58 protein-coding genes and 1 pseudogene (1 of these 59 cut by a window edge) are annotated in these 57,277 nt (G+C 50.3%); 46 read left to right on the plus strand and 13 right to left on the minus strand.

The window, feature by feature from the left end; all coding sequences use genetic code 11:
• Positions 1–136: 136 nt before the first annotated feature.
• A complete protein-coding gene (locus tag FH749_03975) occupies positions 137–1,570 on the minus strand; it encodes an NCS2 family permease (GenBank protein ID MTI94635.1) in 1,434 nt (477 codons plus the stop codon).
• Positions 1,571–2,031: 461 nt separating this feature from the next.
• Here FH749_03975 and FH749_03980 point away from each other — a divergent pair, with 461 nt between their 5' ends.
• On the plus strand, positions 2,032–2,679 hold the full coding sequence (locus FH749_03980; protein MTI94636.1) for a ferritin Dps family protein: 648 nt from the start codon (positions 2,032–2,034) through the stop codon (positions 2,677–2,679).
• Positions 2,680–2,705: 26 nt separating this feature from the next.
• Here FH749_03980 and FH749_03985 read toward each other — a convergent pair whose 3' ends face one another.
• The gene (locus tag FH749_03985) at positions 2,706–3,755 is read right to left on the minus strand and encodes a hypothetical protein (GenBank protein ID MTI94637.1); all 1,050 of its coding nucleotides are present in this window, start codon (positions 3,753–3,755) and stop codon (positions 2,706–2,708) included.
• A 110-nt stretch (positions 3,756–3,865) separates the two neighbouring features.
• On the opposite strand from FH749_03985, the gene FH749_03990 reads away from it, so the two are divergent.
• The 22 genes and pseudogenes from FH749_03990 (at position 3,866) to FH749_04095 (ending at position 27,517) form a co-directional block, all read left to right on the plus strand.
• Positions 3,866–4,081, plus strand: a complete 216-nt coding sequence (locus FH749_03990; GenBank protein ID MTI94638.1) for a hypothetical protein — start codon at positions 3,866–3,868, stop codon at positions 4,079–4,081.
• Positions 3,997–4,443, plus strand: a complete 447-nt coding sequence (locus tag FH749_03995) for a spore coat protein (GenBank protein MTI94639.1) — start codon at positions 3,997–3,999, stop codon at positions 4,441–4,443. The genes FH749_03990 and FH749_03995 overlap by 85 nt, the downstream gene beginning before the upstream one ends.
• Positions 4,444–4,569: 126 nt before the next feature.
• Complete coding sequence (locus FH749_04000; GenBank protein ID MTI94640.1) at positions 4,570–4,851, plus strand: hypothetical protein; 282 nt, start codon at positions 4,570–4,572, stop codon at positions 4,849–4,851.
• A gap of 46 nt (positions 4,852–4,897) precedes the next feature.
• A pseudogene (locus FH749_04005) lies at positions 4,898–5,820 on the plus strand (ADP-ribosylglycohydrolase family protein).
• A 97-nt stretch (positions 5,821–5,917) separates the two neighbouring features.
• On the plus strand, positions 5,918–7,810 hold the full coding sequence (locus FH749_04010) for a glycosyl hydrolase family 35 (GenBank protein MTI94641.1): 1,893 nt from the start codon (positions 5,918–5,920) through the stop codon (positions 7,808–7,810).
• Positions 7,811–7,955: 145 nt separating this feature from the next.
• Positions 7,956–8,372, plus strand: a complete 417-nt coding sequence (locus FH749_04015; GenBank protein ID MTI94642.1) for a VOC family protein — start codon at positions 7,956–7,958, stop codon at positions 8,370–8,372.
• 375 nt (positions 8,373–8,747) lie between these two features.
• Positions 8,748–9,239: a GNAT family N-acetyltransferase gene (locus tag FH749_04020; GenBank protein MTI94643.1), complete on the plus strand. Its 492-nt coding sequence runs from the start codon at positions 8,748–8,750 to the stop codon at positions 9,237–9,239.
• A gap of 202 nt (positions 9,240–9,441) precedes the next feature.
• Positions 9,442–10,374 (plus strand): ABC transporter ATP-binding protein, encoded by a 933-nt coding sequence (locus FH749_04025; GenBank protein ID MTI94644.1) that lies wholly within the window; start codon positions 9,442–9,444, stop codon positions 10,372–10,374.
• A 12-nt stretch (positions 10,375–10,386) separates the two neighbouring features.
• The gene (locus FH749_04030) at positions 10,387–11,532 is read left to right on the plus strand and encodes an ABC transporter permease (protein ID MTI94645.1); all 1,146 of its coding nucleotides are present in this window, start codon (positions 10,387–10,389) and stop codon (positions 11,530–11,532) included.
• Positions 11,529–12,635: an ABC transporter permease gene (locus FH749_04035; GenBank protein MTI94646.1), complete on the plus strand. Its 1,107-nt coding sequence runs from the start codon at positions 11,529–11,531 to the stop codon at positions 12,633–12,635. Before FH749_04030 ends, FH749_04035 begins: the two co-directional genes overlap by 4 nt.
• Before the next feature lie 123 nt (positions 12,636–12,758).
• The gene (locus tag FH749_04040; protein ID MTI94647.1) at positions 12,759–13,856 is read left to right on the plus strand and encodes a sensor histidine kinase; all 1,098 of its coding nucleotides are present in this window, start codon (positions 12,759–12,761) and stop codon (positions 13,854–13,856) included.
• Positions 13,837–14,463 carry a response regulator transcription factor gene (locus tag FH749_04045; GenBank protein MTI94648.1) on the plus strand — a complete coding sequence of 209 codons (627 nt, stop codon included), beginning with the start codon at positions 13,837–13,839 and terminating at the stop codon, positions 14,461–14,463. Before FH749_04040 ends, FH749_04045 begins: the two co-directional genes overlap by 20 nt.
• 60 nt (positions 14,464–14,523) lie before the next feature.
• The gene (locus FH749_04050) at positions 14,524–16,086 is read left to right on the plus strand and encodes a hypothetical protein (protein ID MTI94649.1); all 1,563 of its coding nucleotides are present in this window, start codon (positions 14,524–14,526) and stop codon (positions 16,084–16,086) included.
• A 127-nt stretch (positions 16,087–16,213) separates the two neighbouring features.
• Positions 16,214–17,017: a DUF2877 domain-containing protein gene (locus tag FH749_04055; protein MTI94650.1), complete on the plus strand. Its 804-nt coding sequence runs from the start codon at positions 16,214–16,216 to the stop codon at positions 17,015–17,017.
• Positions 17,014–18,546, plus strand: coding sequence for an acyl-CoA synthetase FdrA (gene fdrA, locus FH749_04060; protein MTI94651.1), 1,533 nt, complete (start codon positions 17,014–17,016; stop codon positions 18,544–18,546). The genes FH749_04055 and fdrA overlap by 4 nt, the downstream gene beginning before the upstream one ends.
• The gene (locus FH749_04065) at positions 18,546–19,964 is read left to right on the plus strand and encodes a DUF1116 domain-containing protein (GenBank protein ID MTI94652.1); all 1,419 of its coding nucleotides are present in this window, start codon (positions 18,546–18,548) and stop codon (positions 19,962–19,964) included. Before fdrA ends, FH749_04065 begins: the two co-directional genes overlap by 1 nt.
• Positions 19,964–21,157 carry an amidohydrolase family protein gene (locus tag FH749_04070; GenBank protein ID MTI94653.1) on the plus strand — a complete coding sequence of 398 codons (1,194 nt, stop codon included), beginning with the start codon at positions 19,964–19,966 and terminating at the stop codon, positions 21,155–21,157. Before FH749_04065 ends, FH749_04070 begins: the two co-directional genes overlap by 1 nt.
• Before the next feature lie 45 nt (positions 21,158–21,202).
• The gene (locus FH749_04075) at positions 21,203–22,450 is read left to right on the plus strand and encodes a hypothetical protein (protein ID MTI94654.1); all 1,248 of its coding nucleotides are present in this window, start codon (positions 21,203–21,205) and stop codon (positions 22,448–22,450) included.
• Positions 22,451–22,499: 49 nt separating this feature from the next.
• Positions 22,500–23,603 (plus strand): ring-opening amidohydrolase, encoded by a 1,104-nt coding sequence (locus FH749_04080; protein ID MTI94655.1) that lies wholly within the window; start codon positions 22,500–22,502, stop codon positions 23,601–23,603.
• A 35-nt stretch (positions 23,604–23,638) separates the two neighbouring features.
• On the plus strand, positions 23,639–24,946 hold the full coding sequence (locus FH749_04085) for a purine permease (GenBank protein ID MTI94656.1): 1,308 nt from the start codon (positions 23,639–23,641) through the stop codon (positions 24,944–24,946).
• A gap of 89 nt (positions 24,947–25,035) precedes the next feature.
• Positions 25,036–25,968, plus strand: coding sequence for a carbamate kinase (gene arcC / locus FH749_04090; protein MTI94657.1), 933 nt, complete (start codon positions 25,036–25,038; stop codon positions 25,966–25,968).
• A gap of 370 nt (positions 25,969–26,338) precedes the next feature.
• A complete protein-coding gene (locus FH749_04095; GenBank protein MTI94658.1) occupies positions 26,339–27,517 on the plus strand; it encodes an iron-containing alcohol dehydrogenase in 1,179 nt (392 codons plus the stop codon).
• A 105-nt stretch (positions 27,518–27,622) separates the two neighbouring features.
• Here the strand turns inward: FH749_04095 and FH749_04100 are convergent, their stop codons facing one another.
• On the minus strand, positions 27,623–28,060 hold the full coding sequence (locus FH749_04100) for a hypothetical protein (GenBank protein MTI94659.1): 438 nt from the start codon (positions 28,058–28,060) through the stop codon (positions 27,623–27,625).
• Complete coding sequence (locus FH749_04105) at positions 28,057–28,242, minus strand: helix-turn-helix transcriptional regulator (GenBank protein MTI94660.1); 186 nt, start codon at positions 28,240–28,242, stop codon at positions 28,057–28,059. The genes FH749_04100 and FH749_04105 overlap by 4 nt, the downstream gene beginning before the upstream one ends.
• Before the next feature lie 175 nt (positions 28,243–28,417).
• Between FH749_04105 and FH749_04110 the strand changes: the two genes are divergently transcribed.
• Together FH749_04110 and FH749_04115 are read left to right on the plus strand one after the other, a co-directional pair.
• Entirely contained in the window at positions 28,418–29,530 is a 1,113-nt protein-coding gene (locus FH749_04110; protein MTI94661.1) for a hypothetical protein, read from the plus strand.
• Positions 29,531–29,750: 220 nt separating this feature from the next.
• Entirely contained in the window at positions 29,751–30,680 is a 930-nt protein-coding gene (locus FH749_04115; protein ID MTI94662.1) for a hypothetical protein, read from the plus strand.
• Between the two features lie 52 nt (positions 30,681–30,732).
• Here FH749_04115 and FH749_04120 read toward each other — a convergent pair whose 3' ends face one another.
• From FH749_04120 to FH749_04135, 4 genes are read right to left on the minus strand one after another with little or no spacing between them, the layout of a single operon-like run.
• Positions 30,733–31,476 (minus strand): hypothetical protein, encoded by a 744-nt coding sequence (locus tag FH749_04120; GenBank protein MTI94663.1) that lies wholly within the window; start codon positions 31,474–31,476, stop codon positions 30,733–30,735.
• Between the two features lie 42 nt (positions 31,477–31,518).
• Positions 31,519–32,511, minus strand: coding sequence for a hypothetical protein (locus tag FH749_04125; GenBank protein ID MTI94664.1), 993 nt, complete (start codon positions 32,509–32,511; stop codon positions 31,519–31,521).
• Positions 32,501–33,409, minus strand: a complete 909-nt coding sequence (locus FH749_04130; protein MTI94665.1) for an ABC transporter ATP-binding protein — start codon at positions 33,407–33,409, stop codon at positions 32,501–32,503. Before FH749_04130 ends, FH749_04125 begins: the two co-directional genes overlap by 11 nt.
• Positions 33,366–33,770, minus strand: a complete 405-nt coding sequence (locus FH749_04135; protein MTI94666.1) for a GntR family transcriptional regulator — start codon at positions 33,768–33,770, stop codon at positions 33,366–33,368. Before FH749_04135 ends, FH749_04130 begins: the two co-directional genes overlap by 44 nt.
• 166 nt (positions 33,771–33,936) lie before the next feature.
• Between FH749_04135 and FH749_04140 the strand changes: the two genes are divergently transcribed.
• From FH749_04140 to FH749_04190, 11 genes are all read left to right on the plus strand, one after another.
• Positions 33,937–34,665 carry a GntR family transcriptional regulator gene (locus FH749_04140; GenBank protein ID MTI94667.1) on the plus strand — a complete coding sequence of 243 codons (729 nt, stop codon included), beginning with the start codon at positions 33,937–33,939 and terminating at the stop codon, positions 34,663–34,665.
• A 68-nt stretch (positions 34,666–34,733) separates the two neighbouring features.
• Positions 34,734–35,876, plus strand: a complete 1,143-nt coding sequence (locus FH749_04145; GenBank protein MTI94668.1) for an SIS domain-containing protein — start codon at positions 34,734–34,736, stop codon at positions 35,874–35,876.
• A complete protein-coding gene (locus tag FH749_04150) occupies positions 35,873–36,340 on the plus strand; it encodes a PTS sugar transporter subunit IIA (GenBank protein MTI94669.1) in 468 nt (155 codons plus the stop codon). Before FH749_04145 ends, FH749_04150 begins: the two co-directional genes overlap by 4 nt.
• Positions 36,341–36,342: 2 nt before the next feature.
• On the plus strand, positions 36,343–37,077 hold the full coding sequence (locus tag FH749_04155) for an SIS domain-containing protein (protein MTI94670.1): 735 nt from the start codon (positions 36,343–36,345) through the stop codon (positions 37,075–37,077).
• A gap of 28 nt (positions 37,078–37,105) precedes the next feature.
• On the plus strand, positions 37,106–37,372 hold the full coding sequence (locus FH749_04160; protein ID MTI94671.1) for a PTS sugar transporter subunit IIB: 267 nt from the start codon (positions 37,106–37,108) through the stop codon (positions 37,370–37,372).
• A 21-nt stretch (positions 37,373–37,393) separates the two neighbouring features.
• A complete protein-coding gene (locus FH749_04165; GenBank protein ID MTI94672.1) occupies positions 37,394–38,758 on the plus strand; it encodes a PTS ascorbate transporter subunit IIC in 1,365 nt (454 codons plus the stop codon).
• Between the two features lie 66 nt (positions 38,759–38,824).
• Entirely contained in the window at positions 38,825–39,481 is a 657-nt protein-coding gene (locus tag FH749_04170; protein MTI94673.1) for an HAD-IB family phosphatase, read from the plus strand.
• On the plus strand, positions 39,478–40,632 hold the full coding sequence (gene nagA, locus FH749_04175) for an N-acetylglucosamine-6-phosphate deacetylase (GenBank protein MTI94674.1): 1,155 nt from the start codon (positions 39,478–39,480) through the stop codon (positions 40,630–40,632). Before FH749_04170 ends, nagA begins: the two co-directional genes overlap by 4 nt.
• Before the next feature lie 4 nt (positions 40,633–40,636).
• Positions 40,637–41,503: a tagatose bisphosphate family class II aldolase gene (locus tag FH749_04180; protein MTI94675.1), complete on the plus strand. Its 867-nt coding sequence runs from the start codon at positions 40,637–40,639 to the stop codon at positions 41,501–41,503.
• The gene (gene pfkB, locus FH749_04185; GenBank protein ID MTI94676.1) at positions 41,500–42,417 is read left to right on the plus strand and encodes a 1-phosphofructokinase; all 918 of its coding nucleotides are present in this window, start codon (positions 41,500–41,502) and stop codon (positions 42,415–42,417) included. The genes FH749_04180 and pfkB overlap by 4 nt, the downstream gene beginning before the upstream one ends.
• 198 nt (positions 42,418–42,615) lie before the next feature.
• On the plus strand, positions 42,616–43,269 hold the full coding sequence (locus tag FH749_04190; protein ID MTI94677.1) for an HAD-IB family phosphatase: 654 nt from the start codon (positions 42,616–42,618) through the stop codon (positions 43,267–43,269).
• Positions 43,270–43,348: 79 nt separating this feature from the next.
• Here the strand turns inward: FH749_04190 and FH749_04195 are convergent, their stop codons facing one another.
• A complete protein-coding gene (locus FH749_04195; GenBank protein ID MTI94678.1) occupies positions 43,349–43,690 on the minus strand; it encodes a HigA family addiction module antidote protein in 342 nt (113 codons plus the stop codon).
• Between the two features lie 358 nt (positions 43,691–44,048).
• Between FH749_04195 and FH749_04200 the strand changes: the two genes are divergently transcribed.
• From FH749_04200 to FH749_04240, 9 genes are all read left to right on the plus strand, one after another.
• The gene (locus FH749_04200; GenBank protein MTI94679.1) at positions 44,049–44,810 is read left to right on the plus strand and encodes a DeoR/GlpR transcriptional regulator; all 762 of its coding nucleotides are present in this window, start codon (positions 44,049–44,051) and stop codon (positions 44,808–44,810) included.
• A gap of 80 nt (positions 44,811–44,890) precedes the next feature.
• Positions 44,891–46,141, plus strand: coding sequence for a PTS sugar transporter subunit IIC (locus FH749_04205; GenBank protein MTI94680.1), 1,251 nt, complete (start codon positions 44,891–44,893; stop codon positions 46,139–46,141).
• Positions 46,142–46,206: 65 nt separating this feature from the next.
• A complete protein-coding gene (locus FH749_04210; GenBank protein ID MTI94681.1) occupies positions 46,207–46,515 on the plus strand; it encodes a hypothetical protein in 309 nt (102 codons plus the stop codon).
• 21 nt (positions 46,516–46,536) lie between these two features.
• On the plus strand, positions 46,537–47,544 hold the full coding sequence (locus FH749_04215; protein ID MTI94682.1) for an SIS domain-containing protein: 1,008 nt from the start codon (positions 46,537–46,539) through the stop codon (positions 47,542–47,544).
• Positions 47,544–48,275, plus strand: a complete 732-nt coding sequence (locus tag FH749_04220; GenBank protein MTI94683.1) for an amidohydrolase — start codon at positions 47,544–47,546, stop codon at positions 48,273–48,275. Before FH749_04215 ends, FH749_04220 begins: the two co-directional genes overlap by 1 nt.
• Positions 48,265–48,993: an amidohydrolase gene (locus FH749_04225; GenBank protein ID MTI94684.1), complete on the plus strand. Its 729-nt coding sequence runs from the start codon at positions 48,265–48,267 to the stop codon at positions 48,991–48,993. The genes FH749_04220 and FH749_04225 overlap by 11 nt, the downstream gene beginning before the upstream one ends.
• A gap of 3 nt (positions 48,994–48,996) precedes the next feature.
• Positions 48,997–49,323, plus strand: a complete 327-nt coding sequence (locus FH749_04230) for a PTS lactose/cellobiose transporter subunit IIA (GenBank protein ID MTI94685.1) — start codon at positions 48,997–48,999, stop codon at positions 49,321–49,323.
• Positions 49,323–49,679, plus strand: coding sequence for a cupin (locus FH749_04235; GenBank protein ID MTI94686.1), 357 nt, complete (start codon positions 49,323–49,325; stop codon positions 49,677–49,679). The genes FH749_04230 and FH749_04235 overlap by 1 nt, the downstream gene beginning before the upstream one ends.
• 59 nt (positions 49,680–49,738) lie before the next feature.
• Positions 49,739–50,860 carry a Gfo/Idh/MocA family oxidoreductase gene (locus FH749_04240; protein ID MTI94687.1) on the plus strand — a complete coding sequence of 374 codons (1,122 nt, stop codon included), beginning with the start codon at positions 49,739–49,741 and terminating at the stop codon, positions 50,858–50,860.
• A 116-nt stretch (positions 50,861–50,976) separates the two neighbouring features.
• Here the strand turns inward: FH749_04240 and FH749_04245 are convergent, their stop codons facing one another.
• The gene (locus FH749_04245; GenBank protein MTI94688.1) at positions 50,977–52,353 is read right to left on the minus strand and encodes a cysteine--tRNA ligase; all 1,377 of its coding nucleotides are present in this window, start codon (positions 52,351–52,353) and stop codon (positions 50,977–50,979) included.
• 154 nt (positions 52,354–52,507) lie between these two features.
• On the opposite strand from FH749_04245, the gene FH749_04250 reads away from it, so the two are divergent.
• The gene (locus tag FH749_04250) at positions 52,508–54,439 is read left to right on the plus strand and encodes an LTA synthase family protein (protein MTI94689.1); all 1,932 of its coding nucleotides are present in this window, start codon (positions 52,508–52,510) and stop codon (positions 54,437–54,439) included.
• A gap of 63 nt (positions 54,440–54,502) precedes the next feature.
• On the opposite strand, the gene FH749_04255 is transcribed toward FH749_04250, so the two are convergent.
• From FH749_04255 to FH749_04265, 3 genes are all read right to left on the minus strand, one after another.
• Positions 54,503–55,234: a type II toxin-antitoxin system Phd/YefM family antitoxin gene (locus FH749_04255; protein MTI94690.1), complete on the minus strand. Its 732-nt coding sequence runs from the start codon at positions 55,232–55,234 to the stop codon at positions 54,503–54,505.
• Positions 55,235–55,334: 100 nt separating this feature from the next.
• A complete protein-coding gene (locus FH749_04260; GenBank protein ID MTI94691.1) occupies positions 55,335–56,201 on the minus strand; it encodes a DUF2877 domain-containing protein in 867 nt (288 codons plus the stop codon).
• A gap of 75 nt (positions 56,202–56,276) precedes the next feature.
• On the minus strand, positions 56,277–57,277 hold the 3' portion of the coding sequence (locus tag FH749_04265) for a hypothetical protein (protein ID MTI94692.1). Its footprint extends 547 nt past the window's final position; 1,001 of the gene's 1,548 nt are visible here — the last part of the coding sequence; its start codon lies off the right edge, out of view; the stop codon is at positions 56,277–56,279.

Below are 57,277 nucleotides of genomic sequence, written 5' to 3' on the forward strand. Positions count from 1 at the left end.
TTGATGTATACTTTGGTTGTAAGATATTGTTTGCCATAACTATATTTTACACCAAAAGACGGCTTCTGGATACTACCAGTCGCCGTCTTTTGTGTTTTTTTCAGAGGCCGCTAGTGCGACAGCCCCTATTACTGGGCTAAGCGTCGATAGATTTATCGTGTGGAATGTTGGCGTCGGTGTCTAGGAATTTAAATGCAAGGCAAATGCCCGCCACCAGCAGGTAGCCGATGAAGAACTGGGCCTGCATGCTGGAGAAATCTTCGATATAGTAAGTGAGTCGAGCAGAGTGGATGAGCCCGATAAAGCTGAAGCCGGCCAGGAACAGAGATGCTACTGTAGCTTTAATGTAATCTTTTTCTATCAGGAATACTGCGATTGCTCCCCAAAGCAGGGCTGTGAACATTGCGCCTTGGGCCAAGGGGACAATTGCTTCTGATACGTTCGCTACCACCTCCGGGGCGCCGGCATTAAACCTTGTGGACAAGTAGTTGGCAAAGTATGGAATCATTGCCAGGGCGACGGCGGGAGCGTGGCGATGTGGGGACTTCATGAAGGCGTTGGAAACCATAACGATACCGACGTAGACCAGGATGGGCGCTATAACCGGCAAGGGAATGATTTCTGCAACAGCGCCAACTATGCCGAACACTGCAGCAACCAGGAACACGATTCCGTTCAGGATTGAATATCCGCGCCCAGCGTTCATTTCTTTGCTACCGGCAGAGGCGATATAGACGGTGGTTGGCAGAATGCCGCCAAAGAGTGCGCCAATCATTGTGCCGGCGCCATCGACGATCTGCGCCTCCCGTACGTCATAATCATCACCCATAGCTGCTACGGCTTCAACGTTGTTCATGGTCTCCACAAAATTATAAACAGAGATTGGTAAAATAACCGCCAGAAGATGCGAGTAATCGGTAAACAGAAGTTTCAGGCCTTCAAAAACTGCAAAGTGGGGAGTTGGCATGTAAAATCCGATACCTTCGGTTGCGTTGCTAATTGTCGATACATCGGCCACTTTCGTGAGATAGGCGACAACGGTGCCGACGATGATGGCAAGTAGCGCTGCCGGGAACCTGAAAGGCATTTTGGTTTTTGCGATCAGGCCGACAACGATGATCGTTAGCGCGATCGCGCCAACCGTCGGGGCTACCAGGCCGCCGTCGGCGAAGGTTTTGAAGAACATTTCGCCGGCGATAAAGGTGAATGCAACGCCGGCCAGGGCGCCCAGCATGGCGGCTCTGGGCAGGACTGCCCGCACCCAGCGGCCAATAACGCTGCCCAGGCACTCGATAATACCGCCCAGGAAGCAGGCGGCAATGCCAATCTGCCACGCCAGTTCATGGTTGTCTGTAGCTCCCAGGACGGCGCCGGTGATAACAATTTGGTATATGAACTGAACCGGCGTACTGATACCGTAGGCCAGAGCGGTTACGTCGGTGCGCCCCTCTTTTTGTGCCAGGCGGCGCGCCATGTGGGCGTAGTAAAAATTGCCTAGGGCCACCGCGATTGCGGCGCCGATGACCATCCGGCCAAAGACGATCTCCGGGGAAAACCCCATTCCTAACATGACGACTACAAGGAGGGCAAAGTTGGCTAGGTTGTTTTGTAGAAGCGAGAAAAAGGCATTAGTGTCTTCCTTCTTGAACCAGGGGTATTCAATCTTGGTCAAAACTATCACTCCTTAAAGCTATTTTGACCGCATTTGCTGGTGCAAATTGGAAGCATCAACTGATATGGTGTGTGTCCGTTGGGCGGGCGACAGGTTTTTGTGCGCTATCACCACCTCCACTTAAAATCAGTGTGGCAATTCTCCCAAGGTATACTTCTCTGAATAAATTCAACATTCCTTTTTTCTGAGCAAAAAAAGTTAAATTTTAATTAAATTTATGTCCAAGGATGCAGTTGTATTACAGGGTTGTAAAGTAGACAGAGGCTGCATTTGCAATTGGTTACAGTTCAATAAATCAAGTAAGCTATCGAACTTTTTTGGGAATAATGCAACTGAATAAATAAAAAGGAGATGTCGAAATGAGTCAATTGGACGTCAACAAACAGAAGATGAATATGCCCGGTATGCAACCGGACCACCCGATGGTCAAGCGCCAAAACCCGCAGACAGTGAAGGGATCGGGGATTAGCTTGCCTCATGATGTGCGTATGGAAATGGCTCAAAAACTCGATGAGCACAATTGTGCCCTGCACGTGGCTCTGCATCAATACAACAAGCATCACTGGTTAACAGAGGGGCCCGAGTCATTCGTTTCTCTCCATCACTTGTTGGATGAGCATGTGGAAAAAACCATGAAACACATTGACAGCATTGGCGAGCGGGTAGCCCGCTTAGGGATGGTTCCTACCGGCCACCCCGTGACCCAGCACGAAGTTTCTTATATCAAGCACGAAGCGGAGGGGCGTTACTCCATGCGGGATATGCTCCGAAATGACTTGGAGCATGAGATGCGCATCCAGCAGGAAATCCGGGCCCAAATCAAGCGCGCCCATCAACTGGACGACTTTGGCACCGTAGAAGTCCTGGAAGAGGTGCTAACGGAACGGGAAGATTTGGCTTACCACCTTTACAGCGTTTTGGAGGATGATACTTTGGTGCGTGGCCTGAGCCATATTGACCAGCAACCTGGAGATCGCAAGGCCCACGAAAACAAACCGCTTCAATAGACAGCAAACCCGCTCATGCGAGCGGGTTAAATTATCGGTAGTGGCCGTAGCGCATAATCAACTATCTTCATTAAGTCTAGGCGGCTATTGAAAAATGGTGTGCCGCCGGCAGCAATTAATACCAGCAACAAATCAAAACTAGTATCGGACCATGTTTCCATCTTTCTTTGAATCAGATAGAGCCGGTTAATTTTTTTTGCTAGGGGTTTTATTCGCTGGATGTAGTTCTGGTGATAGGCGATGCTTACTGCAGCCTGGTAGGCTGACTCAAAGGCCAACAGGAAGTCTAAGCCCAACATTGGATGAATTGACCCCAGTGAGTTGCCGATCGCCAGTATGTTGACAGCTGCAGCTTTGGTTGCTGGACCCTCAGTTTTCTTAAAGGTTTCTGTGCGGAGCACGTCCGGCGTAAACCGTAAGTCATCGCTAACTGCGATGAGTAACTCCCTTAACAAATTATCGGGATACCGAGTAAAGGGTTTGGCTGTTAACAAGAACAGGTTTGCCACCCGCCTAGAAAATGGTATCAGGTATCCGTAACCCTGCGATGTTAGCCGGGATTGGTGCCAAATATGCATGGTTTCGGGTTCAAAGTCACCCATCAATAAGACGTTTTCCATTCTGATATCTCTGGTTTTGGCTGTCGAAAGCGGCTCGCCGTTGGCTTTGACGACATATTCAGCATGTGGCGCTAATTGTTCCGGTGTCATGCGGCGCGAAAACTTCACTCTACTTGCCAGTTCGCCATACAATTGATTGTCCAACGAACGCTTGTCGCGACCCCGAATTATGATTTGCCCCAGCTTGCCCCGCACTTCGGCCCGGGCAGTGGCTGTGTGGAAAACAATCCTTGTTAGGTCAGCAGTTGGAGACAGCTCCAGTCCAAATTTACGATTGATTGATTTGAGGACATTTGTTTGTGGCTTAGTCAACACACCTAGAGAGACCTCCGCTCTAGCCGGAAAGTCACCCGCAAAGCTTTCCTGCTCATAAATTCGGTTTTTAATCCCAAGCCGTTCCAGAAACAGGGCTATCGCTAGGCCCGATATACCACCGCCGATAATTGGAATCTGCAAGGTGTACTCACCTCCGAATTTAGTTTGCCACTCCAGAGTCTGGATAATGTGTAGCTGTCGGCGTCCGGGGGTATACTAAATCTGCCAGACCAAAACAAGGGAGGTTCATAATGAGCAACATTTCCAGCAAAGAACTTAATTATGTTAAGGACTTTCTGTCCTGGGAGTTATTGGCGGCAAAAAAGTGTAATGAGCATGCCAACCAGGAACAGGACCCCAATGTCAAGCAGGCATTGAGTGAATGTGCCCGCGGACATCAGGAGAATTACAACCGGTTGCTTGGGTATGTCGAACAATTGAATCAGCAGGGAGGGCAAATGAATTGAATTTTACCGAACAAACAGTTACCTCCAAAGCTGGCGTTCAGAAAATCGGCAAGCAGGTATCTAACAAGCTTCCCAAGGTCAAGGATGCCAGCATTAATATGCGGGACCGACTCAATGATGCGCTTACCTGCGAAAAACACATGCTAATCGGCTACCAAACCGGTCTCAATGAAGTAATTTGTCCCCGTTTGCGCCAGGTTGTTACTGAGAACCGTGCCAATCTTCAGGGTCTGCAGGTGCGCTTGTTCTCGGAGTTATTTGAGCTAGGGGAATACCAGGCCAATATAGCCACGCCCCAGGAGATTGCCGACACTTTGGATGTGTTTGCCGGGTACAAATCCCAGCTGCCACAATTGCAATAGCTCTAACCGTCGCTTTGCGGCGGTTTTTAATATTCTTCTGAAAATAAATAATCGCTGGTCAGGATTTAGGTTTCCAATGAAGAGCTGTTGTGATGAAGTTCTTAACAATCGATCGGAGGTGTGAAGGTGTTTGATCGCGGGTTCCGTTTGGCAATCATCCTGGTGATGTGGGGGTTTGCAGGCGCGTTTTTTTCGTTGGTTCCCGAGGCGTTTACCAGTTCGATATTGCTGCAAGGTCTGTGGTTGGCAGTTGTAGGTCCGTATGTACTTATTCATAATCTTGCTGAGTTGGCAATCCCACTGCACGAACTCTCGCCGGTGCTAATTGGCCTTGCAATGACAGTTATGGCTGGAACCGGTTTTCTTATCGGTAAGTTATGGGATATAAAACTGAAGGAACAAGACTAACTTGTCCCGCCAGGGGCATTTTTGTTATGCTCAGAATAGGGGAGGGATTGGTGTGAACGTTGAACAGTTTCGCGGCAGCCTGCTGGGCCTTGCTGTTGGTGATGCTCTTGGGACGACCCTGGAGTTTAAGCTGCCGGGAAGTTTTGATTTTCATTCCGAGATACTGGAGGTGGACCCTTTGGTCTTGCCCCCGGCCAGTGGACTGACGACACGGCAATGGCGCTGTGTCTGGCAGCCAGTCTTGTGGAATGCAGGGGATTCGATGCCGCCGATCAAATGGAACGATATCTGCGCTGGTACAGGGAGGGCTATATGAGCGCCACCGGACATTGCTTCGATATCGGCAATACTGTGCGGGCGGCACTTTTGCGCTTTTCCGAAACCAATAATCCCTGGGCAGGCTCTACAGCCCCTGACACCGCCGGCAATGGTTCACTGATGCGCCTAGCGCCAGTTGCCCTCGCCTACGCAGGAGACCCGGTACGGGCAGTCGAACTGGCAGCCTGCAGTTCCCGGACAACCCATGGCGCTCAGGAGGCGGTAGACAGCTGCCGTTATCTAGCTGCCCTGATTGTTGGAGCATTAGCCGGCGCAACCAAGGAAGAACTCTTGCATCCATTTTTCGATCCTGTTGGCGGGCTATGGGCGGGTCGCCCTCTCGCCGCGAAGGTAGAGGCCATTGCCGCCGGCGCCTATAAACAAAAACAGCCGCCGGAAATTCGGGGAAGCGGTTATGTAATCCATTGTCTGGAGGCTGCGCTCTGGGCCTTTTATAACAGCAACAGCTTTGAAGATGGCGCCTGCTTGGCCGTCAATCTTGGTGAAGATGCCGACACAACGGGTGCGGTTTATGGCCAGCTGGCTGGCGCGTATTATGGCTGTGCCGGAATTCCCCAGCGGTGGCGCAAGTGCCTTTATGAGGCCGACCTAATTGAATACTATGCTCGCGAATTATTTGGAATGGTTTAATGCCCGCCCTGCTAGGTGCGCCTTTTTTGATGCAGATGCAGGAATTTGCGCCCCCTCGGCGAAAAAGTATGCAAATAACCAGTGAGGGGTGGAAGCAGTGCGTACCGATGGCCGCTGGTTTCGTGACCGGGACGGACGGGTTTTGATGTTAAGGGGAGTGAACCTGGGGGGAAGCACCAAAGTGCCCAGCAAGCCGCCGCTCACCAGCGATGTCCGGCAGGGTTTTTTTGAGCATCGCAACATCTCCTTTGTGGGGCGCCCTTTTCCTCTGGAGGAAGCAGACGAACATTTTGCCCGGCTTCGGGAATGGGGCTTTAATTTTCTCCGCTTTTTGGTGACATGGGAAGCTATAGAACATCAGGGGCCTGGAATTTACGATCAGGATTACCTGGACTATGTGTATAAAGTAGCCAAAAAGGCTGGAGAATATGGTTTCAAGTTGTTTGTCGACCCACATCAGGATGTGTGGAGTCGGTTTTCCGGTGGTGACGGCGCTCCCGGGTGGACCTTTGAAGCGGTCGGGCTGGATATAACCAAGTTTCAGGACACCGGCGCCGCCATCGTCCACAATACCCACGGAGATCCTTTCCCGAAAATGATCTGGCCGACAAATTACACAAAGCTCGCGGCGGCCACCATGTTCACCTTGTTCTTTGGCGGTAATGACTTTGCTCCGGCGACCTTTATCGATGGCGAACCGGTACAGGAATACCTGCAACGTCATTACATTAATTCCATTAGGCAGGTGGCCAGGAAGCTGAAAGACCTGCCCCATGTTGTTGGTTTCGATACCCTAAACGAACCTTCCCGGGGCTATATTGGCTGGCAGGACTTGACTAAATATGAGCATCTGCAAAAGCAGGGCAACCGGCCCACGCCATGGCAGTCAATTTTGCTCGGGGCAGGGTATCCGCAGACGGTAGAAGTTTGGAAGCTTGGTTTGACCGGGATGCGCAGAAGCGGGCGGCGCAGGATAAACCCTGAAGGCCAGCGGGTCTGGCTGCCAGGTCGCGATTGCATATGGTGGGAAAACGGCGTATGGGATTTGGATGCCCACGGCAAACCTGAGTTGCTTCGCGCCGATTATTTCAGCCATGTGAATGGCAGACCTGTGGACTTTGGCCGCGATTACATGAACCCGTTTATCCGCCGCTTCGCCAGCGAGATTCGCAATGACTTTCCCCGGGCACTGATCTTTATTGAGCATGAAGTGATGGGCGAGCCGGCTCAGTGGCAGCCGGAAGAAACCAAAAATTTTGTCTATGCCCCCCACTGGTACGATAATATCACCTTGATTCTCAAGCGCTATCTTCCCTTCCTGACAATCGACTTGGCCAACGGTCGTCCGGTTATCGGTCGAAAAAAGGTGCAGGAACATTGCAATCAAGAGTTGGGCCGGCTCAAACAGCAAGCGGCCGAGAGGATTAACAATGTACCCACATTAGTGGGTGAAATCGGTATTCCCTTTGACATGCATAACAAAAAGGCCTACCGAACTAATGATTTCTCCGCCCAGATTCAGGCCTTAGATCGCAGCATGCAGGCGCTGGAGGCCAATTTACTCAGCTTTACTTTGTGGAATTATACCGCCGACAATACAAATCGTCGCGGCGACGGCTGGAATGGTGAGGACCTCTCCTTGTTCAGCCGTGATCAACAGCACGCTCCCCGGGACATCAATTCCGGCGGCCGTGCCCTGGCCGCGGCGCTGCGCCCCTGGCCCTTCCGGGTCGCCGGCGAACCATTAGCAATGCATTTTGATCTGAACACCCGAACCTATACCCTTAATGTGCGGCCGGATCCAAATCAAGAGAAGCCCACCGAAATCTATGTTCCCCGCTATCATTTTGGCGACGGTTTAAGTGTTAAGGTGAGCGCCGGTACCTGGGAATACGACAGCGAATACCAAACACTGTTCTGGAACCATCAGGGCTCTGCTGAACCTGCGACCCTAGTCTGCACGGCCATGACTGATTCTACCTCCAAATAATAAACCGGCCTTGGGGCCGGCTTTACTTGTTAATCTCAGGCGTCCTGGGGGGAGTCCATGTTTTGCTGCAGGAATATTCAGCATTAAACAGGAATTTGTGCTCCTGTGGCAAATATATAGAGTATAAGATTGAGGGGGTGGCAATGTGTCTGGCTGTGGCATATTCAATCAACTCGATACAGTTATCATTCGGGTCACCGACCTTGAGCAGGCCAGTCAGTGGTACGCGAACAAACTGGAACTGGGCGAAAAATGCATCAACGAAACGGAAGATTTGGTGGTGTATGATCTTGGCAATGTAAATTTGGTTCTCTGGCAATTAAAGTCCAGTGAGGAATTTAATCCCCAGGGTATGCGGGGCACCTATCCAATCTTCGGCACCCACAATGCGGAAGAAACCAGGGAAACCCTGGTGGCCAGAGGCGTGCGGGTCACAAATATCTATGAAACCGGCAATCTTAAGATATTTTATTTCTATGACCCTGATGGCAACTGCATGGAAGCCTGCCAGACGCTGCGCCTCAGCGATGATTCCCATTGCCCGCTAAACCCTGATTATTAGAGCACCAATTCAGGACGGTTCTCAAATGGCATCAGTTCAGGTCGACCCGTTGGTCCCAGATTTTGCTTATATTATGCCTAAGAGCCTGTCTGCAAAGGCTTTGACGAAGGTGTGTGGATTTATCCACAAGTTGTCCATATAATTATGTCTTGGTCGAGCATCGCTCACGAAGACTCCGATTAAAATGTCAGCGGGCAACCCACTCTCCTCCTTTGTACAGCAAATGAGAAGAGTGGGTTGCAGGTTAATAAGTAAGTTTGTTTCGACGCTGGCCAGAAGGTGAGCTGAAGCTTGCAGGATTGGGCGCACTCTCTCGCGAATTCTAGTAACTAGCGCCAATTGAGAACCGTCCTGAATTTGTGCGGGGTGATGCTGATGTGGTTCAAAATAAGACCAATGGATGCTGAAAGTGCCCATATAGCTTGTACATGGCAATATCCTCCGCCATACCATGTTTACGGGATGGGGGAGGATGCGGAGGCTCTGGCGGAGCTGCTTAATGGCAGTTTTCATGCTGTATTCCTATTCAATAATTTGGTCGGCTATTTCTGCTATGGGGAGTCGGCCCAGGTTCCGGCAGGACGTGCTCAGGGTCTTTACCCCGAGGGATGGGTTGATATCGGCCTCGCCATGCGTCCGGATTTGACCGGTAGAGGCAAGGGTTTGCGCTTTTTCCGGGCCGGACTGGCGCACACTGTCCGTTTATTTCCCGGCATTTCCCAGCGTTTGACCGTAGCCACCTTCAATCAGCGAGCAAAGAAGGTCTATGAACGGGCCGGATTCATTCCGGGCCCACAGTTTGCGGCGCCAAACGGTTTTGAATACCTGGTTATGCACCGAAGGCTACGCGAGAACCCAAAGTTATAAGGCAACGACGTTCCTTGAGGCTTCCAACACTGCTTCGGAAATTGAATCGGCTTTATTGTTCCGGACTACCTGGGCGATGAAGTCGATATTTTTTTGCATTGGATATGACAAATGTCATATTCAGATATTCCTCTGCACACTTCAGCTCATGGCAGAGCGGTAGTAAACTTAAGGCAAGATAGTATTGTGGGAGGTAAAAATCATGATTATTGAAATTAAAGACCTGGTTAAGCGCTACGGCGAGAATTTGGCTGTGGACCATGTAAATATGGCAATCCAGGAAGGAGAAATTTTTGGGCTTTTGGGACCCAACGGCGCCGGCAAAACCACAACAATCAATATGCTTATTGGTCTTACCAAAACTGATGGTGGCGAGATTAAGATTTTCGGCAAAAAAGTTAACGGCCATAACGGAGCTACCAAGCGGAACATTGGGGTTGTCCCCCAGGAAATCGCCATATACGAAGACCTCACCGCTGCCGAAAACGTAACGCTGTTTGGCAAGCTCTACGGCCTCAACGGCCGGGAATTGCAGCAAGGTGTCAACGATGCCCTTGCCTTTACCGGTCTGGAAGAACGGGCAAAGCAGTTGCCAAAAAAATTCTCCGGCGGCATGAAGCGGCGCCTGAACATCGCCTGCGCCATTGTCCACCGACCGAAATTAATTATTCTCGACGAACCGACTGTCGGCATCGATCCCCAGTCCCGGAATCATATTCTCGATTCGGTGCGGCAATTGCACAGCCAGGGAGCGACAGTTATTTACACTTCCCACTATATGGAGGAAGTCGAGGAGCTGTGTAGCCGGGTGGCAATCATGGATCAGGGCCGGGTCATTGCCAAGGGCACCCAGGATGAACTAAAAGAGTTGGTTGCCTCTGAGGAGCGGATTGTAATCAGTCTTTCCAAGGTCAATTACACCTTGGTGGACGAATTGAAGCAGCTGACAGGCGTGCGGGAATGCTCGCTAAACGAAACTGACCTTACCGTCATGGTCGCCAGGAATAGCGCCCTGATTGGCCGGATTATTGATATCGTCACAGCCACCGGCGTGGAAGTGTTGTCGGTGGACGTGCAAAAGCCAACTTTAGAAAGCGTTTTCCTTACCCTCACCGGTAAATCGCTGCGGGATTAAGGGGTGTTTAACATGAAGAGAATGTTAACCCTGTTTCAGTACACATTGTTGCGTAATCTCAGGGATACCAGCGATAGCATTTTTCAGATGGTGGTGTTCCCAATTGTTCTGATCTTCATCCTGGGCATGGCCCTGGGACCCGCCTTTGAGCAGCAGGAGTTTAGCGCCACAGTCACCGGATATGTCAATGAAGATGCTGGACCGATGGGCGCCTACTTCGACGAGTTTCTGGCTGACCCAGAAGTGGGAACGGTACTAGATGTAAAAAACCTGGAGTCTAGGGAGCAGGGCCTGGAATTATTGGCGGCCGGGGAAATTGCCGCGTTAATCTACCTGGATTCTGATTTCAGCGACAACGTTTTCGCAGGCGAAGAGGCGCTGATTCATGTCATAGGCCATTCGTTCATGGAATTGCGCATGGTGTTTGTCGAGAATGTTGTCGATAGCTTCATAAACGGCGCCAATGCAATCCAGGCCATGGTATCCATGGGAGTTGCGGAGCCGGAATTCACCATGGCGACCGGCGTAATTGAGGATGTGCCGGTATCAGCCTCTGGCTTGATGCCGGGGGCCATGGATTACTACGGAGTGACGATGCTGGTGATGATCGTCATGTATGGCACCCTCTACGCGTCCTATACAATGGGCGAGAGCTATTTGTCTACGATTGGCCGCCGCATTCGGGGAACACCTGTCAGCAAAGCGGAATTATACTTCGGCTTGATTGCCGCCAATGTGGTCACTATCTATGTTCAGGTCCTGATAATCATTGCCTTTACCCATTTTGTCTATGATGTAAACTGGGGAGAAAACATCCCGATGATTTTCCTGCTAACGTTTGTGTTTGTGGTCCTGGCTACCGGCCTCGGAACGATGATGACAATGGTTACCCAGGATGAGGCGCGGGCAGGCAACTTGCTAAATGTCTTAGTCGTCGTCAGCACATTTCTCGCCGGCGGTTATTTCAAGATTTCCCTGCCGGGACCACTGATGTATCTGCAGTATTTGTCACCCAACTACCTGGCTCAGACCGCAATCTTTAACACAATTTATGCCGGTCCCGCGTTCCAGGTAATGATCATGCTTATGGCGATGCTGGGTATCATTGTTCTCACCTTCGCTGTGGCAATGCTGGCCGAGAGGAGGGCTGCTCAATGACCATATTTCAATACACCCTAAAACGCCTGCTGCGCAATAAAGTTAGTCTGCTGTTGATCTTGGCGATCCCCTCCCTGTCGATTGGGCTAATCTTTGGTCTCGGTGATTACGGGCCAACTCAATTGACAGTCGGCATAGTTGATCAGGATGGTACGCCGTTAACGGAAATGCTGGTCGCTTCTCTAACAGAAACCTCGCCGGTAACAACGCTCTCCGAGGAGGACATACGGTCGTCCTTGGCAGAAAGCAGAGTGGATTATATCCTTGTAATCGAATCCGGCTTCACAGAGCAATTGTTGAACAATAAGGACCCCCAGATTCAGGGCTATAGTATCCAGGAGACCAATATCTCGCGACCAATCAAGGTCAAGGTGGAGAGTTTCCTGGGTGCGGCCCGCGGCCTGGCTGCAGCTGCCGAATCGGAGGCGGCGTTCTATCAGGGAATGGAGGATTATCGCAACGGCAGCCTGGCCATGGAGTCGGAAATCTACGCTGCCGCCGGCCAAAGCATTGACGCCGGACTAGGCAGCATGGGATTTCTGGCAATGACAATGTTGTTTTTCGCCTCTTATATTGCCATTCATCTGATTAAGGATCGGCAAAGCGGGACAGTTTACCGGGTGCTGACAGCGCCGGTTACCCTGCGCTCGTACATGTTGCAGAACATCACGTGCTTTTTCCTTGTGCTTCTGGTGCAGATATTAGTTGTGTTGGTCGTAGTGCGACGCGTGTTTGGGATATTTCTTGGACCAAATGTCCTTAATCTGTTTGTGGTCATGGCGGTCTTTGCCCTGCTCTGCGTCGCCCTGGGGGTGGCCGTCGCTGCCCTGGCCCGCAAATCCCACCACGCCGGAACAATCGCTTCCGTTGCAATTACACCGATGAGCATGCTGGGAGGATTGCTCTGGCCCCGAGATTTTATGCCGGACTTTCTCCAGACCATCGGCCGTTTCTTCCCCACTGCCTGGATTTACGATGCTTATCGGGCTGTAATGCTTGGTGAGCCCCTGGCTAACGCCGGTTTGGCATTGATGATTCTCTTGGCCTTTGCCCTTGTCTTCTTTTTGCTGGGCACCTGGCGGCAAACCGATGTGGCCAGGTAAATTGTGTAGAGTAAGGTCCGTGCTCATGTCTTGAGTACGGACTTTGCTAATTGTGGAGATATTACCAGACTTGGCAGAAACATTGGTTAGGAATATAATTAGAAAGACGAGGGGGGGGCGCATATGAGCAATATCTATAAAGGGCTGGCCCTGCTTTTGGTGCTTGGGCTCCAGGCGATGACCGGTGTTGTCCCCATGGCAATTTTGGGTCTACTGCTGATTGTTGCCCTTTGGGTGTATCGGGAAAAGTATGCGAACCACACGCTGATAATCGCCATTGAGTACCTGTTGGTTCTGGCAGTTTCCGCCCTGAATCCGCTCACCCTGATTCTCTCCAGCCCCCTGGCCTTTGACCTGGCCGCCCGGGGACTGTCGCTCTATATTGTTTTGCTGGTGCCAGCCGGGTTGATATATTTGCAGGGAGAATACTTGCTTGCTTATGGATTGTTGCTAATTTACAGCGCTCTTAGCGGCTACTTGAGTTATACACTGCAAAAAAAAGCGGCTTCCTTCCGGGAGGTTTACGACAGTGAAAGGAGAAACCGCTATTCCCTGGAAGAGGCCAAATCGCGGTTGATGCACTCAGCTCGGGAGGCGGCACATCTGGCTGAGATGCGGGAGCGCAACCGCATTGCCCGCGATATCCACGACCATGTCGGCCACAACTTGGCAGGCATCTTGCTTCAAATGCAGGTAATCGAAAAGCTTACAAAGAAAGATCCGGAAAAAGCCAGGGAGCTCTTGGCCCAGTCGATTTCCGGCCTCGCGGACGCGGTGAAGCTAATTCGAGAGACAGTTCATAACCTAAAGCCCAGGGAACAACTGGGCTTGGACTATATCGAAAATATCATCAGCATGTTTAAGTTTTGCGAAGTGGACTTTAAACACCACGGCGATATTGCAGTTATATCTGCCAGCCATACAGAGATAATATCTTCAATCATTAAAGAGGCCCTGACCAATGCCGCTCGCCATTCAAACGCTAGCTTTGTTGAAATTGAGTTGGATGTGCGGGAACGGATAGTCCGTTTGTTCATTCAAGACAATGGGTCAGGGTGTGGGGATATCAAGGAGGGTATGGGTATTAGCGGGATGAAAGAGCGAGTGCGTAACGCTGCCGGCTCGCTTACCATAAATGCCACAGACGGCTTTTCAATCGTCTGTGTCTTGCCCCGGGAAGAAAAGGAGGGAGGTGCGGCACTTGAGGGTGCTGATCGTTGACGATGATGCCTTGATTCGGGACAGTCTGAAAATGCTGCTGAGTCTGGAAGCGGATATTGAAGTTTTGGGAACTGCAGTGAACGGACAACAAGCGTTGGAGCAGTGTAGACAAAAAAATCCGGATATCGTACTGATGGATATCCGGATGCCGGTTATGGACGGGGTGCTGGGAACTAAAGCGATAAAGGAACAGTTCCCGGCAATCAAAGTTGTTATTCTCACTACTTTCCGGGATGACGAGTATATCAAAGAGGCGATTAGAAATGGCGCCGAAGGATATATCCTCAAAAGTCAGCCCGCCGACAGCATAGTGGAAAGTCTGCGGGCGGTGGCCAAGGGCAATATTGTGTTAGAGCGGGATGTCGCCAACAGTTTGTCGGCGATGCTTAAGGAAACCAACAAGCAGAGGGCGGAGGATTACCAGCTCACTGCCCGGGAGTTGGAGATACTGACTTTGGTGGGGGAGGGCCTCTCCAACAAAGAGATAGCCCAGAAACTCTACCTCAGTGAAGGTACTGCCCGCAATTATGTGACTCAGCTTCTGGATAAGTTAAAACTGCGGGACCGCACCCAGCTGGCAATCTTTTACCTCAAGAACTTTCAATGAGGGTTTGTTGCAGAAGTTAACAAAGAAGCAGGATAGACATTTTTAATCAGGGGTGATGTAATGGAGCGGGCACGTTTGGGCATCAGTGTCAGAGATGCGCTCAAGCTGGAGGCCTTTGACGGTGTGGAGGTTGTCGCCGGTGCAGGTGGCTTAGATTCATTAATTTTTCATATCAACGTCATGGAGGTTCCTGATATCTTGGATTGGGTCAGGGAGGGTGAGCTTCTTTTCACCACTCTTTATTCTCTGCGAGACAAGCCCCAGGAACAGGTCGAACTTATCCCCAGACTGGCGGAAAAAAAACTAGCTGGTCTGGCTATCAAGCCCAAACGATATATCGACGAAATCCCTTCTGAGGCGCTGGAGTTGGCCGACAAGCATAGTTTCCCCATATTACAGCTCCCCCCCAAAACAGCGTTTGCAGCTTTAATGGAGCCGCTGCTGCAAGAAATTCTAGACTTTCAGACTGACCTGCTCCACCGCTCGGAGTTGGCTCATAATGCCCTCTTGGATGTGGTTTTGCGGGGAGGTAGCCTTGAGGATTTGGCGAGACAGCTCAGCCAATTGGTCAATTGTCAGATTGTTGTGCTGAATAGAGATTTCCAGTCGCTTACTGAGGAACCCCCTGATTTGCACCAATGGCTGGAGCATAATCGGCCTCGCAAAGATTACCGGCGATTAAATAAATTCAACGGGCAGTGCCCCGGAATTCTGGTGCCGCTAATGGCTGGGGGTAGCCGACTGGGGTTTATATTGGCCATGGCCAAGTCTGGCGACTTCAGTGTCTTGGATGAGATTACCCTAGAACGGGGGGGCACTGTGGCTGCGCTTGAAATGATGAACGCCCGCACAGTTCAAGAAGTTGAACGGCGTTACCGCAACGAATTTCTTGTAGAGTTGGTTGAGGGGGCCTTTTCGGACGATGTGGCCCGGCAGCGGGCTAGTATCAATGGCTGGCATTTACAGGATGAGATGCGAGTGTTTATGTACCGGTTTGAAGATTTTCGCAATCAGAGCCAAAAGGATAAATTACTGCAATTTTTACAAGAAAACTTTTGTAAGCGTTGCATTTCCGGCGAACTAGGGCGGGACGTTTTGGTTGTTACGCCTGTGGACCATGACCTAGCAGAGTTTAGTTCTCGTAACATCGAGGCCATGGAACGAGCGGCCCAAAGCAGGTTGGTAATTGGCGTTGGCAGGGATTCTACCTCGATTCGGGATATTAAATACAGTTTTCGCCAAGCCCGGGGAGCTGTCAAGACTGCAATGATAGTTCGTGGCTTGGGGACGGTGGTTCATTATAACCAGCTGGGAGTTTATCGACTGCTGGAAGAAATGCGCGGCAAGCCGGAATTGCAGGCATACATCCAAGATAATTTGCAGGTGTTGCTTGATTATGACAAGGAAAACAATACTGAGTTGGTTAAAACGCTGCAGCGTTATTATGAGTTTGGGGGTAACCTGAAACAGGTTGCCCGGGAGTTGTTTGTGCACTACAATACCGTGGTATACCGAGTAGAACGCATCGAGAAATTGCTAAATGTGAGTCTTTCCAATCCCCGGCAGCGTCTGAGCCTGGAAGTGGCAGTTCGCGCTCTAGAAATGACCCGGGATAAACGATGACCGTCTAATTCAGGCGGTTTTTTTGTATTAGTTAAAATTGCTAACTTAGTGCCCTTGAGTTTGTAAACTGCTCACAAAGGCAAATCTCAGCGTTTGCTGTAACTTAATTACTAGAGGAGGTGGCGCTATGGATTTTGTGGCTGAAACTGCAGGGAGAGGGGTAGGTAATATCTTGCGGGGAGCTGGCCAAGTTATCGGAATTTATGATCAGGTAGTTAACATCGAGCTTGCCACCGGATTCTGTCTCAGCCTTGTAAGCAAAAAAATAGATCTGGCTCCTAACCGGATTTTGCTGGCCGGCCTGGATTGCATCCACCGACAAGTGAAACCTGGCGATATGGTGCGAGTTGGCAGCCATCAACTTTGGCACACCCGGTTCAGCATCGCCTGGGCAGCGCCGCCATCACAAGAATCCATTGAGCTTACCCCATTGTTAGCTAGTCTTGGGACCCTGGAAAAAGAGTTACGAACGGGAACAGGTGCCTGCCGCAGCTATTTTTCCGACAGCGTCGGGTCATTTATCGATAATCAGGTCGCAGTGGAAGCGAAGAATCTGGCTGCCGGTTCCGACGGGGAGAGTTTGCTGGGCCTGGGCGCTGGCCTTACCCCCGCAGGTGACGACGTTCTTGTTGGCTACTTGGGCGCCTGCAATCAATTGGGTTTGGAGCCTGGTGTCGCTAACGGTTTTGTTGGCAAAGCCTTCCTGGTCACCGGTTCGCTCAGTGCAACCGCCATTTATTTTGCCAGCCAAGGCCAGGTTCAGGAACGGTTGAGTGCAGTAATTCAGGCGCTGTCAGGGTCACAATCTGAGTTGACAATCAACGCAAGGACTTTGATGCAGGTAGGTAGTAGCTCTGGCAGTGATATGTTGCTGGGAGTATATCTGGCTCTTGTCAAGTATTTTAATCAGATTGGGAGTGAAATTGCATGACAGAAAAGGTGCTGGTCAGGCCGAACGCTTATTATGATTCTGCAACGTTGATGTCTGTTGCGCAAAAGGTGAAGAGCGAACAGGGTGTCGACGAGGCCGTGGCTGTAATGGCCACTGAAGCAAACAAAGAGTTATTGGCGAATGTAGGAATGCTCAGTCAGGAGGCTGGTGCCGCCACAACCCGGGATCTGGTCTTGGCTGTTCGTGGTGATAGTCAGGAGGCGATCGAAGCCGCCTTTCAAATGATAGAGGCAGAGTTGGCCGGTGCCAAAGAGGAAATAGCGAAAGAAAAAGCACCCCGCTCTCTGGCGGAGGCGTTGGAACAGAAGCCTGATGCTAACTTGGTTGTAATTTCTGTAGCCGGTCAGTTTGCAGCCCGGGAGGCCCGCAAAGCTCTGGAGGCAGGACTCAATGTAATGTTATTCAGTGATAACGTGCCGCTGGAAGCCGAGATTGAACTGAAAACGCTTGCAGCTGAAAAAGGTCTATTGATGATGGGCCCCGATTGCGGTACCGCACTGATTGGCGGTGCGCCTTTGGCCTTCGCCAATGTGGTGCGGAGAGGGAAAATTGGGATTGTAGCTGCCGCCGGTACTGGCCTCCAGGAGGTAAGCACTTTGATTCATCGCCTTGGCGGCGGTGTCAGCCATGGTATTGGCACCGGCGGACGGGACGTCAAGGCTTCCGTGGGAGGCAGGCAATTACTCTTTGGCATTCAGGCTTTGGAAGCGGATTCGGCCACTGAAGTGATTGTTGTGACCGGTAAACCGCCGGCGCCAGACGTGGAAGTTAAATTGCTTGATCTGATAAAAACGTGCAAAAAGCCTGTGATTGTGAACCTTTTGGGGGGTGATGCGGAGGCAACTGCCGCGGTCGGCGCCACATTTGCCCCCACACTGGAGGAGGCAGCTCAGTTGGCTGTTCAGGCCACTGGACTGAGCGGTAAATTGCCAATCGTGGGAAGCGGAACCCCACACATTGATTTTGCGCCCAACCAACGATGGTTACGGGGCTTGTTTACCGGCGGCACCCTTTGTTATGAGGCCCAACTGGTATTGGCCAAGAAGCTGGGCCCGGTTTACTCAAATACACCGCTTAAACCTGAGCTAGCGGCGGATGACTTTGCTGGTTCTCGGCACATTGTGTTGGACCTGGGTGATGATCAGTTTACCAGTGGACGCCCCCACCCAATGATCGAGCCTTCTATTCGCGGCGAGTGGCTGACAAAGGTGGCCGCTGACCCGGAGATCGCTGTAGTATTGATGGATTTTGTCCTCGGTTATGGTGCCCATCGGGAACCGGTTGCGTCAATTGCGGACGAGATACAAGCTGCCCAGACGCAGGCTGCGGAACGGGGAGGCAATTTGATGATCATCGCTTCTGTAACAGGGACCAATGAAGACCCTCAGATTCTGGACAGACAGGTAGCGGAACTCGAAGCGTTGGGAGTTATCGTCCTGCCCTCCAATCGCCGTGCGGTGGAGCAGGCCGCGCTGGTGCTTCGCAACCTGGAAGGGAGGCAGAACTAATGTCTATTCTCCAAGAGAAGGTTAAAGTGATAAATATTGGTCTGGGTAGCTTCGCCCGGGATCTGGAGTCGGCAGGTGTTGATGTAACCAATGTGGACTGGCACCCTGCAGCCGGAGGGGATGAAGAAGTCCTTGCTCTGCTAGACAAGCTGGCGCCGTTGGCTGAAGAAATAGACGCAGCCAATAAAGAAGCTTTGGGGCGGGTGCTCCAGGCCGAGCCGGTGCTGGTTGACCTGGGACCTGCCGGAGAGATGATTGCCGGGTTGCCGGAGCGAACCCTGCTTCATGCTGGCCCGCCATTGGAATGGAAGGAAATGAGCGGCCCGATGCGAGGCGCGGTCATTGGCGCGGTACTGTTTGAGGGATGGGCGGATTCTTCGGAAGCTGCGGAGGCTCTGGCTGCCTCAGGACAGCTTAACTTCGTCCCATGCCATCATTATGATGCAGTCGGACCGATGACTGGGATGCTCTCGCCGTCGATGCCTGTGTTCGTTGTGGAAAACACCACCTTTGGCAACAGAGCATATTGTTCAATTAATGAGGGGCTGGGCAAGGTGCTGCGCTTTGGCGCCTATAGCCAGGAAGTCTTGAAACGGCTGGCTTGGTTACGGGATGAGTTTCATCCGCTGCTTAAGCAGGCGATTCTGGAAGTCGGCGGTATCCAGCTGAAGAACATCACCAGTCAGGCACTGCAGATGGGCGATGAATGCCATAATCGCAACAAGGCCGCATCTGCGCTGTTGTTACGGGAGTTGGCGCCCATCATCGCCGGCCTTGAGCTGCCCCGTGAAACCGTGACCCGGGCTCTAGACTTCATGCGTGGCAACGAACACTTCTATTTAAACGTTTCCATGGCTGCCTGCAAAGCCAGCCTCGACCCGGCCCGGGGGATCCGTTACTCAACAATGGTTACAGCCATGACTCGGAACGGTACCGACTTCGGAATAAAAATCAGTGGCCTGGATGATCAGTGGTTTACTGCCCCCGCCCTGGCGGTGGACGGGCTTTACTTCCCCGGTTACAGCGCCGCTGATGCCAACCCCGACCTGGGGGACAGCACAATCACCGAGACCTTTGGGATTGGCGGTTTTGCAATGGCCAGTGCCCCTGCAATCGTAAAATTTGTCGGCGGCAGCCCCCAGGATGCCCTGGAATACAGCCGGTCGATGTACAGAATCACTCTGGGAGAGAACAGCAGCTACACCATACCAAATTTGAACTTCCGGGGTATTCCAACCGGCATCGATCTGCGCAAAGTGTTGGAGGAGGATATTCTGCCGGCCTTGAATACCGGCATTGCTCATAAGGATGCCGGAGTGGGGCAAATCGGCGCCGGAGTCGTGAACCCACCATTGGCCTGCTTTAAAAAAGCCCTTGTTGCCTTTGTGGAAGCCCATCTTGGGGAGGAGGATAACTGATGTTGTTAAAAAACTGCCGATTGCCCGACGGACGTCAGGTCGATATCCGCTTGGAAGGCGAAAACATCGTTGAAATTGCTTCTGGGCTCTCAGGAGATGAAGCGGATACCCTAGACGTAAAGGGCAAACTGGTCAGCCCCGGCTTTGTTGATTGCCACCTTCATTTGGACAAGACCTTGATCGCTCTAGACACTCCAAATGAAAGCGGCACTTTAGATGAAGCTATCAAGATTACCCGCAGTCGCAAATCTGAGTTTACCAAAAACGAAGTAAAGGAAAGAGCTCGCAAAACCATTGAAAGGGCGATTGCCAACGGCACAACATGGCTGCGCAGTAATATCGATATTGACCCGATTGTCGGGCTGACCGGACTTGAGGCGCTGCTTGAGTTGCGGGAGGAATACCGGGACAAGGTGGACATGCAGTTAGTTGCCTTCCCTCAGGAAGGAATTAATAAGAGTCCAGGGACTCTAGAACTAATGATAGAGGCGTTAAAAAGTGGCGCCGATGTTGTCGGCGGCATTCCTGCCAAGGATATAGAGCCGGAGCTGCATATCACTAAGGTATTTGATTTAGCGGAACGATTTGCCGTGCCTTTGGATATCCATACTGATGAGTCGGACAACCCCGCTGATTTGACACTGGTGGAGATTGCCCGGCAGACCATGGCCCGTGGTCTTGAGGGCAAGGTTGCTGTTGCCCACTGTTGCTCTCTAGCTGCTTTGCCCCCGAACGCCCTGGAGGCGATTTTAACGGAGATTGCTCCCGCCCAGTTGAATGTTGTTTCATTACCTTCCACCAATCTCTACCTTCAGGGGCGTGGCGATAGCCATCGGGTGCGCCGGGGCATTGCCCCCGTACGGGCGCTTTTGGATAAAGGGTTCACAGTGGCGTTTGCATCTGATAATATCCGGGACGCATTTAATCCTTTTGGCACCGCTAATCTGCTACAAATCGGCCTGATGGCCGCCCACGGTTGCCATATGGGCGGCGTTGGCGACTTGAACCAGGTCTTTACCATGTTGACCACAGCACCCGCCCGGATAGTTGGCGCGAACACCGGGCTTCGACCAGGAGCAAAAGCAGACCTTGTAATCCTGGATGCCGAATCACCGGTGCAGGCAATTATTGAGCAGGCACCGGTCCTGGAGCGGATCTACAGAGGTGTCGCCGATGGGAGGTGGTGTTACTAAACACTTCCTGACGGAGGAAAAAATATAATTGGGAGGGTCTAATAAATGAATCTGTTCCTACTGGTATTACCCCTGTTGGTTATTGTCGGGCTGTTATTTTGCAAGACACACATGTTGGTCGCCGCCTTTATCGGTGGTGTCTTGGCCGCAATCATTGGTGGTTTGGACATGGGCACAGTAAACAGCAGCTTCACCGCAGGTGTTGCGCAGATGATGGGGATTACCGTGCCTATACTCTACGCCGCCACGGCTGCAATGGTGGCCAAGGGAGGAAGTATTAAGGCTATTGTCGATTTGGCCGGTCATTACCTCAAGGGGCGCTTGGCAATCCTTGCAGCGTTCCTGGTCATTATCCAGGCCTTGGCCACTTATATGGCTGGTATGGGCGCCAGCAACACTATGGTTATCGCGCCACTGATTGCCGCCGCGGTTGGGTTTGTGCCCGAAGTCATAGCCGGACTTGCAATCGCCACAGCCGTTGGCTTCACCACCTCCCCGGCTTCATCGGAGACTGCGCTTGCTGCCGAAATGGCTGGCCGTGATGTGGTGGAGCATGCCGCTGCAATGCGTCCCTTTACTATTGTCTTCTTCCTAATCGGTGCGGCCCTGGCCGCGTACGGTGTTTACAAACGGGGCACAATGGTAAAGGAGAACAAACAAGCAGACAAAGAACAAATGTCCCTAGGCCTGATGTGGAAGACCGCGATTCCTGCTCTGGCACTGTTGGTAATGGTTGTTGCCGGCGGCAACCTCAACAACCTGGTTGGTTTTACAATTTTCACTCCGGGCACAACGGTAATGTTTACAACAGTCCTGACAGTTTTCCTGACCAAAATGAATGCCAACGAGTCGGCAAAAGCGTTAATTGACGGCTCGAAATTTATCCTAATGACTCTGTTCTCGGTCGGGATGTTTCTTGGCTTCATCAATTTACTGGGTGAAATCGGCACTTTCAGTGAACTGGCTGCCCTGGCTGGCAGGGTGCCGGATGTTCTGGTTTTGCCAGCCGCAATGCTAATTGCATTTATCGTCGCGTTTCCCGCCGGCGCTTTTGCTGCCGGAGTACTGGCTCTGGTGCTCCCCACTTTAGCTAACCTGGGAATGCCCTCAGAGGCAATGGGCTTCGTTGCAATTGCGGTTGGTCTCGGTACTCAGATCAGTCCGGTGCAAATCAATGTTGCCGCTCTATCCGATGGTTTTGAGATATCAGTGATGGACGTCATCCGCGCCAATCTCAAATTTGTATTGGCAGCATTGGCCTTGCTTTTAGTGTTGGCGGTAATCTTTGTCTAATGACGGGGAGGAGTAATCCTCCCCTATACCCTCACAAGGAGGTAATAATATGTTAAACGCAAAAGTGTTTACTGTGGAGATGAATGCACCCGATGATGTTTCCGGGTTGAAAGACCTATTAGACAGCGGCGCAATAAAGCCAGAAGAAGTCCTGGCAGTGTTGGGTAAGACAGAAGGGAATGGCTGTGTAAACGATTTTACCCGCGGGTTCAGCACCATGGCCTTTAAGCAACTGTTGGCCGACTATCTTGACACCTCTCCGAAGGAAGTGGAGAAGCGGGTGGCTTTTGTCATGTCTGGTGGCACCGAAGGAGTAATGACTCCCCATGCGACAATCTTCGCCCAGAGCGAGGAAAAAGCTTCGGCGCCAGCTGAGCCGGGTTTGTCCATCGGAGTCGCCTTCACGCGGGACTTCTTGCCCGAGGAATTGGGCACTATGACCCAAGTTGAGGAAGTAGCGAAGGCTGTCGAAGCGGCTATGGCCGAAGCTCGTATTGATTCCGTGTCAGATGTACACTTTGTGCAAATAAAATGCCCGCTACTCACTTCGGAGAGAATTAACGATGCTCTCAAGCGGGGAAGGAAAGTGGTTGTCAGCGATACCTACAAATCTATGGGTTATTCTCGAGCTGCCTCCGCCTTGGGCATCGCCCTTGCTTTGGGTGAGGTCAACAAAGAACAATTGGCAGACGAAAAAATCGCCAGCGACTGGAGTTTATATTCGGCGTTGGCATCCACATCTGCTGGTGTTGAACTTGAAAATTGTGAGATTATTCTTATGGGCAATTCCAGACATTCGGTGAGCAAGTACAAAATTGGCCACAGTGTGATGGAAGACGCCATTGACATCCAGGCCGTTTTGGCCGCTATGCGGGACGCTGGACTGGAATTCGCAGGCCTACCTACGGCAGAACAGATGAAGCGTGTGGTGAACGTATTCGCCAAGGCTGAAGCTGATCCCACCGGTTATGTGCGTGGGCGTCGCAACACAATGCTAACCGACTCAGACATCAACCACACCCGCCATGCCCGGGCGGTAGTCAATGCTGTTGTCGCTTCCGTTGTCGGCGACCCAATGGTCTATATCTCCGGGGGCGCCGAACATCAGGGTCCTGCCGGTGGCGGCCCAGTTGCTGTGATTCTGGAAAAGTAACCACTCCTTGCCGACATCGAGAGGAGGAATTATAAATGTCCGACCAGGAAATTAAAAGGGTCATTCAGCCTGTCTACGACATTGAGGACAATCCCCCGCTAAAAGAAGGTTTTCCCCTGGCGGTGCAACACATTTTGGCCATGTTTGCTGGAAACATTACGGCCCCAATTATTGTCGCTTCAATGCTGGGGCTGGCGGCTGCCGATCAGACCTTTCTGATTCAGTCTGCCCTGTTGGCGGCAGCCATCGGGACCTGGATTCAGGCGGGGCGCAGGTTTAAAGTCGGCTCAAGCTTGCCGATTGTAATGGGCACAAGCAATGCGTTCATTCCTACCATAACGGGAATCGCCAGCCGGTTCGGCATTGGTGCGGTCCTGGGCGCCGGCTTTGTCGGCGGCATATTTGAACTACTTCTGGGCGGCGTCATGCCCAAGATCAGAAAGCTCTTCAGCCATCTGGTGATGGGAATTGTCGTCCTGACCATTGGTATCACCCTGATTCCCGTCGGTATCCGGCAAGCAGCCGGTGGTAATGTCGATTTTGGTTCGGCAACCAATTTACTGTTGGCTGCACTGGTTCTGGTAACAATCATTTTGCTCAATCAGTTTGGCAAGGGATTCTTCCGCGCTTCGGCAATTCTCCTGGGAATCGTTGTCGGTTATGTCGCAGCGATTATTCTCGGCATGGTTGATTTTACATCGGTGGCCGAGGCCAGTTGGGTGGCATTCCCCACGCCCTTCCGTTATCAATGGAGTTTTCCGCCCTCGGCAATTATTGCGATGGTAATGATGTATATTGTAACTGCCGTAGAAACCGTTGGCGACGTGTCTGCGATTACCATGGGCGGCGCCGGCCGGGAGGCGACAGAGGAGGAGGCCACCGGTGCGGTACTGGCCGATGGCGCAGCCAGCAGTATTGCTGCGATTTTCAATGCCTTCCCCAATACTTCATACAGCCAAAACGTCGGTGTGGTTACGTTGACAGGTGTCATGAGCCGCCATATTGTGCGGTTGGGGGCAATAATCCTTTTGGCCATGTCATTGCTGCCTAAACTGGCTGCCGTCATTTCATTGATTCCGACAGCTGTATTGGGTGGAGCAGCCATCATCATGTTCTCCATGGTGGCGTCCTCGGGATTTGTGCTCTTGCAGCGAGTGCAGCTGAACAGGCGTAATCTGCTGATCATCGCCGTTTCTTTGGGGTTGGGTGTCGGCTTTAATGTTGTTCCTTCGGCTTTGGATATTCTGCCGGACGGTCTACGTCTAATCTTTGCGGAGACCGGTGTGGCAACGGCAACTTTGACAGCAATATTCCTCGATCAGACGCTACCCCGGGAAGAATAAGCGACTGACAGGTAACTGTATCTAATCAATTTAAATCTAATAAAATTACCACTGCTCCGGCAGTGGTAATTTATGAGAGGAGACAAACTATGGCAAAAATTGTTATAGCTCTGGGCGGGAATGCAATTCTGCGTCCTGGCCAAAAAGGTACTTTTGATGAACAAATGGCGAATGTGCGGCTCACTGCCGAAAAAATTGTTCAACTGGTGCGAGCCGGTGATCAGGTGATAGTTACCCATGGTAATGGCCCTCAAGTGGGGAACTTGCTTATTCAGCATGAGGCGGGACGGAATCAGGTGCCGGCGCTGCCCCTGGATGTATGCGGCGCCCAGACCCAAGGCCAGATTGGCTATATGATTCAACACGCGCTGACAGAAGAGCTAAATAAGCTAAGTATAGACAAGCCAGTGGCAGCGATAATTACCCGGGTGCGGGTGGACGAAAATGACCCGGCCTTTGCCAATCCCACCAAGCCGGTGGGGCCATTCTTCAGCGTCGAGCATGCCAAGCAGCGGAGAGAAGCAGGTGAGCACTGGGTAGAAGACAGTGGCCGCGGCTGGCGGCGGGTAGTCCCTTCACCACGACCGGTGGAGATCATGGAACTTACGACCATTGAGGCCCTGGCTGCCCAAGAGGGAATTGTAATTGCTGCCGGCGGCGGTGGAATTCCCGTAGTTCAGCGGGACGGCGGCCTGGTTGGGGCAGAAGCCGTAATCGATAAAGATCTTGCCGGCTGTCGCCTGGCCATGGATGTCCAGGCCGATATGCTGATGATACTCACGGACGTAGAAAAAGTAGCGATTGACTTTGGTAAACCTAGTCAGGTGGATTTGGCGCAAATTGATCTTAGCGAGGCCCAGACCTATCTGGATCAAGGCCAGTTTGGCGCCGGCAGTATGGGGCCGAAAGTACAAGCGGCGATGGAATTTGTCAAAACCACAGGTGGCCGGGCAATCATAACATCACTGGTGAAAGCGGTCGAAGCTGTTGAGGGCACCGCTGGGACAAGCATTGTCAAATAACATGGTTCACAGTTATAAAACACCACTAACACCCTGAACTTATTGCCCCGCAGGGTGTACAAAAAACACCCTTTGCTGGTAAAATGGAGGTATCAAACCCCAACAACCAGCAAGGGGTATTTTTGGATTACCATATAATCTGCTTGCAGAAAATATCGTTTAGCCCTTAATATTTTCATCTTGCTTGAAAGAAGCCCTATCGCAACTATCCTGATCCACTCTTTCCTCGCTTCAGTTCTCATATAGTTTTTATAGAGGACATCGAACACTTTGGGAGAAGCTATATAAAGGCACAATTGCGGAAAAGTGCCATTCTGGCAGCGGATGAGTTAAAAGAACAACTTATAATATAAACAAAGGAGTGTTATGTTTGCTTAACTTTGACTATCAGAACCGGACGCGAATCATATTCGGCAAGGAGACTCACAAAGACATCGGTACGGTGCTAAAACCCTATTCCAACAGGGTATTGCTTCATTACGGCGGCGGTAGCATTAAGCGCACCGGTGTCTACGACGACGTGACGACATCCTTGAAGAACAGTGGCATCGAGTATGTCGAACTGGGCGGCGTTCGACCCAATCCCCGTCTCGAGTTGGTACATGAAGGGATTGAACTGTGTCGCCAAGAGGGCATTGATTTTATCCTCGCTGTTGGTGGCGGTAGCGTCATTGACTCGGCCAAGGCAATCGCCTTGGGGGTTAACTATTCCGGCGATGTCTGGGACTTTTTTATGCGGAAAGCCGAGCCGGGTGAGGTTCTGCCCTTGGCCACAATCCTTACCTTACCCGCCGCCGGTAGTGAATCCAGCACCAGTACAGTGATTACCAATTGGGATGAGAAGATCAAGCGGGGCTTTGGCAGTGAAAAGATCCGTCCCGTCTTCAGCATCATGAACCCGGAACTGTATTTTACCCTGCCGGATGAACAGATCGCCTACGGGGTCTGTGACATGATGAGCCACATCTTCGAGCGTTACTTCACAAACACCCTTAACACTGACTTGACCGACGGCCTCTGTGAAACTACCCTCAGGACAATTATGAAAAATGCTCTGCTCCTCAAGCAGGATAATAAGAACTATGATGCCTGGGCAGAGGTTTCTTTTGCTGGTAACATTGCCCACAACGGGCTCCTTGGCTTGGGCCGGGAGATGGACTGGGCCAGCCATGCCATGGAGCATGAACTCAGCGCCATCTATGATGTGGCCCACGGGGCAGGTCTGGCAGTGGTGACCCCAGCCTGGATGAAGTATGTGTACAAGACCAATATGCCCATGTTTGTTCAATTTGCCGTCAATGTTATGGGTGTGGAAGGGAGCTTCCGGGATCCTGAGGCGATTGTCCTGGAGGGGATTGAGCGCTTGAAGGAATTCTTTGTCAAGATGGGGCTACCGGTAACCATGCAGGAGTTGGGCATCAAAGAAAGCGATTTTGAACTGATGGCGAAAAAGGCTACAGGCCTGGCCTACGGCAAAGAGACGGGTATTGGTGGCCTGAGGAAGCTTAAGTGGGAGGATGTTGTAGCCATATATCAGCTGGCTCGATAATGAGCGGCATTGATTTGCTATCCCAATGAGTTGTCAAGAAGGTTAAACATAATAATAGCCGGAGCACCTCAAGCTCCGGCTGTTATTATGTTTAGCGGCTTTCAATTATGCTTGTTTTCCGTAATTCAGTGCAAATACAATTCCCTGTACCATGTAAGCGGCAAACAGAAATCCAAATGTTATCCACCAGCCAACAGCTTCAAAAATATCCCCCGGGACCAGGAAGGTATAGCCCAGGAACACAAGGGTCAGAGCCCAACGCAGTCCCCGAAAGGTGACCGAGTCGGCCTCATTTCTGACGGACATTACCCGTTCATCATTCTCGGCGATAATCAACGGGTTCATCCCCTGAGGATTTCGCTTTATCAGGATCAAATTGATAAGCAGGCCCAGGGCATAGCCAAAGGGAATCAGGGATAAACCAATTAACGCCCGTGAATTATCGACCAGATCAAGGAGTAAGCCGCCAGCAAGTAATGCCATGCCAACCAGCAGATTGGCAGCTAAATGGAGTCTCTTGGTCCGCACATATTTTTCTTTCATTCTTCTTCCTCCCAAAATAAATCGTTTAGGGTTTTGCCCAGAGCTTTACAAATTGCAATACATAAGTTTAACGTCGGGTTATAATTGCCAGATTCGATCATGCCAATGGTCTGCCTGGTTACGCCGACTATTTCCGCCAGTTGCTCCTGGGAGAGGTCATTTTCGACTCTGGCAATCTTCATGCGTTTGTTTTTCGCCAAAGAATCGCCTCCTTACGTGACATATTGTAAAGCATATATTGTTAAGTGTCAAGTATATATTACATAAAGCAATATATTTTTGTTGGTAAGTGCCCATAAACTGCCAGTAGAATTAACCTGCCTCCTGCAGACAGTAAGAAAGACAGGAGGCAGAACAATGTTCAAGAGATATCTGCTAATAATCATCTGCTTAATTGCGCTTTTGCCGGTTCCCGGTCATACTGTAAGTCCGGCCCCACAATTAACTCTGAATCCTTACGCAGGGGTCAGCTGGCAAAACCAGCATCGGGCGAATTTTCATGCCCACACAGTGCTAAGCGACGGCGTGCTGAGCCCACGGCAGGTGATTGACGCCTACCATCAGCGGGGTTATAAGATTCTTGCCCTCACCGACCACGATACCAAAGGCCCTCCAGATACAACCTGGCCCTGGCATGTGCATGGCCGGGACCCGGAAACTCTGGGGATGTTGCCAATTGAGGGCAACGAGCTTTCCCACCACGACCACGTCCTCAGCCTGTTCAACTCCCATTCAAGTATGAAGGGCGACAGCCTTGAGACCAGTCTCAAGGCAATCGGGGAGCGGGATGGGCTGGCGATTCTCTGCCATCCCGGCCGCTATAAGGAGCCCCGTCAGTGGGCATCATACATGCCTTACTTTTTACGCCATCCCCATTTAGTGGGGATAGAAGTTTATAATCAAGGCGACCGTTATCCCGGGGACCGTGAGCTTTGGGATAGACTGCTTACTGTGTTGATGCCAGACCGACCGGTCTGGGGCTTTTCCAATGACGACCTGCATAGGGCCAGTCAGCTTGGCCGCAACTGGAACAATATTCTTGTCAGTGAGCTCAGCGAACGGTCGGTCCGAGACGCGCTGATTGGCGGTGAATTTTATATCACTCATCAACCGGGAAAGGAACCAGCGCCGGAGATTACCAAGATTCTAACCGACGAAGCCGGCCTGACCATCCGGGCGAACAACTATACAGAAATTCGCTGGGTTTCCGAAGGCAAAATCATTCACAGAGGCGAAACCTTGGACTATCAAAGACATCCTGGCGTCGGTGTTTACGTGCGGGCTGAAGTGGAAGGGAAGGGAGGCGTTGTCCTCACCAATCCCTTTGGTTTTCAAATCAGCGGTCGTCCACTGAGCGTTGATCAACCGGCTATGGCCAGTGAACAAGCAGGCACAGCTCCGGATTTATCACGGCTTTTGCTCATAGTCGTCGTAAGTTTAGTTGTAATGCTCTTGATAATCAGGAGATGAAATTGCTAATATATTGTAAATGACCTTCTTGTTTAGTACAATTAAATTAATTGCGTAAACATAGTGGTATAGACTGAGACTCGGTATCTTGCCGAATATAGATTCTCAGTCTATATTTTTTCGGGAACTGGCGTAACACCAGGATCTGTATGTCGGGGAATATAAGGGAGTTTATTTTTACGCATTATAAGTTCCCAGCTTATATTGTTGCATCTATACTATGGGAGGGTTGAGTGATATGGATATCAAGAGCATAATCGTCCAAAGCTATGAAATTGGCCCGATTGGTGAAACAGAAAATCCCCGACACGGCAGCGGTAATACCACACTGCTCGAGGCCGGGGGAAAGAAATACGTGGCCAAGTGTAACGAGCGCCCGGACTTCATCCGTACCTACGCCCAGGCCCAGGTGTATCTGGAGCAGGAGGGCTTGCGACATCCCCGTCTCGTTAAAACCAGGGCAACCGCCTGGATGACGCCGGAGGGTGTGGCCCTGTATGAGTTTGTCGAAGGCGAGACAGTAGATATCTTTTCCAGCAGCCAACTGACAACTGCCCTGAAATATTTGCGCCGTTATAATCAAACTTTAAAACAAGTTCCGCTAGCCCAAGATGACCTTGAATTTCGCAACCACTGGGACCAGGCGCGCTCACTGCCCTTCTTAGTCTCGGAACTGCCAAGTTTCCTCGCTACAGCAGATATTCCCGATAAATTCAAGGCGGTTATCAATGTGGCGCTGGCCAGTTTTGCCCCTCTCCAGCAAGCGCTTAGCGCCAACAAGCAGTTGATTCATGCAGACCCCGGCCCTGGTAACTTTCTCCTCTCCGGTGACGAAATTGTTGCCATCATCGATTTCACCCCGGACTATAATCATCAATTTTACTCCCTAGCCCAGTTTGTCTATTGGACCCACCTTTGGCCCGGTGCGGGAATTAACCGCGATGCTCTTGATTATTATCTCATTCAGTACTTGGGGGAGAAAGTAACCGATTCCGATCGACTGTTGTTCTTTTACTTTCTAATATACGCTGCCCTGTTCCGGGTCACCGGCCCCTTGCTGGATTGTCTGCAGCGAGACGGTGATGTTACCCGTCTAAGCAAGCGGGTGGAGGTATTGGCCCAGCTTGTTGGGATGGTCAATAAAATCTAAATACTTATTAGCTTTAAAAAAACTCAGCCCGGGTTAATTGGGCTGAGTTTAATTAATTCTCCACTTGATAGACCTCGGTAGCTGCCTGTTCTGAGGTTATAAAGCCCATATCGACCATGCGATTGAGAACTACGCGCTGGCGGGTGATGGCCAGCTCCCAGCCCTTGGCCGGTGTATACGCGTTGGGCGCCTGGACCAGGCCGGCCAGCAGCGCCGCCTCGCCAATTGTCAGGTCGGCCACATCTTTATCAAAATACTTGCGAGCCGCTCTGACCACACCCCAATTGCCGGCGCCAAAGTTCACCTGGTTGATATACATCTCGATAATTTCTTCTTTGTCATAACGTCGTTCTAATTGCAGCGCAATGCTTGCCTCGGCAATTTTGCGTTCTAAATTCTGATCCAAGTTGAGGAACAGGTTTCGCGCCAATTGCTGGGTGATTGTGCTGCCGCCTTCCGCAATATCCCCCAGGCTCAAATTCGCCCGCAGGGCGCGGAAGATGCCACGGTAATCAACACCTCTGTGGTCAAAGAAGCGCCGATCCTCCACTGCGACAAAGGCTTCAATCAGGTGAGGAGGCATATCCTCCAGCGGAATATATTCAATCCGATATTGATCAAGATTGGCCACCAGTTTTCCATCCACATAATCGATAGAGTTGACATCGCTTTCCAAAAAAGGGCGCGGATTATCCCAGTCGATTGACCAGATAAACATGCCATGGCTGAATATCCAACCAGCTAGGAGCACCAACAGCAGGCAGGCAGCTCCCCAGCGCAGTAAACGTTTTAACATATTTTCACCCCTTCTGCATGCCTCAGCGGCCAAAGTACGGAGCTAAACAGCAGTCTGTGTTACCTTGATCAGCAGCCGACAGAGCAACCAGCCCAAGGCTGTACCTGCTATCAGGATTATTGCATAAACAATCGGGTAGGTCAGCAGCAGACTGCTGGCAATACCGCCGGCCAGCAGGCCAAAGCAGACTGCCACACCGACCTTGAGGAATGGATACATTTTCGGAAACACCAGCAATTCGCCATTGTTCTCCAGTTTGTTTCGCTTAAAAAGCCATAGTGAGAGCAGGAACAAGACAATGCTACCACCTATTATTATATACCAATATGTCAATGCCGTGTCCGGACCAAGGTAGGTTGCCGGCGTGATTAACAGCGACCAGGCCATCAGGCGATTGAGGTTGGCGATTAAACCGGGGTGGGATATTGCCCAAAGGTTGCCCAGTATAAGGCTGGCAAAACCGGTGGGGAAGATTCCAAATATCAGCGTAAAGGCGCTGGCTGCAAACAGCGAACCAGAGATGGTCGCAAAGAATACGGTGAAACTGTAGGTTCCGACAGCAATCATGGTCTGCAACCCAAACATACGGAGCAGTGCGCCTGGCTCTATAACCGACTGCAACTGCACACTGGCGGTCCACATAGCCAGCATAATCAGCAGATTAACTAGGAACACGCCGACGATGGCTAAAGAATTAAAAACAAACTTGTTTACAAATATTTGGGTGCGAGAAAAGGGCATCGACAGAAGCAGGCTGAATGTGTTTTCTTTGCGCTCTTTGGTCAGTGAGATAAGACCAAGCACTAAGCCAATGGTGACGAAAAACAATGGGGCGCCGCCACCTCCGTAAATCCGGATCAGCAGCGTTTGCATCCGGGTATAGAAACTGGCAGTGTCGGCGCTTTGGGCCAGTGCCAGGGCAATACTGCCGGGGTAGAAGCCCAAGAGGGCAGCTAGAAAGACGCCCAACGGCCCCCGGTAATTTATCCATTCTTTCCACAGCAAAGCTTTGCTGAATAGGTTGTCAATTCTCATCCTGGTAACCTCCCAGTTCAGACATAAATATTTCTTCAATACTGATATCCAGCTGTTCAAACAACAGCGGACCTGAGTTCTTGATGATCTCCAGAAGTTCTGTGTCCTTGACCACCAGCGTATAGACCTTGCCCGTCTGTGTAGTCGACAACAGCCCGGGATGGTTGGCAACCTGCTCCGGCAATTCGCCCCGGAAGGCGACTTGCAACTTGTGAACTGTTTGCTTGAGGGTGTCAACTTGCTCGCTGAGCACGACCCGACCTTTGTCGAGAATCGCAAACCCGTCGCAGATTCGCTCCAGCTCCAACAGGTTGTGGCTGGAAATGATGACCTTTGTGTTGGAGCTCGCCACTTGGTCGACGATCATGGTCAGTATCCGCTTACGCACAAAGGGGTCGAGGCCGGAAGTAGGCTCGTCAAGAATCATCAAATCCGGCTTAATCGCCAGGTTGAGCAAGAAGGCAATCTGGGTCTTCATGCCCTTGGACAGATGCTTAAACCGTTTATCCAGGGGAAGCTTGAAGGCGCGCTTCAGTTCTTCATAACGGTCTTCATCCCAGCTCTTATAGGTCAACCGGTAGAGTTTTGCCAGTTTTTCGCCGGTGAAGTCCGGATAGAAATGATGTACCTCTGGGATATAGGCGACCCGTTCCTTTAAAGACGGAGTGGCCAGCAGATCCCCATCGTCCAGCATTACTCGGCCGCTATCCGGCAGGACGATGCCCAGCAGTGAGCGAATCAACGTAGTCTTACCGGCGCCATTTGGACCCACCAGCGCAAAAATAGCGCCGTCCGCTACTTCTAGATTAATATTATCTAGAACCAGGTGGTCATTAAAACTTTTACTCAAGTTCTCAACTTTTAACATTTTCATTCCTCCCGGATGAGTGCAGCTCATTAATTAATCTTTCGACTAACTTCTTAACTTCCGCAGGGGACATTCCCAGGTGCAAGGCATCAATTATGCCCTTCCGGAAATGTTCCTGCAGTGTTTCCAGCTGCTCTGCATTTAATTTGTTTTCGCTTTGCTCTGCAATGTAGTTCCCCCGGCCGCGCACCGTAACAATCACCTTCTGGCGCTCTAACTCCTGATAGGCCTTTTGAATTGTGTTCGGGTTTATGGTGAGCGTTGTTGCCAGCTCCCGGACCGAAGGAAGTTTGTCTCCCGGGGCCAATACTCCCAGCAAGACCTGTTCTTTAATCTGGTCGATAACCTGTTGGTAGATAGGCGTATGACTGGAGACGTTTATCTGCAGCATAGCGCACCTCCTTGCTGTACCATGTGTATTATACTATATAGTACACTTGGTACACTGTCAAGCCTGAAAATAAAATTAATCCAAAAAATCTGTTGACGCTAAGTTAGCAGTGTAATACAATAACGGTAAGTGGTTAGGACCACATGACCATCAAGGTGGTGTCTAAATGATGACAATAAACAAAGCCAGCCGATTACCTTTATATTGCCAGCTCGCTGATATTATAAAAGAGAAAATTGAGAGTAAAGAGTGGACTGAACACACCAAATTGCCACCGGAGCGTGAGCTGTGCGATATCTATGATGTGAGCCGGGCCACAGTCCGCCAGGCCATGCAGGAGCTAGAGGTCAGCGGCTATATCTACAAAGCCCACGGCAAAGGAACCTTTGTCCAGCCCCTGAAGATTAAGCAGGACCTTCTCAAATTTTATAGTTTCACCGAAGAGATGAAGAAACTGGGCAAGACGCCTACATCTGAAGTTATCGATTTTACGATTGTGGAGGCCAATGAAAAGAAAGCAGAGAAGATGCAAATTAGTGTTGGTGAGCCAATTTATAAATTCACCCGCTTGCGCCTGGCCGACAACGAACCGATGATGCTGGAGACAACCTATGTGCCCTGCAGCCGTTTCCCCGGTCTTAGCAAAGAGCTTTTGGAGCAGCGCCCCCTTTACGATATCCTCACCAAAGATCACGGTATAACCCTGACCACGGCCGAAGAGCGCTTTGTCCCGGTTTTGACTAGGGATTACGAGGCCGAACTTTTACAATACAGGGAGAGCGCCCCCAGTATGATGATTGAACGTCTGACCTCTGCAGACGGGACGATTGTTGAGTATACCATTGGAATCGCCAGGGGAGATAAATTCGAGTATCGGGTTGTGCTGCAGCAATAAGTTTTTTTTAGACAAATTGGTACTGACAACAGGACAACATCACGACATTACAAAGGGAGGGGTTAGTTATGAGCAAGATCAATAGTTTTATAACAACACAGGAAATTTGGCAGCAGCCCCGGCTTTGGAGGGAAACAACCGCAATAATTGAAGCCCGTCAGAGGGAAATAAAAGAATTCATTGAACGTGCCGGTAGCAAAGGAAGGCTGCGGGTGGTTCTGACTGGCGCCGGCAGCTCTGCATTTGTTGGCGAGAGTGTTTCTCCATACCTGAACAGGATTTCCGATTACCATGTTGAGGGAGTTGCCACCACCGACATCGTCGCCAACCCCCGAAATTATCTGCCCGATGTCCCTACACTGCTGATATCCTTTGCCCGTTCTGGCAACAGTCCCGAGAGTGTGGCGACAGTGAGTCTAGCCAATGAAATGGTATCCAACCTGCATCATATAATTCTCACTTGCAATCCAGACGGTTCCCTGGCCAGAGATGCACGAGATGATGAAAAGTCACTGGTCATCTTGATGCCCTCTGACTCAAACGATAAGGGATTCGCGATGACCGGAAGCTTTACAACCATGGTTTTGGCTTCGCTCCTGATTTTCAATCTGGATAAATTGCCGATTTTCAACCAAGAGGTTGCTAAACTCGCGGACCGGGGCGACGCACTGTTGGAAAGCCCGGAGATTGCAGAACTGGCGTCCGAAGATTTTCAGCGCCTGGTCTACTTGGGTTCCTCCACTTTGCAAGGGCTTGCCCGGGAGTCGGCGCTGAAGATGCTGGAACTCTCCGCCGGTAAGGTCGTCGCTACATGGGATTCACCTTTGGGTTTCCGGCATGGACCTAAGTCCATCATTAACGAGCAAACTCTGGCAGTGTTCTATCTCTCTGTTGACAGCCATGCTCGCAAATATGAGTTGGATCTGTTGCGGGAGATGGCTGCAGACAAGCAGGCAAAACTGGTTGCGTTGCTGCCTGCCCCTGCCCCGGAGGTTGCGGAGCTGGCAGACTATGCAATCAGCGTGTCTGACACAGGCTTACAACTTGCCGATGATGTTTTCCTGCTCTTCCCCTATATACTCTTCGCCCAGTCCATTGCCCTCAGGAAGTCCGCGGCCTTGGGGATCAACCCGGACAACCCCAGTCCCAGCGGCACCGTAAACCGTGTTGTCAAGGGCGTTAAGATCTACCCGTTTGAACGGAAAGGATGATTCCAGTGTTAACAAATCTACTGACGGATAAGGACATCAAGACTAAAGTAGAAGCTGATTCATGGCAGGAGGTGGGACGACTTGCCGGGCAAATCCTAGTGGATAAGGGTGCAGTTGAGCCCCATTATCCTGATGCGATGCTTGCTGCCGTGGAGAAACTGGGTATGTATATCGTAATCGCGCCTGGAATCGCTCTTTTTCACGGCCGTCCTGAGGATGGAGTTAACTCTGTTGGGTTGAGCATGGTTACACTGAAGGATGGCGTAAACTTTGGCGTCAAAGATAAGGACCCAGTTCGGTTGGCGTTTGCCCTGGCAGCCATTGATCATGACGCCCACTTAAATTTACTGGCAGCTTTGAGTAAAGTGTTGCAAGACCAAGAGGTTGTCCACGGTCTTATGGAGGCGGAGAGTCCGCAACAAGCAATTGCGTTGATTGAGAATAAGTTTTCGAGGGAGGTTTAATGATGTTATATAAGGAGTATTTCACGAAAATCAAGGATATTTTAGCGGAGGTAGAAGCGACCCAGGGAGAAAACATTGATAAGGCGGCAGAGTTGGTGGCTGATGCCATCGGCAATGGTGGCGTCTTGCATGTATTTGGTTGCGGTCATTCGCAAATGTACCCAATGGAAGTATTCTACAGAGCGGGTGGTTTGGTCCCGGTCAATGCAATCCTTACCCCGGCTCTGGCCTTAGAACCCAAGGCCCCCCTCAGCACCCACGCCGAACGTCAGGAGGGGTTGGCCAAGGCGATTCTGGACAATGAAGAGGTAGGCGAGAACGATGTTATGTTTATTGCCTCAACTTCTGCCCGCAATGCAGTGCCTATTGAAATGGCGATGGAGGCGAAGGCCCGGGGGATTAAAGTGATAACCCTGTTATCTTATGATTTTGCACGCAGCGTAACTTCCAGGCACTCCAGTGGCAAGAAGACATATGATTTTGCAGATGTAGTTTTGGATAATTGCGGTGTGGCAGGGGATGCAGTTATGTCCGTGGAGGGACTTGAGCCCAAGTTCGGTCCTAGCTCATCAATAATTGGATTTGCAATTCTGCAGGCAGTGGTAGTTGAGACTGTAAACAAGCTGGTCTCACAGGGTGTAACCCCGCCAATCTGGGTAAGCTCTAACCTGGATAAAGGGGATGACATAAACAAAAAGTACATCCAGGAATACAGAGAGCGAATCAGTTGTCTCTAATAAATAATAGCGATAAGGAGGTGAGTAGATGCAGATAGTTACAGTCTGTGGCTTAGGAGTTGGCACCAGCTTAATGCTGAAGATGACCATTCAAGACATTCTCGATGCGGAGGGCATCAGTGCCGACGTTGAGGCCTGGGACGCAGGTACAGTAAAGGGGAGGAGCGCAGATCTGTTTGTTGTGTCTGAGGACCTGAGGAGCAGTCTCGAGGGTTTGGACGGAAACGTGGTCTATATCAAAAATATAACCGATACCGATGAAATCCGGGAAAAGGTGCTTGCTGCCCTAAGGTAAATTTTTGAGAGGAGTGGCGATATGCTTTCAGTCTTTGTTGAGATTATTACTGAACCGGCGATTGTTTTGGGTCTGGTAGCTTTAATTGGCTTGGTATTACAAAGGAAGAGATTCCCTGATGTTGTAAAAGGAACCTTCAAGACTATACTAGGGTTGTTAATCCTCAGTGCGGGGTCTGCTCTAATTGTGGACAACCTTGCACCCTTCGCGGATATGTTCACCGAGGGCTTTAATCTTACCGGTGTGGTGCCGTTTGATGAAGCGGTGATTGGCGCTCTCATTGAAAATGTATCCATAATTGCACGCACAACTTCATTTATTCTTGCGCTCGGGTTTGCTGTCAACGTTTTGCTGGCACGCATTACACCTTTTAAGTACATCTTCCTGACCGGACACATGATGTGGATACTTGCAGGCGCCCTGGCATGGGCATTCCACGATCTGGGAGTAGGCGAGACCAATACCATCATCTTTGGTTCAATTCTGCAAGGTGCAATTCTTGTGTTATTGCCGGCAATCGCCCAGCCGATAATGCGTAAGGTTACCGGCGACAACAAGATTGCCTATGGCCATCTGACAACTATTGGCGTCGTGGCTTCTGCTTATGTTGGCAAGCTCTTCGGGGATCCTGAGAAGAGCAGCGAAGACATCAAGGTTCCCGAAGGCCTTAACTTTTTCAAGGACACTGCTATCTCGGTGTCGTTTGTAATGGTTCTAGTCTATCTGATTACCGCACTGTTTGCTGGTCCCGAATTTGTGGGTGAATTTGCCGGCGAGCAACACTACCTGGTATTCAGTCTTCTTAAGGGTCTTGGATTTGCAGCTGGTGTTCTCGTTTTGCTGCAAGGTGTACGGATGTTCCTGGGTGAGATTGTTCCCGCGTTTCGCGGTATTGCCCTCAAGGTGGTTCCCGGCGCTAAGCCTGCTTTGGACGTGCCTGTTCTGTTCCCCTACGCACCCAACGCCCTGATGCTAGGCTTTATCTTTGCAGTGGCTGGAACTGTTGTCGGAATGTTTGCTTCCCGACTAATTGGAACCGTTGTTCCCGTTCCTTCAATCATCGGCGCCTTCTTTACAGGTGGTGTCGCTGGTATCTTTGGTAACGCTTTGGGTGGACGTCGAGGTGCCATGATTTCGGGATTTGTTTACGGCTTGTTCCTGTCGATTCCTGTTGCCCTGTTCTTCCCGCTCTATGACTTAGCTGGCTATGGAATTCAGGGTGTTGCGTTCCTAGTCTCTGATGGAATCGTTGCTCTGAGCCTGATTAAGGCCTTCTTTGCGGCCAATATCCCATACATTGGTCTTGGCCTGTTTGTAGTCGCAATGGCGCTTCTCAGCTGGAGGTTTAAGTCCAAGAAGACCCATACTGAAAACCCGTCAGCTTAAGTAAAATTCCAACAGTCCGTGCCTTCGGGCACGGGCTGTTAACTATATCCAGTAGGAGTGAGATGATTGAGAGACACAATAATTCTCTCGGATTTTGATGGCACAATTACAAAGCAAGACTCGAATACGCTTATGATTGAACGATATGGCAATCATCTGAACCATAAACTGGAACAACAGTTTACCTCGGGTGAGATTGGAACCCGGGAGGCAATGACTGGACATTTTCAAAACCTCACGATTTCTGAACGAGAATATGACACCTTCATCAATCAGGAGATTGAGGTTGACCCAGGTTTCCCCGAATTTTATACTAAACTACAAGCCGTGGGAGTGCCCCTGGTAGTAATCAGCGGCGGCTATACAAATGCCATTAATGTTGTCCTCGGTCGGGAAGGGATTTTGCCCGAGGCAATTCTAGCAAATACATTAGTTTTTACCCCAGATGGAATTGAGAATTGCTTTTATCATCAACAACCTGACTGTATTAAGCAATTTGGGCCCTGCGGCAACTGCAAAGCCAGTCATGTTCAACGTTATAAAAACCAGTACCGTAAGGTGATATTTATCGGTGACGGACTCACTGATCGATGCGGAGCCGAGCATGCCGATGTAGTCTGCGCCAAAGGACACCTGGCTGAATACTGCAGAGAAAATGGGTTTAACTACACAGAATATGAGGATTTTAATGACTTGCTGTATCTATTGGAGGAATTGAGATGAAATACACAGTTTTAGCCGGGGAACTTTATACTCCGGCAGGACCAAGGCAAGAATCCGCAATCTTGGTAGAAGACGGAAAGATAACAGCACTCAACAAAGAGCAAGACACAAACGCAGAAGTTATTGACCTCAGCGCTTACCGGGTGCTGCCCGGCCTGGTGGACACCCATATCCACGGCGCATACGGTCATGACGTCATGGACGCGACGCCGGAAGCGATACAGGAGATCTCTGCCTGGCTTGCCCGGCAGGGTGTGACCGCCTTTTTGGGAGCGACGGTGACCTCTGGCCTGGACAAGACTGCAAAGGCCCTGAAAAACGTCGCCGCCTGTATGGAGGCAGGCACACCTGGTGCCCGTTTGCTGGGTGCCTACCTGGAGGGCCCGTACATCGGCGAAAAACACAAAGGCGCTCATCCCCAGGAGTTCATCCGCTCTGCCATCTGGGACGAACTGCAAAGCCTGCTTCAGGTAGCCGACGGGGCCGTCAAGGTAGTGGCCCTGGCGCCGGAAGAAGCCGGCGCAATGATACCCCATTTGCGAAAGGCAGGTATCAAGGTGGCCCTGGGCCACAGCAACGCCACCTGGGAAGAGGCGATGGAAGCAGTGGATAATGGCGCCAGTATCGCCGTGCATATCTTTAACGGCATGCGGGGTCTGCACCACCGGGAGCCGGGGATTGTCGGGGCGATGCTCACCGATGATTCTGTCCGGGCTGAAATGGTCGCCGATTGTATCCATCTGGCGCCACCGGTGATGGAAATTGTTAAACGCTGCAAGGGAAAAGAGGGGGTCATCCTCGTCTCCGACTGCATGCGGGCCGGGGGCTTGGCCGACGGCGAATATGACCTGGGTGAACTGAAGGTAACTGTGGAGCAGGCGATTGCCCGGGTCAAGGGCAGCGACAGCCTGGCGGGCAGTACCCTGCGGCTTGTGGACGCGGTCAAAAACATGGTGGAGCGAGTGAACACCCCCCTGGAAGAGGCAATTGCCATGGCCACCATCAATCCAGCCCGGGCGATTGGCCTGGACAACGAATTGGGCAGCATTGAGCCGGGCAAGCGAGCCGACCTGATTGCCATTGACGAAGACTATAATGTAGTATTAACAATGATAGATGGTAAAATAGTCCACGACATCCGGAAAGGGTGAGAAGATGATACTGATTAACACCAAGCAATTGCTCAAGGCCGCACGCGCGGGCAGATATGCAGTGCCGGCCTTCAACATTCATAACCTGGAGACTATTCAGGTAGTGGTGGAGACGGCGGCCGAGCTCAAGTCGCCGGTTATACTCGCTGCAACCCCCGGGACTGTCAAATACGCCGGTCCCGAGTATTTGTTGGCCATGGCCCAGGCCGCCTCTAAGCGGTGCCAAATTCCCATCGCTTTGCATCTGGACCACTTCGAAGCTCCGCAGCGTCTGAAAGAATTGATGGCCATGGGCTATCCCTCGGTAATGATTGACGCTTCCCACAGCCCGCTGGCGGAGAATATTGCCACAGTCAAAGACATCGTCGCCTTTGCCCGGCAGTATGATGTCTCGGTGGAAGCGGAGCTGGGACGCTTGGGTGGCCAGGAGGATGACCTGGTTGTAGACGAGAAGGATGCATTCCTCACCGATCCCGCCGAGGCGGAGGAATTTGTCAGCCAGACCGGCGTCGATTCCCTAGCCGTCGCCATCGGCACCGCCCACGGCCTCTATAAAGCTGAGCCTAAGCTGGACTTTCAGCGCCTAGAGGCAATAAATCAGCGCCTCGACACTCCCTTGGTCTTGCATGGCGCCTCCGGTGTGCCGGAAGCGGATGTCAAGAAGACTATCACGCTGGGGATTACCAAAGTAAATATCGCCACTGAGTTGAAGATTGCCTTCGCCGATGGTCTCAAGGAATACCTGGCAGCCAACCCCGGCGCCAACGATCCCCGGCACTATATGCCCCCTGGCATGCAGCAAATGCAGCAGGTGGTGGCCGATAAAATCCGCATGTGCGGCAGCGTCGGCAAGGCGGGGGGCTGCACATGATCCTTACCGTAACCCTCAATCCTTCGGTGGATATGCGGTTTGTCGTCACGGAGTTTGCCCGGGGTGGGGTGTATCGTAGCAAGGAGGAGCAGCAGACCGCCGGCGGCAAGGGCTTGAATGTCACCCGGGTGCTGACACAGCTCAAGGCGCCTGTGCTTGCCACCGGTCTGCTCGGCGGCGCCAACGGCGACTTCATCCGTCAGCAACTAACTGCAGACGGCATCCGCCACTCCTTTGTCGACATCAGTGGCAACACCCGGGCCTGTATTGCCATCCTGGAGGAGGGAGTGCAGACCGAGGTGCTGGGGAAGGGGCCGGAGATTACCGAAAGCGAGCTCACCAGCTTCTACCAGGCCTTTGACCGCCTGGTGCAGGAGGCAAAGCTTGTCACCATGTCCGGCAGCCTGCCGCCGACACTGCCCCCCGACACCTACGGTCACCTGATTGAAATTGCCCATAAATCCGGCTGCCAGGTACTACTGGACAGCAGTGGCCAGGCCCTGGCGGGCGGACTTAAAGCCAGGCCACTATTGGTCAAGCCCAATCAGGAGGAGCTCTCTGCCATCGCCGGGAGCACACTGGCAAGCGAAGCAGATGTGGCCCGGGCTATGGAGGGGTTAAACGCCGAGAACGTCGTCGTATCCCTGGGCAAGGCCGGCGCACTGGCAAAGTGGAGCGATAAATGTTACCGAATCAGGGTCCCCGAAATCCAGGCCGTCAATCCTGTTGGTTCTGGCGATGCGATGGTGGCCGGGCTGGCCTGGGGGCTGCACGAAGCTTGGGCGCCCCAGGAAATCCTCACATTCGCTGCGGCCTGCGGCGTTGCCAATGCCTTGGAAAAGCAAACTGGCACGGTAAATCCGGAGACGGTTAACGACTTGCTGACGAAAATAGAGGTAACCGAACTAGAATGACATTTAACAGTGCCTGTGCATGACCCATGCCCGGCGCTGCTGTTTTTTCGGGGCAAAACAGCCCGGGTGAAGTTTGACGGAAGCGCCTCAATAGCTTAAGATGAAATTGGTCTATACCACCAACCATTTTTTCCATACCAACCGTTAACTACGGTCCGTGCCCTGGGCACGGGCTGTTAATATTCACAGGAGGGCATAATGAAGCACACGATAATACTCATCGATTTTGACGGCACAATCACCCAGCAGGATTCCAATGTTATTGTCAGTCGGCATTACGGCACTCCCCCCAGCAAGGCCATGTATGAAAAGGTTCATTCCGGCAAGATTCCCATTCGGGAATCAATGGGCGGGGGCTTCACCGGTGTTAAGCTCTCAGAGCATGAATACACGGAGTTTATTCGCCAGGCGGTAGAAATTGCCCCCGGCTTCCCCGAATTCTTCCGGCAGGCAGAGAGCAATAACATACCGCTGGCGGTTGTCAGCGGCGGTTATATGAACCCGATTCGGATTGTCCTTGACCGGGAGGGGATTACGCCTGCGGCTATTTATGCCAACCGGCTTGAATTTACCCCGGAAGGCATCAAGAAACAATTCTACCACCAAGCACCCAACTGCGATAAGGATTACGGTCCTTGTGGCAATTGCAAGGCCAGCCATGTCAAGCATTACAAAGAGCAGTATGACCGGGTGATCTTTATTGGCGACGGGTTCACCGACCGCTGCGGAGCGTTGCATGCCGATGAGGTGTATGCCAAAGACTGGCTCGCCGACTACTGTCGGGAGCATGGCCTGCCCTTTACCGAGTTCAACGACTTCTATGACCTCATGCACATACTTGGAGATGTTTAATTAAGGTTGTTTACTCTAAAAAAACAGCGCCCGGGCAATATGCTCAGGCGCTGTTTTAGTAGGAGGAGTTAGCCATTCACTATGTCAAACGGGCTTTATCTAACTGATAATTAGTCTCGAGGTTCAACCAGAATTGAGCACTGGGGCCGAGTACCTTCTCTAGTTTCAGGGCGGTTTCGTAAGTTATGGGGGCACGGCCATCTATGATCTTACTTAGATACCTGGTTGTTATTCCTAAGCGTCTGGCTAATTCAGCTTGATTTATGTAGAGATACTTCATGTCTTCTCTGATTGATTCCCCAGGAGGTATTGCCACCGTCGGCTTGAAATGGTTATCTTCTTTACTTCCCAAGGTAGTCATCCACCTCCTCAAAACGAAATTCCCTTGCAGTAGTGATTTTGTGCAGTGCAATTTTAGCATATGTGGTGATCATAATCAATAAATTCTGTCTTTTCACGTTCATTATCGGTAGAAAAAAACACACCCACAACGGGATGTGCTTGCTCACTAATTGCCGGGCTTATACTCCCAGACAGTCCTTTACTTGGTGCCATGGGATTATCTTTTTTGCGTGTCTGAAAGAGCCTTCTGGCTGATCCGCACGAAAAAATATTACAAAGTACCTAATACATTCCTGTCATGTGAGCACATTAACTCAATTTAACACGTAAATTGTTACTTTTTGCTTGACCAGCTAGTTTAATACGCGTATAATACAGATGTAACAAAAGTTAACTAATTTAATGACAACAAACTGTTTGGTGCGGAGGTTGATATTATGAATCCGACAGCACGACGTCTCTATATCCTCGATTATTTGAAGGAGAAGGAAACTGTCGAGATAGGTGTCTTAGCAGAAGAACTTGGTGTTTCTACAATGACAATTCGCAGGGATCTAAACCAATTTGCTAAACAAGGGCTGGTATCACTAACTCATGGCGGTGCAGTTCTTAATTACGGTGCTACGATAGAAGCTAATTATGCTATTAAGCAAGGTCATATGGTTGAAGAAAAGAAGAGAATTGGACAAGCTGCCGCCAAGCTTGTTGCTGAAGGCAGTGCTGTGTTTATCGATTGTGGCACCACCCCCCAGGAAGTAGCTGTGCAGCTGATCCATTCTTCCAATATAACTGTACTTACTAATTCATTATTAGCAGCGAACACTTTTGCGCAATCACCTAAAGTGAAGCTAATCATGGTTCCCGGTCTTTTCCGCGCTAAATCTATGGGATTTCTTGGTCCCGCGGCAATCGAGTTTATATCTAGAATGCGATTTGACTATGTGTTTCTGGGGACTGAAGGAGTAGATTGTGAGACTGGAATAACAGTTCCCGATATTGATGATGGAGAAATGAAACGGGCGCTAGTAAGCCGAGCAAATAAAGTTGTTGTAGTGGCCGACCACACAAAAATCGGCCAGAAATTTATGATGTCGGTATGCCCTGCTAGTCAGGTATCTACCTTAGTGACAGGAAAGGAGGCATCAAAGGATATAATCAGGTCTATGGAGCAGGCTGGTGTTTCCGTCGTGACAGTCTAATGTATTGTCGGTAATTTTTAATGGTAAATTAACGAAAGGGTGTGTAATTGTTGAAACCTGCAACAGGATTTGAACGTACCATGGGGACAGTTGGCAATTGGGTGGAAACAAAACTGTCGCCACCGTTGTTGCGTCTAGGTAATCAAAGGCATGTACTGGCGTTGCGGGGCGGTCTAATCAGGATAATTCCGCTTCTAATTATCGGTTCGATCCCACTGATTCTTGCTAACTTGCCAGTGGAGTCTTGGGCTAATGCCATGGCACCATATGAAGCCGCTTTGATGACTTTATTCTCCATGTCCTTTGGATTCCTCAGTTTATATCTTTCGATTAGTGTTGCAGCTGAACTTGCCCGGGGATATAAACTTGAAGTTACCTCGGTTAGTATTATTTCTGCAGCTTGTTATTTAATCACGGTCGCGCCAATAGATTTAGAAACAGGAACGTTATCTACACAACATTTTGGCGCAACAGGGATGTTTGCGGCCTTCCTTGTCGGTATAATTGTTGTAGAAGTGATGCGTTTTATGCGCGACAGGAAACTAATGATTAGAATGCCTGCTGGGGTTCCAGACAATATTTCTGCTAGTTTTTCATCTTTAATCCCGTTGCTTGTTCTATTTGTCTTCTTCTGGTTACTCAGAGTAGTATTGAATTTCGACCTTGCAGAAGCTATTAGTTTCATTGTAAGTCCATTATTGATTCTTGCTGATACATGGTATGCAGTTCTTGTTACATCACTTCTCCTCACAATGTTGTGGTTTGTCGGGATTCACGGTGGCTCCTTGACCGTACAAGGCGCGATGTACGCTTTTCTGTTTTCTAATATTGCCGCTAATGCTGCGGCTCACCAAGCTGGTATGCCACTACCCCATATTTTTACTGAGCCGTTTGTATTTACGTATGGGATGCCATCTGGAGTTGGCATTACCTTGCCCCTGATTTTAATTTGGTGGCGTTCACGTTCTGTAAAGTTGCGGGAAATTTCCCGCGTGTCACTTGCACCAGGAATCTTCAATATCAATGAGCCAATTAACTTCGGCGCACCAATAATCTTGAATCCATTGATGTTCCTACCCTTTGTCTTTGGCACCACTACACTGGGTATGATGTATGGGTACATTATTACAAAGATTGGTTGGGTCACTGCTCCGTTTATTCAAGTGCCCTGGACGACGCCGCCCCTTATTCAGCCTTACTTGGCGACTGGTGGTGACTGGCGGGCTGTAGTTGCGCAGTTGATTCTCTTTGTGGTTGTTGGATTGATATGGTTCCCGTTTGCAAAAATTTGGGAACAGCGGTGTATAGCTGAAGAGCAGGAGAGCGCTTAGGGATAGACAAGCGGGCAGAAACTCTGCCCGCTTATAAATAAACAATTATTGAAAGGGTGAAGCAGATGAAGATTAAAATGGTTTTGCTCTGCGCGATGGGTATGTCCTCAAGTATGATTGTTAAGAGCATTCTCAGTGCATCGGAGCCCCGGGGGTTGGAGATTGAACTGCCTTCTCATCCGGTTGTACATTACAAGGAGCTGGATTATAGTGATGTGGACCTGATTCTGCTAGCACCCCAGGTGCGGAACCAGAAAAGTGAAATTGAAACATATTGCGAAGGGGTACCAGTTGTTCAAATCGGTATGCGTGAGTATGGGCTAATTAAAGGCGAAGAAATTCTTGAACAGGCCTTAAAAGAGTTAAAAAAATAATTACATCAAGAGGTGTTTGACATGAATCCATTTGTTCAGGAGATGCTTACTCAGGGTGAGGTCATGCGTGAGTGTATTAAGCAATATAATTCTGAGAATATAAATAATCAGGAAGCTCTTGATAAAATAAAGTTGTTATTTCAGTCCGATCGGTATAACCGTATAATATTTGCCGGAATGGGCAGTTCTTATTATGCACCTTATTCTGTCGCCGGGTATTTGACCTCACAGGGAATTCCGGCAATTGTTTCTAATGCCTACGAGTTATGTCACCATCAATTTGAGTTGTTGTCTGAGGATACACTACTGGTGGTTGTGTCTCAATCTGGGGCATCTCCGGAAGTTGTTGAATTGATTGAAAAAGCTAAGGCGAGAACTACAGTAGTTGGGATTGTTAATCAACCAACCAGCCCAGTTGCCGCTCGAGTTGATATTTCACTCTTTATGCACTCTGGTTATGAAGCACACATTTCCAGTAAAAGTTACTTGTGCACTTTGGTGGTGCTCCAAATGTTAGCACTACATCTAACCGGTGGAGTGAAAGCTCAGCACACTAAATTATTTGAGGAGATTGCCGATTGGGTATCCGACTACTTGGCAAGATTCACTGATGATACACCTGCATTAGGTGATTTTCTTAATGGGACAACCAGTTATGATTTTTTAGCTAGCGGTGCTGCTATGAGTTCGGCACGCCAAGCAGCCCTTATATTCCGTGAAGGGCCCTGTGTAACCGCCACAGCAGTAGAAATCTCTGATTTTTCCCATGGCTGGGATCTTTCCGTTTCCCCCGGCTACACCGCCTTTATTTTTGACTCTGATGGGAAAAAAGACTCTATAGAGGAAAAAATGAGGAACCACATCATTGACAAGGGTGGAAAAGTTGTGTTGATTACATCTGCTTCAGTTCAGTCTACAGAATCGCTCATGGTTATCAAGCACCCTAAAGTACAGGAAGATTGGGCGCCTATGCTGCAGATTATACCTTGTAATACCATCATGGGTTGGTTAATGGGGGCTGAAAGTTAATGATATTTGATGCTCATAATCATATCGGATTTCGCAAAGGTCTTGAGTATCCTGTAGAAAAGCTAATAGGAGAAATGGATGCCGCTAATATAGACAGGGCTGTGGTTTTTAGTTTTCCTGAACAAATTGATAACGATTATGTTGCTGAAAGTGTTAAGAGGTTTTCTGATAGACTAGTGGGGTTCGCTCAGGTTAACCCTTGGAGCCAAGACGCTGAGTTAGTATTAAAGCGTTGCGTAGAAGACTTGGGTCTAAAAGGCTTAAAATTACACCCTGTGAGACATGGCTATGCCTTTGACAATCACACCATATTGGATCCAATTTTTTCATTGTGTGAGAGATATTCTATACCAGTTCTTGCATATGGCGGTGCCAATGTATTGAGTAGTCCCAATATGTTCGAGGAAATGGCTCAGACGTTTCCCTCAGTTAATTTCATTCTCGCCCACGGCGGCCAAATGTATGAAACGCGGTCTGCAATAGGTGTGGCTAAGCGCAGGCCAAATGTATATATTGAGACTTCGGCGATGTTCGCAAATAGAGTCGAATCTTTGTATAAGGAAGTAGGGCCTGAGAAGATTGTTATGGGGACAGATAAACCATATGGTGATTTCGCAATCGAACTGGAGAAAATTCAACTGGTGATTGCTGAGCCAGAAGTCAGAGAAAGAATTACTTGCCACAATTTGAGAAAACTGTTGGGTGAAAAGGTGATGAACTATGATTATTGATTCTCATAACCATCTTGGTACACGAAAAGGGGAGCATTTTCCCATCGAAGAGTTGCTTAAGTGGCTTGAAAACGCAGGGGTTGATGCCTGCGTGGTCACTACTCATCCAGAGGCAATTAATAATGATTATGTGGCGGAAGCTCAAGCTAATTACTCTGACCGCATCATTGGGTTTGCGGTAGTTAATCCTTGGGATTGGGAGGCTGAAAGTGAGTTAGAACGTTGCCTAGGAACCCTTAATCTTAAAGGACTTAAGTTGAATCCTATCCGACATGGCTACGCATTAGACAGGCATCAAATTGTCGATCCGTTATTTGCGATTTGCGAAAAATACCATGTACCTGTCCTATGTCATGGGGGTTCGGATTTGTTTACGATGCCTGGGAAATTTGCGGAGATGGCGGCCAGTTTCCCGAAAGTTCCGCTAATTCTTGCCCATATCGGCGAACCGGACGCTGTGGAAAGTGCTATACAGGTTGCCAAGCGTTATGACAATGTCTATGTTGATACTGCTGGCATTAGGCTAGATACGTTGAAACAGGCTATCGAGCACTTGGACCCTGAGAAGATTTTAATGGGTACCGATGCATCTTGGGGTCGGTTCGAATTGTCGATGGAGTTGGTCCGGAAAGCAACTTCAGACCAAAGAACAAGACAATTAATAATGGGTGAAAACATCGCAAAATTGTTATCTTGGCCCGTAAGTGAAAGGAGCTAACTTATGAATCTTCAGGAACTCGAAGCCGTGTGCATGGAGATGATTGCTAACGCCGGCGAAGGCAGGTCAAAGGTCTTGGAGGCTGCAGATTGTTTTGCTGATGGAAACCCACAACGAGGCGCACAGTTATTAGAAGAAGCAGAGAAGCACATACATGATGCTCATCAAATACAGTTTTTAAAACTTTTGCAACCTCAGGCTGCGGGTGAGACAATTCCGTTTCACTTGCTTCTGATTCATGCTATGGATTTGTTGATGATGGCAATGTCAGAAAAAACATTGGTTGAGAAGATGGTTAGGATGAACAAGTCAGATACGGGGGGCTCTTAGTGAAAATAGGAAGAAAAATTGTAGAAAAACCGTGGGGTACTGAGGAATGGATTGCGCATAATGAATTTTACGTGTTAAGAATCCTCAATATCAAGAAAGGTGCCCGGGTTAGTCTGCAGTATCATGAGCAAAAAGTTGAGAGTCTTTATATTGATAAGGGCTCCGCCATCTATACGTTTCAACGCCCCGGAGGTGAGGTGGAGGAACGGATAATTAAGGCCGGGGATATCCTGGAGCATCGTCCGTATGAGATCCACCGTGAAGAGGCTTTGGAAGATATGAGAATCATTGAAGTCTCCACTCCAGAGATAGATGATATAATTCGGTTGGATGACGATTATGGCCGAAAATCTTAATATAGCTTAACGGGGTCTGAAACAGGCTCCGTTATTATTATTGAGGAAGGTGAAAATATTTGAAAACTCTTAGAATAGGAATGTTAGGTTTTGGGAATATTGCAAAAGTTCATGCTCTTGCCATTGAAGCAATGCCCTATATACTTGATAACGTAAGTTATGTTCCTTCAATTAAAAAAATCTATAAACCAGGAAAGCTCAAGAACAGATGGTTGCAGTCAAAGCATGTATCCAATATAGAAGCGATTGTTGAAGATAAAAAAATTGATATTGTTGATATATGCAGTCCGAATAGCGCACACAGGCAACAGGCTTGTACAGCGATTCAAAAAGGTAAAGCAGTATACCTGGAAAAGCCATTAGGATTAAACCTTAATGAAGCCAAACAGATTACTGACGCGTTAGGTTGCTGGGGTCCAGTGTTGAATCAGGTTGCTTTTATGTACAGGTTCATGCCAGCGATGGTTGCATTGCGTGATCTTGTGCAAGATGGACAATTAGGTGAGATCTTTAACTTTCGATTTGATGCTCTGCATTCCAGCTATTTAAGCGAAGAAAGAGCTTTAGGCTGGAAGTTGAATGCAAAGGAGTCTGGGGGAGGACCACTGCTAGATTTAGGAGTGCACCTTGCCGATTCAATTCGCTTCTGTCTCGGAGAAATAAAGACAGTATCTACTACACTAGGGACTGTTGTCAAGGAGCGTCCTTTGGCAGATGGCTCTCGTGGAACAGTGGACGTTGAGGACTGGGCATATGTCAATATGAGGTTAAGGAATGGTGCTAGGGGAATATTGAACGTTTCCCGGGTTGCCGCGCTTGCGGAAGAGCGCACGACGTTTGAGGTTTACGGAAGTCTGGGTAGCGCACTTTTCGAAATCCGGCAGCCTCGTTCGCTTCGCGTGTTCAGGCATAAAATTGGAAAAGAAGAACTAGTCGCTAACCCTGTTTATTCCGATTGGGGGGAATACCTGTCAACAATATATCCTCCCAAAAAGCTGTCCCTAGGCTGGTTGGCTGACGCACACTTCGCTAGCATGGCGAACACATTTAACAGCTTCACTGCAGGAGAGATTCTAAGAAAGGAAGCCCCTGATTTCCATGAGGCGAGAATGTCTCAAGCTGTTATAGAGGCTGCTTACACTTCTGCTGTTAGAAGTGCCCCTGTAGAGGTTAGCAATTAAATCTTCTTTTTGGTGTTTCACATTGTGTTCTATCACGTTTCCTCGTCAATCCTTTAAACATAAATCCCCCAAGGCAGCGATAGCATGACCTTGCTACTGCAATGGGGGAATATTATTTAGTGACCGGGCTTATACTCCCAGACGGTACCTTCCTTGGTGTCCTTGACCACGACACCCCGCTCTGCCAACTGGTCCCTGAGCTCATCGGATTTGGCCCAGTCTTTGTTGGCCCGGGCCTGGTTCCGCTCTTCCAGCATGGCCGCCAGCTCTGCCGGTAGCTCTGCTTGCTCCTGGGCAACTTCCTGGTCCAGCTTCAGGCCTAAGATTTCATCGAAGCGGGCGATAAGGGCCCTGCTGCCCGGCTCGCCGGATTTAACCGCTTCCCAGGCGTAGGAGAGGGCCAAGGGCACGTTGAGATCATCATTTATCGCGGCGTTAAACTTATCCAGCAGCTGCTGGTTGGGGGCAGCATTATCTTCCGGCAGCTTCTGGAACCCTTGCCGCAACCGCTTCAGCGAGACCTGGGCTGATTCGAGGATATCCCAGGTAAAGTTCAGCGGCGTGCGGTAGTGGGCGTTCAGGCAGAGGTAACGGAAGGCCAGCGGGTCATAATTTCTTTTCACCACGTCGGTGATTGTATAGAAATTGTTTAAGCTCTTGGACATCTTGCCGCCGTCTACCTGGAGAAACTCGCCATGAAGCCAGTAGTTGACCCACTGCTTGCCGGTATAGGACTCGGTCTGGGCAATCTCGTTCTCATGGTGAATGGGAATGTGATCGATGCCGCCGGTATGGATGTCAATTTGTTTACCCAAATACTTCATCGCCATGGCCGAGCACTCGATATGCCAGCCCGGATATCCCGGCCCCCAAGGGCTGGGCCACTGCATAATATGGGTGGGCGGCGCATCCTTCCAGAGGGCGAAGTCCGCCGGGTGCCGCTTCTTATCGTTTACTTCAATCCGGGCGCCGGCCTGGAGCTCCTCCAGGCGGTTGCCCGAGAGCTTGCCGTACTGCTCCTGTTTCTGGACATCGAAATATATCCCGTCACCTTCAATTCGGTAGGCAAAGCCCTTTTCCAGCAGGCCCTGGGTAAGCTCGATCATCTCCTGAATATGGTCGGTGGCCTTGCAGATGATGGTCGGCCGCTTGATGTTTAAATACTCGCTCTGCTGCATAAAATTCCCTGTGTAATACTCGGCCAGCTCCCAGGGAGTTTTCTTCTTTTCCCGGGCGCTTTCCACCATTTTGTCCTCGCCCTCATCGGCGTCAGACTGCAGGTGCCCCACATCGGTTATGTTCATGACATGGGTTACTTCCAGGCCATTATATTCCAGAACCCGGCGCAATAGGTCGGCAAAGACATACGAGCGCATATTTCCGATATGGGCATAATCGTAGACCGTGGGACCGCAGACATACATGCCCGCTTTCCCCGGAACAAGGGGCTTAAAGACCTCCTTGGAACGACTGAGGGTATTGTATAATTTCATCTCCATATGACGCATCCTCCTTAGGGCATATCTTATCTGTACTCAATATTTTTGGCAACAGTCACGGGCAAAAAAGGAGCGCTTATCCTTTCTTGTTCCGGACATTTTTGTTATACTCGTAAGCAACACTCTTCTTGGTAAAGGGGGCGGAAAGATGTCAAAGTATCGCCACTATTTTTATCTAGCACTCGGGCTCCTCTTAATCCTTATATATAATGAAGCTGTTTTAAGATTGGCTACCACCGGCGATTATTATTTTGCCGGGACTGCCTACCGCTTACTATTCACTATACCATATGCGCTGGTGTTTTTCCTGATTTGCACCCTGGCCACCGGCCAGCGAAACAAAATTATTCTTCCCGTCCTGTTATTAATTAACGCCTTTGTTTTTGCATCCCAGCTGATATATTTCCAGGTCTTCAAGACCTTTTACTCCGTCTACTCGGCCGGTAATGCCTCCCAGATTATCGAATTCTGGTTCGAGACCTTCATGGTTGTTGTCCGCAACACCCATTGGGTGCTGATGCTCTTTGTGCCGCCTGTACTCCTGCTAATCTTCAGGAAGCGACTGCCTTTGGTCTCGGCAGCGTCTTGGAAGCTGCGTATGCTTGTCATTTTACTGCTCGTTGTCAGCCAGGTCTTGGGCTTAACCACAGTCAACCTGGGTGACAGAGGCATCAACTCCGCTTATGATGTCTACTACCAATCCAGTTATCCGGTTGCTGCGGTCCATAACTTCGGACTGTTGACGACAATCCGCCTGGACTTACAGCGGGCAGTCATGGGCTGGACGCCGCAGATAGATGTGCCGGTGGATGCCTTCCCCGATACCGATCCCCAACCCGATCCCAAAAAGTATAATGTCCTCGACTTGGACTTTCAGGAGCTCTTAGAAACCGAAACCGAGGAGGAGTATAAGGAGCTGCACGAATACTTTTCCCTGGTGCCGGCCACCGAAAAGAATGAATACACCGGCATGTTCGAAGGTTATAATCTGGTCTTCATCACGGCTGAGAGTCTGGCGTCCTACGCAGTCCACGAAGACGTGACGCCCACCCTGTACAAGCTGGTAAACGAGGGTTTCAAGTTCACCAAATTCTACAACCCGTACTGGGGCGTAAGCACCTCCGACGGCGAGTACGTGGCCACCCAGGGCTTAATCCCCCGTAGTGGCGTCTGGAGCATGCTGATGTCTGCCGATAACTACCTGCCCTTCACCATGGGCAACCAACTGCAAAAACTTGGCTACAAGACTATGGCCTACCACAACCATGACTATGACTTCTACCGGCGCCACATCTCCCATCCCAACTTGGGCTATGAGTTCAAGGCCGTCGGCATGGGGCTGGACATCACTCCTGCCTGGCCCGAGTCGGACCTGGAGATGATGGAGGAGACAATCCACGAATACATTGACCACCAACCCTTCCATGCCTATTACATGACGGTGAGCGGTCACCATCAGTATAATTTCCTTCGCAACGATATGGCGATCAAAAATCAGCACCTGGTGGAGGACCTGCCCTATTCTACCGAGGCCCAGGCCTATCTGGCCACCCAGATTGAGCTGGACAAGGCCCTGGAATACCTGTTGGATCAGCTAGAGGCAAAAGGCGTCGCTGACGAAACCCTGATTGTCCTCAGCTCCGACCACTATCCTTATGCCCTCAGTCCGGAGGCGATGGAGGAGCTGTCCGGCCACCCGGTGGAACAACATTTTGAGATCCACAGGAGCCCCTTGATCATCTACACCCAGGGGATGGAGTCGGAGACAATAGACAAGCCCGCATCCAGCCTGGACATCATCCCCACCATCTCCAACCTGCTGGGCCTGGACTACGACTCACGGCTGCTAATGGGCCAAGACATCTTCTCAGACGACGACCCGCTGGTGATGTTTGTCGATGGTAGCTTCATCACCGACAAGGGGAGATACAACTCCTGGACCGGCGAGTTCATCCCAAACCCGGGGGTGGAGGTAGATGAAGGTTATTTGGAGAGAATGACGATGCTGGTGCGCTCAAAGTTCCATTACTCGGCCAGGATACTGGAGACAGACTATTACCGGCATATCCTGGGGCAATAATCCAATACTCAGCAGGACGAAAGCCAGCCCACCCGGGCTGGCTTTCTAGCTATCTAATTAAATCTAAGCAAAAACCTGGCTTAAGCTTACCTTTAACCCTGGAAATATCACCGAGCTTGCGGCCTCATCGCCTTTGAATGCCAGGATCTTATCTATCCGTTCGTTTGTAAGCACGTAGATGTAAATCTCGGCGCTGTCCGTGTTAACTACCCAGTATTCTTGAACACCGCTTTCCATGTATAGGTCCAGCTTCTGCACCATATCTTTGCTTCTTGTGGATTCGGAGAGCACTTCCACCACCAGGGAAGGGGTTCCCCGGTACTTGCCTTTTTCATCAATTTTGTCCCGGTCACAAATGACAATTATATCGGGCTGGACCGAGTTAACCTTTTCAGAATCGCCGAGACGATGGAGTACGACATCGAAGGGTGCAGCCAGGGGCTCACAATCTTTACCCCTGAACCAGACAATAAATTCACCAAATATTTCACGGACTGCTTTCTGGTGGGGGTATAGAGGGGAAGCCAGGAGGACAATCTCTCCGTCGATGTATTCATAGCGGTTTTCACTTTCCTCCGTCATCTTCAGATACTCTTCGTAAGATACCCGGATACCTTTTGGGTTGTACCTGGGGGAGCCTTCACTGACCGTCCAGCGTCCCAGAGTTTTGTTCTCGGTGTAGGGTAGCAGTTTAGCCAGTGGTTTGCCGTTCTTTGTGATGATGATCTCCTCAGTCTGGCAGAGCTGAAGGTATTTGCCGAAGCTGTTTTGCAAGTCTGTGGTAGTGACAATCATCTTCGCCACCTCTTATCTTAATATTAAGACTATTGTCCCACAGTTCTTGGCTAACGTCAATTAAGTTAGCTAAAATCTTAGGCAACTTTAGTCCGATGGTTCAGATTACCGCTTCTAGCATACTGTATATGCCAATCATTATGTCGTAACCACTGGTTGCTCCAATGCCAGCTACCTGGGCAGCTGACTCGGCCAAATCCTTTCCTTCAAAGATGTTTATCAGCAAATCTCTTACTGGTTCGGCGGCGAGTCCCTTCTGTCCCATGTGCAACATGTGAAACCCGAGGGTGGTAGTTTTGACGTCAAGGCCGCAAGGTAGTTCGTGGTAGATTGGGTCCAGAATGCCGGTTGCCCCGAGATAAGTCCGGGTTATCAAAGCTCCATGTATCATGTCGTCCGCTGTTGGGGTGGCGCCCACGCCCAGGCCTGCAAGACGCAAACAGGTTCGTTGGAATAAACCAACATCGCAATGCACCAATGCTTTGACCAGGCAGGGAAAGTGAAGAAGCAATTCCTGCTCAAAAGGACAGTTTGTGCTTGCGCCGGCCAGGGCAGAGCTGGCGGAGCGGGGCATGGAAACCAGTAAGTTTTTTAAAGAGTTTGTGCTGTCGCTGAGAATCGTCGGATCTGTTTTTAGACCGTTCGGTATGCCAAAGTCGATTGCTGGCGTTGTTTCAAAATACATCTTTATCGAAGAGTTCACATTGTTAAATTCTATACATCCCTGTCCAACACGGCAGGATTGGTTATCATCAAAATAGTTATATATTGTAGTAAAATCTTCGTGGGAGAGTCCCATAGCTGATGGACCTTTGTAGATCTGTGGCGACGAAATCATCACCAAATCCGGTGTGTCTCCAATGCGCAGATTAATTACTGTCTGGTGTCTGGAAACCGGGAAAAGCTCTTTGGTTTTCGTGAGTTCTAAATCGGTGGCCACCCATAAGGCTTCGACAGCGGATTTCAACGGGTTTCACTCCTTTGAATAGAAATATTTAAGCGGCTGAATGTTATCAGCCGCTTAAATTATACCATTGTTTGACTAGCCGGCGATTTTGCTCTCTCCGCCTAAATCTTTCCGTTCTTTGGCCGATAAATAATATAGTCCGAAGAACAGTACAGACAGGAAGGCGTAGCCAATTGCCTGATCGACAGCGGCACCGACACCAATCGCGTCGGCATGGACAAAACCGAAAAAGGAGAACACTGCGCCAGCCAAGGCATAGATTGCTGCGTGCTTAAACTTATGGTCGATCACGTAAGCGGCAACTGATGCAATGACCATACTGGTGATAATTGCGCCGTTGCTGAGGATATTCATTCCGTTATAGAGGACGCTGGCGTTCTCTAGGGCGCCAATGCCAACTTCATAGGCGTTGGTCCCAGCAGCATTTAAGGCGTTATCTACCAGGTTGATGCCCCACATCGCAACCCAGGGGATAATTGCCAAAATAACGACCGGCGCGTGCTGTTTGGGTGTTGCCTGGAAGGCCTGGGCGCCCATTACCAAGCCAATGTAAAGCAGGATTGGCAAGACCGCCACCAGCGGAACCACATTAAGCAGGATTGGCACTACACCCAAGACACAGATTAGCAGCGAAGCGATACCGGTGGCAACCGAGTAACCGGCCCGGGCACCGATGTTCTTCCAGCCTGCATGACCAATGTAGACAGTGGTTGTGAACGGACTACCCAGCATGGCGCCGATCAATGTTCCTACACCATCAACAATCATACATTCTCTGGTGTCATACTCATCGCCGGCGGCAGCGGCGCTTTCGATGTTGTTCAATGTGGAGACTGCGTTGCCAATACCCAGTGGCAGTGCTACCGCCAGGTAGGGAGTAATCCCCTTGAACCCTTCAATTACGTCCCCGAACCGGAACCAGGGCAGTGATACAGACATGTTGGATACTGATTCCACCAGGGGTTCCGGACGCATATACCCGGTGATCCAGCCGATGGCAGTACCGATGATGATAATTGCCAGACCGTGGGGGATGTTCCCCGGCAGTTTTTTGTTGGCCAGCCAGCCCAGAAGCA

Source organism: Bacillota bacterium (assembly GCA_009711825.1).
Taxonomy (GTDB): Bacteria; Bacillota; Proteinivoracia; order UBA4975; family VEMY01; genus VEMY01.

What these genes read in the sequence shown, in the direction of transcription:
- FH749_03975 (MTI94635.1), bottom strand. Translation starts at nt 1,570, where the DNA reads ATGTTAGGAATGGGGTTTTCCCCGGAGATCGTCTTTGGCCGGATGGTC.
- FH749_03980 (MTI94636.1), top strand. Translation starts at nt 2,032, where the DNA reads ATGAGTCAATTGGACGTCAACAAACAGAAGATGAATATGCCCGGTATG.
- FH749_03990 (MTI94638.1), top strand. Translation starts at nt 3,866, where the DNA reads ATGAGCAACATTTCCAGCAAAGAACTTAATTATGTTAAGGACTTTCTG.
- FH749_03995 (MTI94639.1), top strand. Translation starts at nt 3,997, where the DNA reads ATGTGCCCGCGGACATCAGGAGAATTACAACCGGTTGCTTGGGTATGT.
- FH749_04020 (MTI94643.1), top strand. Translation starts at nt 8,748, where the DNA reads ATGTGGTTCAAAATAAGACCAATGGATGCTGAAAGTGCCCATATAGCT.
- FH749_04025 (MTI94644.1), top strand. Translation starts at nt 9,442, where the DNA reads ATGATTATTGAAATTAAAGACCTGGTTAAGCGCTACGGCGAGAATTTG.
- FH749_04030 (MTI94645.1), top strand. Translation starts at nt 10,387, where the DNA reads ATGAAGAGAATGTTAACCCTGTTTCAGTACACATTGTTGCGTAATCTC.
- FH749_04035 (MTI94646.1), top strand. Translation starts at nt 11,529, where the DNA reads ATGACCATATTTCAATACACCCTAAAACGCCTGCTGCGCAATAAAGTT.
- FH749_04040 (MTI94647.1), top strand. Translation starts at nt 12,759, where the DNA reads ATGAGCAATATCTATAAAGGGCTGGCCCTGCTTTTGGTGCTTGGGCTC.
- FH749_04050 (MTI94649.1), top strand. Translation starts at nt 14,524, where the DNA reads ATGGAGCGGGCACGTTTGGGCATCAGTGTCAGAGATGCGCTCAAGCTG.
- FH749_04055 (MTI94650.1), top strand. Translation starts at nt 16,214, where the DNA reads ATGGATTTTGTGGCTGAAACTGCAGGGAGAGGGGTAGGTAATATCTTG.
- fdrA (MTI94651.1), top strand. Translation starts at nt 17,014, where the DNA reads ATGACAGAAAAGGTGCTGGTCAGGCCGAACGCTTATTATGATTCTGCA.
- FH749_04065 (MTI94652.1), top strand. Translation starts at nt 18,546, where the DNA reads ATGTCTATTCTCCAAGAGAAGGTTAAAGTGATAAATATTGGTCTGGGT.
- FH749_04070 (MTI94653.1), top strand. Translation starts at nt 19,964, where the DNA reads ATGTTGTTAAAAAACTGCCGATTGCCCGACGGACGTCAGGTCGATATC.
- FH749_04075 (MTI94654.1), top strand. Translation starts at nt 21,203, where the DNA reads ATGAATCTGTTCCTACTGGTATTACCCCTGTTGGTTATTGTCGGGCTG.
- FH749_04080 (MTI94655.1), top strand. Translation starts at nt 22,500, where the DNA reads ATGTTAAACGCAAAAGTGTTTACTGTGGAGATGAATGCACCCGATGAT.
- FH749_04085 (MTI94656.1), top strand. Translation starts at nt 23,639, where the DNA reads ATGTCCGACCAGGAAATTAAAAGGGTCATTCAGCCTGTCTACGACATT.
- arcC (MTI94657.1), top strand. Translation starts at nt 25,036, where the DNA reads ATGGCAAAAATTGTTATAGCTCTGGGCGGGAATGCAATTCTGCGTCCT.
- FH749_04100 (MTI94659.1), bottom strand. Translation starts at nt 28,060, where the DNA reads ATGAAAGAAAAATATGTGCGGACCAAGAGACTCCATTTAGCTGCCAAT.
- FH749_04105 (MTI94660.1), bottom strand. Translation starts at nt 28,242, where the DNA reads ATGAAGATTGCCAGAGTCGAAAATGACCTCTCCCAGGAGCAACTGGCG.
- FH749_04110 (MTI94661.1), top strand. Translation starts at nt 28,418, where the DNA reads ATGTTCAAGAGATATCTGCTAATAATCATCTGCTTAATTGCGCTTTTG.
- FH749_04115 (MTI94662.1), top strand. Translation starts at nt 29,751, where the DNA reads ATGGGAGGGTTGAGTGATATGGATATCAAGAGCATAATCGTCCAAAGC.
- FH749_04120 (MTI94663.1), bottom strand. Translation starts at nt 31,476, where the DNA reads ATGTTAAAACGTTTACTGCGCTGGGGAGCTGCCTGCCTGCTGTTGGTG.
- FH749_04125 (MTI94664.1), bottom strand. Translation starts at nt 32,511, where the DNA reads ATGAGAATTGACAACCTATTCAGCAAAGCTTTGCTGTGGAAAGAATGG.
- FH749_04130 (MTI94665.1), bottom strand. Translation starts at nt 33,409, where the DNA reads ATGAGCTGCACTCATCCGGGAGGAATGAAAATGTTAAAAGTTGAGAAC.
- FH749_04135 (MTI94666.1), bottom strand. Translation starts at nt 33,770, where the DNA reads ATGCTGCAGATAAACGTCTCCAGTCATACGCCTATCTACCAACAGGTT.
- FH749_04140 (MTI94667.1), top strand. Translation starts at nt 33,937, where the DNA reads ATGATGACAATAAACAAAGCCAGCCGATTACCTTTATATTGCCAGCTC.
- FH749_04145 (MTI94668.1), top strand. Translation starts at nt 34,734, where the DNA reads ATGAGCAAGATCAATAGTTTTATAACAACACAGGAAATTTGGCAGCAG.
- FH749_04150 (MTI94669.1), top strand. Translation starts at nt 35,873, where the DNA reads ATGATTCCAGTGTTAACAAATCTACTGACGGATAAGGACATCAAGACT.
- FH749_04155 (MTI94670.1), top strand. Translation starts at nt 36,343, where the DNA reads ATGTTATATAAGGAGTATTTCACGAAAATCAAGGATATTTTAGCGGAG.
- FH749_04160 (MTI94671.1), top strand. Translation starts at nt 37,106, where the DNA reads ATGCAGATAGTTACAGTCTGTGGCTTAGGAGTTGGCACCAGCTTAATG.
- FH749_04165 (MTI94672.1), top strand. Translation starts at nt 37,394, where the DNA reads ATGCTTTCAGTCTTTGTTGAGATTATTACTGAACCGGCGATTGTTTTG.
- nagA (MTI94674.1), top strand. Translation starts at nt 39,478, where the DNA reads ATGAAATACACAGTTTTAGCCGGGGAACTTTATACTCCGGCAGGACCA.
- FH749_04180 (MTI94675.1), top strand. Translation starts at nt 40,637, where the DNA reads ATGATACTGATTAACACCAAGCAATTGCTCAAGGCCGCACGCGCGGGC.
- pfkB (MTI94676.1), top strand. Translation starts at nt 41,500, where the DNA reads ATGATCCTTACCGTAACCCTCAATCCTTCGGTGGATATGCGGTTTGTC.
- FH749_04190 (MTI94677.1), top strand. Translation starts at nt 42,616, where the DNA reads ATGAAGCACACGATAATACTCATCGATTTTGACGGCACAATCACCCAG.
- FH749_04195 (MTI94678.1), bottom strand. Translation starts at nt 43,690, where the DNA reads ATGCTAAAATTGCACTGCACAAAATCACTACTGCAAGGGAATTTCGTT.
- FH749_04200 (MTI94679.1), top strand. Translation starts at nt 44,049, where the DNA reads ATGAATCCGACAGCACGACGTCTCTATATCCTCGATTATTTGAAGGAG.
- FH749_04205 (MTI94680.1), top strand. Translation starts at nt 44,891, where the DNA reads ATGGGGACAGTTGGCAATTGGGTGGAAACAAAACTGTCGCCACCGTTG.
- FH749_04210 (MTI94681.1), top strand. Translation starts at nt 46,207, where the DNA reads ATGAAGATTAAAATGGTTTTGCTCTGCGCGATGGGTATGTCCTCAAGT.
- FH749_04215 (MTI94682.1), top strand. Translation starts at nt 46,537, where the DNA reads ATGAATCCATTTGTTCAGGAGATGCTTACTCAGGGTGAGGTCATGCGT.
- FH749_04220 (MTI94683.1), top strand. Translation starts at nt 47,544, where the DNA reads ATGATATTTGATGCTCATAATCATATCGGATTTCGCAAAGGTCTTGAG.
- FH749_04225 (MTI94684.1), top strand. Translation starts at nt 48,265, where the DNA reads ATGATTATTGATTCTCATAACCATCTTGGTACACGAAAAGGGGAGCAT.
- FH749_04230 (MTI94685.1), top strand. Translation starts at nt 48,997, where the DNA reads ATGAATCTTCAGGAACTCGAAGCCGTGTGCATGGAGATGATTGCTAAC.
- FH749_04245 (MTI94688.1), bottom strand. Translation starts at nt 52,353, where the DNA reads ATGAAATTATACAATACCCTCAGTCGTTCCAAGGAGGTCTTTAAGCCC.
- FH749_04250 (MTI94689.1), top strand. Translation starts at nt 52,508, where the DNA reads ATGTCAAAGTATCGCCACTATTTTTATCTAGCACTCGGGCTCCTCTTA.
- FH749_04255 (MTI94690.1), bottom strand. Translation starts at nt 55,234, where the DNA reads ATGATTGTCACTACCACAGACTTGCAAAACAGCTTCGGCAAATACCTT.